We start from the raw sequence: 57,311 nt of genomic DNA on the forward strand, positions 1-57,311 counted from the left end.
GGTGGAACGGAATGTCGTGGTTGACCACCACCTTCTGGTATTCGAAGTGGTTGGACACCACGCCGACGATATCGATCGGCAGCGCGCCGATCTTCCAGCGATAGAGCAGGTCGTTGAGACAATGGCCAAAGCGCGACACCATCAACAGCACCTTCATGCGCTTGGTGGCATCGTGGATTTCGCAGTCCATCGCGAATTTGGCGGCGACCGGCTTGAAGCCCTCGACCAGCGCTTCTGCGCCTGCACCCTCCTCGGAGATGAAGCTGACGCGCATGCTTGCCGGTGTCGAGATCGTCGAACTGCGAGCTGTCGACGATGTTGCAACCCTGGTCGGCAAGATAGTTCGCAATGGCCGCGACAATCCCGCGCGTCGATTTGCAGGATACCGTTAGTACATGGAAAGTCATGACAATCCTCTATCGAGACAGGAGAGCGATCTATTTAAGACAGTGTGGAACAGGTGAAGGATCAGGCGGCGAGCAATTGCTTCAACTTGATCTCGGGTGCGGCAAGTGCCGCGGGATCAGGATGGCGTCTGGCCGCGATCAGCATTTCAGCAAGACGTATGTCGCGGGCTATCGTGTTTCCCGGACCGATGCCGCTCGCTGCAAGCAGACGGCCATCCCCGGCCAGATGGAACAGGATAAACGCATCCATGGAAAGGTCGCGTCGAACCGTGGTCACGGCGCCCTCGGCAAGTCCGGCAACCTGCAAAGTCATGTCGTACTGGTCCGACCAGAACCAGGGGACGGCGGTTACAACGTCCCGGGCGCCCATCAAATTGGCGGCGGCAAGAAGCGCCTGCTCTTGGGCGCTACGCCAGGACTCCAACCTGATGCGGCGGCCATCATAGTGAGCGGTGGGGAACGAGCAACAGTCACCGGCGGCGTAGATCTCCGGGTCGCTTGTTTGCAGATGCATGTCGACGGCAATGCCATTGTCGATGGTCAAACCTGCTTCGGCGGCCATCTCCGTATTCGGGATAGACCCTATCCCGACAACCAGAAGATCTGCCTCGATCGCAGAGCCGTCTTCCAGAAAAACACGCACGACGGCGTCGGTGTGCTCGACCTTGGCAATGCGGGCGTTACAGAGAATGTCCACGCCTTCGGCCTGATGGCGAGAAGCTACCGCTTCCGCGATCTCCGATGGGACACCGCGCGACAGGATGCGGGGCAATCCTTCGATCAACGTCACCGATGTGCCTAGCCTCCTTGCACTCGCCGCCAGCTCCAGTCCGATGAACCCGCCGCCGATGATCGCCACCCTCCGCCCTGCCCCGAGGCAGGCGCGCATCGCCATCGCGTCGGCATGGCTGCGAAGCGTCCGGATAGGACCATCTTGGGAGGTCAGGCCGGAAAGCGTGCGGGGCCGGGCGCCAGTTGTGAGAAGCAGCTTGTCATAGGCGACAAAACTTCCGTCCGAGAGCGAGACGCGACGGTCGCCGCGGTTCAACCCGATTGCCGTGACGCCGAGCCGCAAATCGATACCAAGCGATGCGAAACGCTCGGCTTCCGCAACAAATTTAGGTTCCGCGGCGAGAACGATCGCGTCTTTTGACAATGGTGGCCGTTCATAAGGAGCCAAGGTTTCGCTGCCAATAAGCGTTATCGAACCTTGAAACCCTCTTTCGCACAGAGAAAGCGCGGCGCGGCCGCCGCATTCCCCGGCGCCAACGATTGCGATTTGTTGTGTCACGAAACATTGCCTCCCAAGCATGCGCGGACCATACGCGATGTCTGCCAACGGGCCAACACGTCGATGATATAATGTATCAAAAGATATCAAATATTTCCCAAATGAGCAAAAACATATCAGCATCGCAGCACTGAGCCAGAATTCAAATGTTCTCGCGGGTGTAAATATCGAACGGAAGGACACTGGTGAAATTTCCGTCGCCCCCTTTTGCCTTCACCGATCGAACCATGCCCGACAAGGCTTCTTCAGCTAAACGGTTGAGAGGATGAGAGATGACAAATGTCATGGCTCCATCGAGAAGAGCCTGCCTGGTAATGTCCATCAGTTCGTAGCCCACCAGCATCACTTTCCCGGCATTGCCGGTCGCCTTCAATGCGGCCAGAGCACCCGAGATACCCCCACCCGCAACATAGAGGCCCCGCAGATCGGGATGCTCCTTCAGCAGGTTTTCCGTCATCTCCTCGGCAACGGCCTTGGACTCGAAGGTGGATCGTGGTTCGAGGATGGTGAAATCGGAAGCATACTCCCGAAAATAGGATCGAAATCCGCTCTCATTCATCTCCTGGCATCTATATCTGGGATTGCCCACGAGAACGCCGAGTTTGCCCGGTTGGTCGCAAACCTGCTCGAACATCCAGGCGGCCGTGCGACCCACTTTCCAACCATCAAGCCCGATGAAATGAACCTGGCCCGTTGTGTCGATCTGCGAAATCAACGCAAAAACGGGCTTTTTTTGAAGCTGTAGTGCTTCCACCGCTTGGGTGACGATTGGATGAACGGCCGCTACAACGCCGATGGCGTCGCAGGTCTCGGCAAGCTCGAGCATCTTCGTCGCCGTATTCTGCGGCGACAGATCGTCGAGAAACTCAATGCGAAGTTCGAGCGTGCAATCGGAGATCCGCTCGGATGCCGATCGCAACGCCTCGGCGAGATTGAGGTAAAATTGCCGCGATGGCTGGTGCAAAAGGAAGCCGACACGATATTTGGCCTTGGCGGCGGCGATCCGACTGTCGATCGCACCCATGCCGTAGAACCCGATTTGCTGGGCCGCTTCCTTCACCCGTTGCATGGTCGATTGTTTGACGTTGCCACTGCCGCCGATCACCCGGTTCGCAGTGGCAATGGAAACGCCTGCAGCACTAGCCAGATCACGTATCGTTGGTCGCGTCATCGTCGCTCCTCGTATCATTTCATATCAAAATTGCCGCCATATTGAGACGAATGAGACGTTTATATCGCTGCGTATCAAGAACACTTGCGTTGTGAAGCGTCAAGTCCTTTACTTCATCCGGACAAGACGGCCTAGGGATGCCCGGCCGTTGGGAGGAAGACAGTCAGCGGAATGGAATGTGATGAACGGGCCTAGTCGCTGGGCGCCGACCGTCACGCTGTTGCCAGCGACTGGCATCGCCTTCCCTGAACAACATCAAAGCTGCTGTCGAGCAACGCACATTGCGTACTTGAGGATTGAAAATGGACGATCTGAAGTTTGGCACACGAAACAAGCGAGGCGACTGGTCACCCAACGGACGCATCGAGGTCGCACCCTTCTGGGCTTGGCCGCCGAAAATCCTGAAGGTGCTACATTGGCTTCCGGAATACATTTGGCCGTGGAATGCGTTCCATATGGCGACGGCTCTCGCCTATTGGTACCTTGTCGTTCCCAATATCGAGACGATGAAGACATTGAGCTGGGGCTGGCCGCTCTATCTCTATGCGGTCAATGCGGCTGCGATCTTTGTGATGTATGGCTCTATCGAGCTTTTCTACTATGTGAAGCGCGTTCAGGGAAATCGCTTCAAATACAACGTCAAATTTCCATCTGAACAGCCGTCGGATGTCTTCTGGTTCAAGAGCCAGAACATCGACAACTTCATGCGCAGCTTCTTCTTCTCGATCCCACTTTGGACGGCGGTCGAAGTGCTGATGCTCTGGTGCTTCGCCAACGTCACAGCTTCCTGGGTCAATTGGAGCGACCATCCATACTACCTGGCTGCACTCGTCTTCATCGCGCCGGTCCTTCATGAGGTGCATTTCTTCCTCATCCACCGGCTGATCCACACGCCAATTCTCTACAGGTGGATTCACTCGGTGCACCATAATTCAGTCAATCCGTCGCCCTGGTCATCGCTGTCCATGCATCCGGTGGAGGGCCTTCTCTATCATGCCGTGGTCCTGTGGCACCTCGTCATCCCATCCAACCCGATCGTTGCGCTCTTCCAGCTGCATATTGCCGGATTCGGTGCGGTCAACGGCCATATCGGCTTTGAAAAGCTCGAGGTCACCGAGGAAACCGCCGTCGATAGCCACGCCTACGCTCACTACCTGCACCACAAGTATTTCGAAGTGAACTATGGCGGCGACGGGCTGATCCCGCTCGATAAGTGGTTCGGCACCTGGCACGACGGAACCAAGGAGGGCGAGGCCCAGATGCAGGCACGGTTCCAGGAAAAGAAAGCCCGGCTGAATGCAAAAAATGCGGCAACCGCCAGCCAGAGGTGAGTTTCGATAGAGGATGAGTTCGGAAGTCCGATTGAGGAGAATCGGATTTCCACGGGTTGGGTCGCAAGCACCGATCGTTCTCGTCGTCGACGATTTTAACGGCCGTCAGGGGACGGCCACTAGGAGGAGGAAGAAATGAACAATTTGAAGCGCCTTTTGACGGTCGCGGTTGCAGCAACCCTAATGGCGACAAGCGCCACGGTGGTTATGGCAGAGACCAAGGGAGCAAAAATCTTTGTCATCGGCGGTAAGGCGGATGACCCTTTCTGGTCCAAGGTCAAGAAGGGCGCCGATGATGCCGGCAAGCTCGTCTCTGAGCAGGGCGGCTCGGTCACCTGGCTCGGTCCCCAGAACTATGACAATCTCGGACCGGACGCTGCCGATCTCATCCGCACCGCTCTGAGCCAAAAGCCTGACGCGGTCGTGGGTCCGGATTGGGTGCCCGAGGCCATGGATGAAGCCTTCAAGGCGGTCGTCGATGCAAAGGTCCCACTCATCATTTACAACGCAGGCGGCATGGACGCAGCCAAGAAGCTCGGAGCCATGAACTATATCGGCAGCGACGAATATATCGCGGGTGTCGCCGGCGGCGAGTATTTTGCGAAAAGCAGCTCCAAGAACGTACTCTGTATCAACACCTTGCCGGGAGCTGCGAACACCGAGTCGCGTTGCAAGGGCGTTGCCGATGGTCTGACCAAGGGTGGCGGGAAATCGACGCAGCTGCCTTTGCCATCGACCAGCTTCGGCAATCCTACCGCCGTTGCTCAAGCCATCAAGGCCGCTTTGCTGAAGGACACGACCGTCGACGGACTTGTCACGATCAGCGCGGGCGACGCCAATAGCGCAGCCAATGCGATCACACAGGCCGGTGCCGCCGACAAGGTCAAGCTCGGGACCTTCGACATGGACGAATCCACCCTGCAGCGCATCAAGGACGGAACGCAGCTCTTTGCGATCGATCAGCAGCCCTATCTGCAAGGCTATCTCGCCGTGTCACTGCTGAACACCTACGTCAACTTCGGGCTCGACCTGCCGACGAAACCCGTCCTGACCGGTCCCGGCATCGTGGACGCCTCAAATGTTGAAGCCACGCTGAACGGTGTGGCAGCGGGCGCTCGCTAAACCCGCATGCTGAGTGTCCGGCCAGAGGAGTGCGCTCCAATGGCCGGGCATCTCCCGCGGTAGCATCGGCGGAAGGCAACCGGCGTCACGATAAACACAGAGTCCAAGCCCCAGGGGGGTCTATTCATGAAAACTCAAACTTTAGCTCAACCATTGGAAAGAGGGGTCGCGTCTACTTCCACAACTTCGAGACCCTCGATTGGCAGCCTCTTGCGGCGCCCTGAAATGGGCTCGCTCATCGGCCTCATCATCGTCTTTGCTTTTTTCTCGGTCTTCGGCGGCACAAGCTTCCTCACTTCAGGTGGCGCTGCCAGTTGGCTGAATGTCGCCTCCGAGCTCGGCATCATCGCTCTCCCGATCGGGCTGTTGATGATCGCCGGGCATCTGGATCTCTCCGTCGGGTCGGTCATTCCCGCCAGCTCCATGATGATTGCCATCGTGTCCGGCCATTATGGCGCACCGATCATCGTCGGCATTCTCGCCGCACTCTGTCTTGGTCTGGCGGTTGGCTTCATCAATGGACTGCTCGTGATCCGCACGAGAGTGCCCTCTTTTGTCGTCACACTTGCAACCCTGTTTGCAGTGGCCGGCCTCACGCTCGGTCTGTCGGTTATCCTCGCCGGCAGCACGAGTGTCGCACTCAAGAGCGGACCGGTCGCAAAGCTGCTGCTGGGCCAGTTCGTCGGCGGCAAGTTCCAGGTGACCCTCTTCTGGTGGATTGCCTTCATCGTGATCGTCGGGTTCATCTTGAACCTCTCCCGCTATGGAAACTGGATCCTTGCCATGGGCGGTGACCAGATCAGCGCCAGAAATGCCGGCATTCCGACGGAGCGCCTGACGATTGCTCTGTTTACCGGCAGCGGGCTGTGCGCTGCCTTCGTGGGCCTGTCGCAGGCGATCCTCTACAACAGCGCCCAGGTCGCCGCGGGGCAGTCGTTCATCTTCAATTCGATCATTGCGGTCGTCATCGGCGGCGTGCTGCTCACCGGGGGCTATGGTTCGGTGGTCGGCATCGTGCTTGGCACATTGACCTTCTCGGTCGTCAACCAGGGCATTTTCTACACTGGCTTCGACGCCAACTGGGCAAGCCTTATCATCGGCGTCCTGTTGCTCGCCGCCGTCCTTATGAACAACACCTTCCGCACCATGGCGTTGACCTATGCACCACGTGCGAAGAGGGGAACCCGATCATGACATCGCCCCTGCTCAAGCTCACGCAAATCAACAAGTCTTTCGGCCCTATCGACGTCCTCAACGACATCTCGCTCGAGGTCAAAGCAGGCGAAGTTCTGTGCCTGCTCGGCGACAACGGGGCCGGCAAGTCGACGCTGATCAAAATCCTCTCCGGTGTCCATAAACCGACATCCGGCAGCATGGAAATCAACGGCAATGCCATCGCGTTCGATAGCCCTCGCGACGCCAGCGACAACGGGATTGCGACCGTGCACCAGTTCGGCGGGACATTTCCGCTGATGAGCATTGGTCGGTCGTTCTTTGTCGGAGCCGAACCGACGAAGCGTTGGGGGCCCTTCACGATCTATGATCGCAGCCGCGCCAATGAGATCGCGGTCAGGGAAATGCGCGAACTGGGGATCACACGTATCGATGACGGCGATCGGCTCGTCGGCGGCCTTTCGGGAGGCGAACGCCAGGCTCTGGCGATTGCCCGAGCCGTTCATTTCGGCGCAAAACTTTTGATCCTTGATGAGCCGACGGCGGCGCTGGGGGTCAAGGAAGCGGCCCATGTCCTGCGCATCGTCCTTCAAGCGCGCCAGAAGGGCATCGCCGTCGTGTTCATCACCCACAATGTCATCCATGCGCTGACTGTTGGCGACCACTTTGCTGTCCTCATCCATGGCTCGAAAGCTGCGGACTTCAGAAAGGGCGAAAAGAGCCGGGAGGAGATCACCGATCTTATGGCCGGCGGCGAGCAGATGGCTGAACTGGAGGCCGAGATCGAAAGCTACATGGTGGCGAGCACAGGCCATTCCGAGCCGGCCAGGCAGGCGCTTTGATACGATATCCGACACCGCTGCGGGCGTCCCGGCCGCAAGCCGGTATCCATTGAGTTCTCCCAGTCCGCACACCTCCTCGTGCGGACGCCACACGGCCCGGACCCAGTGGTTCGGGCCGTTTTGACCCCAAAGCGACAACAGAAAAGAGAGTGTTCGTGACATGCCTCAATGGGTGGAAGCCTGTGGAACTGGCGACGTGGAACCAGAAGAAGTGATCCGGTTCGATCATCAGGGTCGAACGTTTTGCATTTTTCGAAGCCCGGAGGATGACTTCTATTGCACTGATGGGGTCTGTACGCATGAGAAGGTTCATCTGGCCGACGGCCTGGTGATGGATCATACAATCGAATGCCCGAAGCATAACGGCGTGTTTGACTACCGCACGGGTGAGGCAATGCGGATGCCTGTTTGCATCAATCTGAAAACATTTGCGGTCAAGGTCGAAGACGACCGCGTATTTATCGAGATATGAACATGACAACTGGATCATTTGCACTTGCCGCTTGCGCCGAAATGCTATGGCGCGATCGCCCCATAGAGTGGCGTGCCAGCCGGCTGAAAGACCTGGGATTTGGCGTTGGCCTTTGGAATTGGCCTGACCATGACCTGGCGAAACTGCAGGCGACGGGCGCCACCTTCACCATCATGAATGGTTACCTGCGCGGCCGCCTCACGGATGATGAGGGCGCCACCGAGCTCTTGAAAACCGCACGTGAAACCGCGCAGATCGGCAAGCGCCTTGGCGTCCAGCGGCTCAATCTGCACGGAACCGGCCTGGGGGAAGGCGGCCTGCCTGTCCAGCCGATTGAAATTGTGACAGGCGCAATGTGGCTGAAAGCGCGCGACACTCTTTGCCGAATCGTGGACCTGGCCGAAGAGGAAGACGTCACCTTCACGCTCGAGAATTTGAATCTTCCAGTCGATCATCCGGGCGTGCCATTCGGCCGGGCGGAGGACACCTTGGCTCTCGTTTCAAGTGTGAACCATCCCCGTCTGCGGCTCAATCTTGATCTCTACCACGCGCAGATCGGAGAAGGGAATCTGATCGAGCTTTGCCGTAAGTCCCTGCCGTGGGTCGGAGAAATTCAGGTCGCCGATGTCCCAGGCAGGTGCGAACCCGGAACCGGTGAGGTGAACTGGGCTGGCATCGCGAAAGCATTGAAGAACATGGGCTACGCCGGCCCGGTCGGCATGGAGGCTTTCGCTTCCGGCGATGCGGAGGCCGCACTTGAAGCCTTCCGCAACGCATTCACAATCTGAAAGGTTACACCAATGGGCCTCTATCACAGCCGTCCGACAGTCGCTGACATCCGAGCGATGAAAGCGCGTGGCCAGAAAATCTCCATGCTCTACGTCACGACGCTCGAGGAAGCCAAGGCGGCGGCGGCCGCCGGCATCGACATGCTTTCGATCGAGGGCCGTTTCTTCAGTCCGGAAATGCGCGAGGCTGCCGCAAATTGCTTTGTCCAAGTGGGGCTACCCTTCGGACCGTTCGGCAAGCTCGCCACCGCCGAAGACTATCTGCGCGAAGCATTCCGCTTCATGGCGGTCGGCGCAGATTGTGTCTATTGCGCCGCTTCGCTCGATATCCAAAAGGCGCTTTGCGACAACGCCGTTCCGGTGATCGCTCATGTCGGTTTGATCCCTTCGCAAGCCACCTGGACCGGCGGTTTCAAGGCGGTGGGCAAGACCGCCGACAGCGCCAAGGCGGTATGGGATCACGTCAAGCGGCTGGAGGCGATCGGTTGCTTCGGCGCGGAATTGGAGGTCGTGCCGGACCGCGTTGGAGAGGCAATCTCGAAGAACACGTCGATGATCATGCTCGGCATGGGCGCCGGGGCGGGCGCCGACGCACAATATCTTTTCGCCGAGGACGTGCTCGGCCACACGACAGGCCACAAGCCAAGGCACGCAATGACCTATCGCAACTTCGCAGCCGAATTCGAGCGACTGCAGCAAGAGCGGGTGGCCGCCTTCAGGGAGTTCATCTCCGACGTGGCGACCGGCGCCTATCCGGCTCCAAGGCATGCCGTGCCGATCGCGGACGTCGAGTTCGAGCGCTTCGAAGCCAGCATCGAGACTTAAGCGGCCACCGATATGATCGAAATCAACGATAGCAAGCGGCTTTTTGACCGCTCATGAAAGGAATTGAAATGCTCAATGTTGGCCTCCTTGGCGCTGGTCGCATCGGAAATGTCCACGCAAAGGCGATCTCCTCGCACCCCGGCAGCGAGCTCGTTGCCATCTCGGACGTCAACGTCGACGCTGCGAAAAAGCTTTCAGGCCAGTACGGCGCCGCGGCAAGGACAACGGCCGAAATCATAAATGACCCGTCGATCGACGCCGTGCTCGTCGCCACGTCCACGGATACCCATTCTCACCTGATCGAAGCTGCAACAGCTGCTGGCAAAGCCGTCCTCTGCGAAAAGCCCGTCGATCTAACCCTCGAACGTGCGCGGGCATGCCAGAGGGCTGCAGCAAGGAACGGCCGTCCGGTCATGATCGGCTTCAACCGCCGTTTCGATCCCAATTTTGCCGCGCTGAAAGCGGCAGTCGATCGCGGCGAGATCGGAAAGACCGAGTTGCTGTCCGTAACCTCATTCGATCCAGCGCCGCCGCCGGTTTCCTACGTCAAGGTGTCAGGCGGTCTGTTTCGTGACATGATGATCCATGACTTCGACATGGTATGCTGGCTCATGGGCGGTCTGCCAGAGGCTGTTGCCGCAGTTGGAAGCTCAATCGTCGACCCGGAAATTGGTGCTGCCGGCGACGTCGACACCGCCGTGGTGACGCTGCATTTTGCCGACGGCCGCCTTGCGGTCATCAAGAACAGCCGTCGCGCGGTTTACGGTTACGACCAGCGCGTTGAATTACTCGGCTCGGACGGACTGCTCTCGGCGGGCAATGTCCTTGAAAACACAGTCTCGAAAGCGACGAAGGATGGGGTCACGTCGGCGAAGCCGGAGTTCTTTTTCCTCGAGCGCTACATGCGTGCCTATTCCGCAGAATGGGCCGCGTTTGTCGATGCGGTCAACTCCGGGTCGACATTGCCCGTCACACTCGATGACGGCGTCAATGCACTCGCCATTGCCGAAGCTGCAACGCGCTCGGCCAAGTCTGGCCAGACTGTCACCCTGGCAAGCATTTGATGCTTTGAGATTGGCTGTTCAACGCCGTAAGCGCGGCAAGTCATTGCTCCATCGACGTCGAGATCGGAAGCCTGGCCATTGCGCCCGCTTTTTTTTGTCCATGGCATTTTGCAACTCGGACGTTACCAGCAGAGGAAAATAATCCCATATCGATCAATGGGATGGCCAATTCATCAAGCGAAAACAAATGAGATTGCGGAGCAGCATTTGACGGCGCCATCCCGATTCCCGGCGCTCAAGCGCTCCTATGCTCTGTAGTCTCGGCGTGCGACGGCGATGTCGACGCGGCCTGCGGCAGGCAATTCTCAACATACTCTTGACAATCCAGGGCGACGGGATTTTGATAGGAAATCCGGTATTAAAGACATGTGTCCAGTATATTGGATTAATCGGTAACAAACCCGAGCCATCAGGGGAACGTCATGACCATCAATCTATCCAAGGCGGCACTTGCCGCTTTCTTCGTGCTCTCTCTATTCGCCCTTCCGGCGGCCGCTCAAACGCCAAGCAAACTCGACGAAGTGCTTGCCCGCGGCCATCTGGTTCTCGGCACCGGCAGTACCAATGCGCCCTGGCACTTCAAAAGCGCCGACGACAAGCTCCAAGGCTTCGACATCGATATGGGCCACATCATCGCCAAGGCACTGTTCGGAGATCCCGACAAGATCGAATTCGTCAACCAGTCTTCCGATGCCCGCATTCCGAACATCACCACCAACAAGGTTGATATCACCTGCCAGTTCATGACGGTGACCGGCGAACGGGCGCAACAGATTGCCTTCACGATCCCCTATTACCGCGAGGGTGTGGGGCTGATGCTGAAGGCCGACGGCCAATATGCCGACTATGCGGCACTCAAGGCGGCCGGCTCCGCAGTGACGATATCGGTACTGCAGAACGTCTATGCCGAGAGCATGGTGCATGCCGCTCTGCCCGACGCAAAGGTGGACCAGTATGATTCCGTCGACCTCATCTACCAGGCATTGGAATCCGGTCGATCCGCCGCGGCCGCCACCGACCAGTCGTCTCTTGCCTGGTATATGACGCAGAATCCCGGTCGCTACAAAGACGCCGGTTACGGCTGGAATCCGCAGACCTATGCCTGCGGCGTAAAGCGTGGAGATCAGGATTGGCTGAATTTCGTCAACACGGCACTACATGAGGCAATGACCGGCGTCGAGTTCGACTTCTACGCGAAATCCTACAAGACCTGGTTCGGCAAGGATCTTGCCCCGCCGCAGATCGGCTTCCCGGTCGAATACAAGTAAGTCTCCGCTCGATGGTCCGGGCTTTGCCCGGGCCATTCCCTCCCCATTTGACGGACGGCTTACATGGGCTATTCATTGAACTTCGCGGCGGTCTGGCGCAGTTTCGACCTACTTCTCGAAGGTCTGGCGCTGAGCCTCGGACTCGCCTTTGCGGCAATTCTCGCCGGCTGCATTCTCGGGCTGTTCGTGGCCTTCGCCCTGGTTTCGAAGACTGCCTTCATTCGCAGCCCGGCACGGATCTATGTCACAATCATCCGGAACACGCCGATACTGGTGCTGGTGCTTTTCACATTCTTCGCAATGCCGCAGCTCGGCCTTCGGCTCGGCAAGATCGAAAGCTTTGTCGTGACGCTGGCTGTCTATTCCGGCGCCTATCTGGCCGAAGTCTTCCGCGGCGGCCTTCTGTCCGTAGCGCCGGGTTTGCGCGAGGCAGGCCTCGCCATCGGACTGACGGAGGGGCAGATACGCACGTCGATCACGATGCCGATCATGATCCGCAACGTTCTCCCCTCGTTGAGCTCGACCTTTATCTCACTGTTCAAGGACACCTCTCTTGCTGCGGCCATCGCCGTGCCGGAGCTCACCTTCGAAGCGCGCAAGATCAATGTCGAAACCTTCCGTGTCATCGAGACCTGGATGGTGACGAGCTGTCTCTATGTCTTCACCTGCTCCGTCCTGGCTGCGCTGTTGCGCCTTGCCGAGCGGCGTTTGTCGATACCGAGGTGAGCGCCATGGACATTTCTCATTTCCTCGATCAGGCATGGCTTGCGCGCATCCCGCTGCTGAAGGGTCTCGGCGCCACGATTTCCATCTCCTTTCTGTCGATCGTCGTCGGTTCATTTCTGGGGATATTCGTCGGATTGGCGCTAACCTATGGAGGATGGGCGTTGCGCCTGCTCGTGCGCGGCTACACCGATTTCATCCGTGGTACGCCGGTGCTGGTTCTTGTGCTTGCCAGCTATTATGTTCTGAGCACAATCGGCATCGACCTCGGCCCATTCCAAGCGGGAGTTCTTGCGCTCTCGATCTTCTGCAGCTCCCATGTCGGCGAACTTGTTCGTGGAGCCCTTCAGGCCATACCCACCGGACAGACGGAAGCGGCCAAGGCGATCGGGCTGACATTTCCGCAAACCTTCGCCTATGTGCTCGGTCCACAGGCGCTTCGCCACGCGCTGCCGGCCTGGGTCAACACCGCAGCGGAAATGGTAAAGGCGTCAACGCTTCTGTCGATCATCGGTGTCGCGGAATTGCTGCTCAGAACACAGGAAGTCATATCGCGCAGCTTCCTTAGCCTCGAATTCTATTTCTTCGCTGGCTTTCTCTATTTCGTCATCAACTATGGCATCGAACGCTTCGGCCGCTACGTCGAGCGCAAGACCGCCGTTTCATCATGAGGCTTGAAACGATGGCCAACGCACTTCTTGAAATACACGATCTTCACAAGAGCTTCGGCCCCGTCGAAGTCCTGAAAGGAGTGGATTGCAGCATGCGACAGGGCGAGGTGATCAGCATCATCGGCTCAAGCGGCTCGGGCAAGACGACGATGCTACGATGCATCAACATGCTCGAGGAATTCCAGGGCGGCTCGATCAGCATCGACGGCGAGCCGATCGGCTACGAGACCATCAGCGGGGTCCGTCGGCGCAAGAAGGAAAAGGATATCGCTCGCCAGCGGGCAATGACCGGCATGGCCTTCCAGCAATTCAATCTCTTTCCCCACATGACGGCGGCCAACAATGTCATGCTCGGCCTGATGAAGGTCAAGAAGATGGAGCGCGCCGAGGCACGGTCGGTCGCCGAAAAATGGCTTGACCGGGTTGGCCTCTCGGCCCGCATGGACCATTTCCCCGGTCAGCTCTCCGGCGGCCAGCAGCAGCGCGTCGCCATTGCCCGAGCGATCGCGATGAACCCGAAGTTGATGCTTTTCGACGAGGTCACGTCGGCGCTCGATCCGGAACTCGTCAACGAAGTGCTCCAGGTGATCAAGAGCCTCGCGCAGGATGGCATGAGCATGCTGCTGGTCACCCACGAGATGCGCTTCGCCTACGAAGTGTCGACCCGAGTGATCTTCATGAATCAGGGGCGTATCGGCGAACAGGGGGATCCAAAGACCATGTTCGTCAAACCGCAGACGGAGCGGCTCGCCGAATTTCTCAAAACCTCAACATTCAACTAGAAATCGGAGCGATACTTTGACAATCAAGCGCTATGGCACGGGAGAAACCGGCGCCGGCAAGCAAGCCTTGCCTTTTGCACGTGCGGTCGAGGCAAATGGTTGGCTTCATGTTTCCGGCCAGATTGCCATGGAGAAGGGCGACGTCATAGGCGGCGGCATCGTGGCGGAAAGCCGCAAGGCAATCGAGAACCTGATTGCGATCCTGCATGAGGCGGGATACGGCCTTGAGGATGTCGTGCGGGTGGGCGTCTGGCTTGACGACCCGCGTGACTTCTGGAGTTTCAACGGCGTTTATGCGGAGTACTTTGGCGAGAATCCGCCGGCTCGCGCTTGCGTGCAATCGCGGATGATGGTCGATTGCAAGGTGGAAGTGGACTGCATCGCCTACAAGGAAAAGTGACGCACCGAGCACTTTTGCGCGATGACTGAGGAATGGAAAACGCATGGATGAAGCCGTCGACACGATCAATCGCAGGGCGCGTGGGCTCGACCGCGCCTTCGAGATACTCGATTTTCTGCGGCATCAGCGTCAGCCCATGCGGCCGAACGAGATCGCCCAGCATATCGGGGCGCCGCGTTCCTCGGTCTATGAGCTGGTCAATCTGCTGATCCGGCAGGGCGTCCTCGAATATCGCGGCGACGACGGCCGGGTTTTTCTCGGCCGCAAGCTCTATTTTCTCGGCACGGCCTATGCCGAGCAGTTCGATCTCATGCGGGAATGCGACCGACTACTTGCCAGAATTGCCGAGGAGACGCGCGAGACCGCGCAGATGTGCCTGCTTGAGGGCAACAAATATCTCGTCGCCCTGATGAAGGAAGGTATGCGTCCGTTCCGCATCTCGACCAATGTCGGCGAACCGGTGGCGATCCCGTGGACTGCGTCCGGACGCCTGCTCGTGGCACATATGAGCGACCAGGAGATCATCGACCTCATACCTCCAGCGGATTTTACGCTGCCTGACGGTTCGAAACTGGCGACCTCCGAATTCATCCGGCAAGTGCGGGATGCAGAGAAGGACGGCTTCTTCACCTTCAACAGCATCGTCGACAGTTTCACCCATTGCCTTGCCGTGCCGGTCTTTGAACCGGGGCCCGTCTGCATCGCCACGCTCTGTCTCGTCACACCGAAGGAAGACGGCATCCGAAATCGCGACGGCTACCTCGGCCGGCTTCTGGCTGCGGCCTCGGAGCTTTCGGAAAAGCTCGGATACGCTGCTAGCTCGAATGCGCCCATGGCACGGGTTGGCGCCCAAGTGTGACAATTGACGCGGCCCGCCATCTGACCTCGGACAATCACGCCCCGCATCACCCCAATTTTGACCCGTTCGCGGTAAGATAGACGGCGTAGAGAGATGTGGTGGCGGTAATGAACAGGCGATTGAGCTTTTCACCACCGAAGGTGACGTTCGAGACAATCTCAGGAACGCGGATCTTACCGATCAAGGTACCATCCGGATCGTAGACGTGAACCCCATCGCTGGCGCTCGTCCAGATCCGGCCCTTGCGATCAATTCTGAAGCCGTCGAACAGACCTGAGGTGCACGCGGCAAAGACGCCTAGATCCGTAAGACCGCTATTGCTGGAGACAGCGAACTTACGAATATGACGCGGGCCATCTGCCTGGTGTGTGGCACCCGTATCGGCGATGTACAACAGGCTTTCGTCTGGGGAGAAGGCCAACCCGTTCGGCTTGACGAAATCGGAAAGCATGCGTGTCGTTTCTCCGGTTGCGGGATTGTGACGGTAGACATGGCAACCGCCGATTTCCTCTTCGCCGTAGTCACCTTCGTAGTCGTGCATGATGCCGTAGCTCGGATCCGTGAACCAAACTGTTCCATCCGATTTGACCACGAGGTCATTCGGGGAATTGAGCCGTTTGCCACCGATACTGTCAGCGATCACGCTGATGCTGCCATTGAAATTCGTTCGGGTCACCCGGCGCGTCAGATGCTCGCAGGTCACGAGACGCCCCTCGTTGTCGACGCTATTACCGTTGGAGTTGTTGGAGGGCACACGAAATACCGAGGTGCCCCCGTTGGTTTCGTCGAAACGCATCATGCGGTTGTTCGGAATATCCGAGAAGACCAGATAACGTCCGGCCGCAAACCACGCCGGCCCCTCGAGCCAGCGCCCGCCGGTCCACAACCTCTCGACGCGTGCATGGCCGACAAAACAGCTTTCAAAACGCGGGTCCAGAACCTCGAACCCGGTGCCCTCCAATTCGCCAAACATCATTGCCCTCCGGCTTTCCAGTATGTTATCGATATCACGCTTGTCGTTTTTTCCAAGTGCTACGTGGCTGGACGGAAAGAATTCGCGTATGGGCAATATCAGCAGCTTCCCCGACGCTCACCTTCCATGATTGAAAAACGGCCGCGGCACTGACAGAGCCCCATTTTTCGATTGTATGATGGTAGCGATAACTTTAATCTGGTTGAGTTTGTTTCAACACGGCTGGCGTTCTCATGAGGCCGAGCGTTTGAAAGCGGAGGCCGAGTGAAGAAGGCAGACAGTAGCAAAGGCAGCAATCCCCGCCCTGGAGAAGCCCAGAAACTGACGATGACGGAGGTTGCCAAATATGTCGGTGTCTCCGCGATGACGGTCTCGCGGGCCTTTCGACAGGATGCAAGTGTTTCGGAGGAAACCCGCAAGCGCATCATGGACGCCGTCGATGCGCTTGGCTATGTGCTCGATCAATCGGCGGGCAGCCTTTCCTCGCGCCGCACCGGCTTCATTGCTGCCCTCGTACCCTCGATCAACAATTCCAACTTCTCCGATACTGCACGTGGAATCACCGATGCACTCGACAATACAGGCCTGCAGCTCCTTCTCGGCTACACGGATTATTCTACGGAAAGAGAGGAGCAGCTGATCGAGTCGATGCTCCGTAGGCGCCCCGAAGGCATCATCCTGACCGGCGGATCGCATACGCAACGCGCGCGGCGCATGCTGGAAAATGCCGCTATTCCTGTCGTCGAAACCTGGGAGATCCCGGAAAGGCCGATCAACCATGTGGTCGGCTTTTCCAACAGCGAAGCAATGTCTCTTCTTGTCCGGGAACTCGCCGGCAAGGGCTATCGCAGGTTTGGCTATATCGGGGGGACAACTGCGCGCGACACGCGTGGCAGTCAACGCCGCAGTGGCTTCCTCAAAACCGTCGAGGAGCTGGGTCTCGGTGTTGGACGGCTGATTTCCTTCGGCGTTCCGCCGATTAGCATGGAACAAGGCGCCCAGGCGATCATCAGCATGTTGGAGCGCTGGCCCGACACGGAAGTCGTCCTGTGCGTTTCCGATCTTTCCGCCTTCGGCGCAATCATGGAATGTCGCCGTCGCGGCATGCGCGTTCCCGAAGACATTGCGATTGCCGGCTTCGGCGACTACGAGATCTCATCTATCTGCCATCCGCGGATTACGACGATCAACGTCGATTGCTACGGCATCGGAAAACAGGCTGCGGCCCGCCTCCTTGATGCCTTGCAAACCGGTGATGCTGTCCGCAACGAGATCACCCTGACCAGCTACAAGGTCGTGCTCCGCGAGAGCACCTGATCATTGCCGGTCGACAGGGCCGATCCTTTCAAAACGCGATCTGCACCTTCATGGATTTACTTCGGTCGTTTGCCGCTTCGAAGGCAGCAACCGTATCCTCCAGTGCGAAGACTCCGGTCAACAGGGGCTTGAGGTCAACTCGCCTTTGATTGATGAGATCAACGGCAAGCGCAAACTCCCCGTGAAAACGGAACGTGCCGCGCATTTCTATTTCCTTGGACACGATCATGTTCTGCGGAATGGCGATATCCCCACCGAGGCCCAATTGCACAAGAACGGCGCGTGGCGCCAATGCCTCCAGTCCGGTGCGGACCGCCCGCTCGTTGCCGGATGCCTCGAACATCACATCGAAGGTTCCCTTGTTGGCACCATATGCAGCCAGCTCTTCGGGATGCGCGGCAACGTTGATGGTGCGATCGGCACCCACTATGCGGGCGAGTTCCAGAACACGGTCCACGACATCTGTTGCGACGATTTCCCGCGCACCATGGGCGCGTGCTGCAATGATCGCCAACGCTCCGATCGGGCCGCAGCCGGTCACGAGGACCCGCTTGCCAAGCAATGAGCCCGCGCGATTGACTGCATGCAACGTTACCGCGAAGGGCTCGGCAAAGGCGGCTTCATGAATGCTGATGCCTTCGACTACTCGATGGCATTGCCAGCTCTCCGCCACGAGACGTTGCCGAAATGCGCCCTGAATGTGCGGCATCGGCATGGCACTGCCGTAGAAGCGCATGTTGAGGCAATGATTCTGTTGGCCCCTGAGGCAATACTGGCAGTGGTTGCAGGGCCGGCTCGGCGAGACCGCAACTCTATCACCAACAGCAAGGCCGCCCACGCCCACGCCCACCGCCTTGACGGTCCCTGCGACCTCGTGGCCGAGGATCATCGGTTCGCGAAGACGGATGGCGCCAAAGCCGCCGTGATTGTAGTAATGAAGGTCGGAGCCACAGATGCCGCCGACCTCTATGGCGACTTCGACCTGCCCCGACCCCGCGATTTCCGCGTCACGCTCTTCGATGCGCAGATCCTTGGCAGCATGGATGACAATGGCTTTCATCGCGATATCCTTAAACGACCGGTGTCGGAAGTGGGCGCCCTTCAAAATGCGCGGCGAGATTGTCGCGCGCAAGCTGGCCCATAGCTTTGCGGGTTTCAATCGTACCGGATCCATGATGCGGATGCAGCACGACATTCTCCATGGCGTAGAAACGGGGATCGATGTTCGGCTCATTCAGGAATACATCGAGGCCGGCGGCCTGTATCGAGCCATTCCGAAGAGCTGTGATCAGCGCCTCCTCATCCACCGTAGAGCCGCGCGAGACGTTGATGAAAATACCCTTGGGACCAAGCGCTGAGAGAACCTCGCCGTCGACCAACGCCTTCGTCGCCTCGCCGCCCGGCACGATGACGATGAGAAAATCGGCCCATCGTGCCAGAACGGCCAAATCCGGCTCGAACGCATATGGCAGTTCGCGGCGCCTATTGCGCGCAAAATAGGCGATTTCGCAGCCAAAGGCCGTCGCCCTCTTCGCCATCGCTTGGCCGATGCGGCCCATTCCGGCGATAGCCAGCTTCTTGCCGGACACTCTGGTGACAAGTGGCATTGCCACCTTCCCCCATTGCCCCTCCCGCACGAAGCGATCGGCCTGAGGGATGTGCCGGGCGGTGGCAAGCAGCAAGGCGATCCCGATATCGGCCACATCATCCGTCAGCACGTCAGGCGTGTTGGTGACACGGATGCTACGCCCTCGCGCATAGGAAAGGTCAATCGCGTCCGTGCCGACCCCATAGCATGAGACGATCTCAAGCCTTGGCAATTGGCGCATCAACTCGGCCGAAGCACCGAGTTCTCCGCGGGTCGCTATGGCGCGAACCGTGGCGCCGACATCGGCTAGCAAACGTTGCTTGTCAGGCGTCTCCCATAGGCGGTGGACGGTATAGTTTGCCTCCAGATCCACCATGTCCCATTCCGGATAGGCTCCGGTCATCAGGATTTCCACCTTGGACATTGTTCCTCCACCCGTATTTTGTCGATTGATTATGTTATCGATAACATATATTCCGGCTGTGGGATGTCAAGAGGCGCCGGGTGTGGCACAGTGGAGCCCCGCCGCAGGCCGGACCAGACTGGAGGACGTATTTTTAGATGACGAAACTGTTCGATTTGACGGGACGCCGGGCACTGATCACCGGATCGAGTCAGGGGATTGGCTATGCGCTGGCCGAGGGCCTGGCACAGCACGGCGCCGAAGTAATCATCAACGGCCGCACGGTGGAAGCGGTGGAGCGCGCCGTCGAAACCCTGAACATGAAGGGCTTTTCTGCACACCCGGCAATCTTCGACGTGACGAAAAAGGACGCTGCCGATCAGGGTGTCGCCGCCATCGAAAAAGGCATCGGCGCTATCGACATCCTTATCAACAATGCAGGAATGCAATTCCGCTCGCCCCTGGAGGAGTTTCCAGCCGACAAGTGGGAGCTCTTGCTGACCACCAATATATCGAGTGTCTTCTATGTCGGCCAGGCCGTGGCCAAAGGGATGATCTGTCGCAAGGAAGGCAAGATCATCAACATCGCTTCGGTCCAGAGCGAATTGGCTCGCCCGGGCATCGCGCCCTACACGGCAACCAAAGGTGCCGTGCGCAACCTGACACGCGGGATGTGCGCCGACTGGGCGAAATATGGCTTGCAGATCAACGCGATCGCCCCAGGCTACTTCAAGACGCCGCTCAATCAAGCGCTGGTCGACAATCCGGAATTCTCGTCGTGGCTGGAGAAGCGGACACCGGCAGGCCGCTGGGGGAATGTCGAGGAGCTGATCGGTGCTGCCGTTTTCCTATCCGGAAGGGCCTCATCTTTCATCAACGGGCACACGCTCTATGTCGATGGCGGCATCACCACCTGTCTTTGAGGCCGAGAGCGCAATGTCTCCTGAAAGTGCCAATTCGTCGTTTGCAATTGTTGTCATGGGGGTCAGCGGAAGCGGCAAGTCTACCGTTGGGGAATGCCTGGCGGAGCTGAGCGGCGCGCCCTTTGTGGAAGGCGACCACCTTCATCCGGCGGAGAATGTCGAGAAGATGGCTCGGGGCTTTCCCCTGACAGACGAAGACCGCATGCCGTGGCTGGACCGGATTGGCATCGTAATAAAAGAGGCGCTCGGTATCGGAAGAGGCGCGGTTATTTCCTGTTCCTCCCTCAAGCGGGCATACCGGGACAGGTTACGGCATGCGGCAGACGGACGGCTCGCCTTTGTTTTCCTCGATGGACCACGCGAGGTCCTGCTGTCACGGATGGGCGCGCGCCACGATCACTTCATGCCGGTCTCGCTATTGGACAGCCAACTGCAGACGCTGGAACTTCCGGTAGGCGAACCGGATGTCGTGAGCATCAGCATCGACAATTCACTGGAACGGATCGTCTATCTCGCCCGTGATGGCCTTGAAAATATAGTCTTATTGGGAGAAAAACATGCAGGATGACCAAAGGGCAAATGTCGCCGTCATTGGTGCTGGGATCATGGGTACGGCGATCGTCACGCGATTGATCGAAACCGGGCATCGCGTCCACGTCTTCGATCTGGATCCCGGGAAAATCGCGGCCCTGCAGGCCAAGGGCGCCAGCCCGGCAAGCTCTGCAGAAGAAGCCGTTTCAAAGTCCGAATTCTGCATCCTCAGCCTCAACCACGCGGATATCGTCCGCGCCGTGGTTTTCGGCGAGAAAAGCGTGGCGGCTTCGGCAAATGCTGACAAGGTGCTGATCGACATGTCTTCCATCGATCCTGCCGAGACGGCCGACATGGCGGCGCGCCTTGAACGTAAGACGGGTATGGTGTGGGTGGATTGCCCGTTGTCGGGCGGTGTTCCCGGCGCGCTTTGCGGGAAATTGACGATCATGGCTGGCGGTCGCGAGGTGGATTTCGAGCGGGCCCGCAAGGTGATGCAACATCTCTCCGCCAATTATACGCTGATGGGCGCGTCCGGCGCAGGGCAGACCACCAAGCTAATCAATCAGCTTTTTTGCGCGGTGCTGTTTCAGGCGGTTGCCGAGGCGGTCAAACTTGCCGAAGCCGGTGGCGTCGACCCGACGGCAATCCCTGCGGCCCTTGCCGGCGGTAGGGCCGATAGTCGGATTCTGCAGGAATTCATGCAAAAATTCGCAGCCCGCGATTTCTCGCCCACGGGGCGCATCGACAATATGCTGAAGGATTTGGATTCGCTGCAGGCCTTCGCCCTCAAGACGAAGACGCCGCTGCCAATGACGGGCTCGGTAGTGGAGATCCATCGCCTCCTCTGCGCAGCCGGGCTCGGCGCCAGGGACTCCGCCGAGATGATGAGGCTGCTCGACGGTTTTCCTGCCGATTGATGCGCCGATATTCGAATTTCGCCTCGGCATTCTTTTTACTTGCATCAAATAATGTTATCGATAACATACAGGGTCAGGAACGCGCGCTTTGGGAGGAGCAACGGTGTCAACACATGAACTGCTGGAGTTCCGGTCGATCACGAAAAGCTTTGGTGGTACGCAAGCTCTTTGCGATGTCTCCATGGATTTGCGCGAGGGAGAGATTCTGGCGCTACTGGGTGAAAATGGTGCTGGCAAGTCCACCCTCATCAAGACCCTTGCCGGCATCTACAAGCCGGATACCGGCGAAATCCTCTTTCGTGGCCAACCTTATCATCATCGCCCGTCCAAGCCGAATGAACGCCAACCCGTGGCCTTCATTCACCAGGATCTCGGCCTGATTGAATGGATGAGCGTCGGCGAAAACATGGGCCTCGCCCAGGGTTTCTCGAAGCGCCGTGGCCTTATAGACTGGAGCCGAACGGAGGCGCGCGCCAAGGAAGCCCTGAAGTTGGTCGGCTGTGACTTCGATCCAACGACCCGGATCTCCGCCCTCACCCGGACGGAGAAATCGCTTGTCGCCATCGCCCGTGCACTCGCTGTAGAAGCTGATGTCCTCGTGCTGGACGAGCCGACCGCAAGTCTGCCCGCCGACGAAGTCGGCCGCCTTTTCGATGCTGTCCGGCCGCTTAGGGATCGCGGCGTCGGCATGATCTATGTCTCCCACCGACTTGACGAAATCTTCCGCATCGCCGACCGGGTCGCGGTGTTGCGCGACGGAAGTCTCGTGGGTCAGAAGCCGGTGGCCGAGACCACGCCGGACGAACTGGTCACCATGATTATCGGCCGCAGCAGCAATGAGCTGTTTTCCAAGACGCACGCCGCCCCGGGCAAAGCCATCGTTAAGGTTCGCGACCTCGCCTGCACCGGCACGGGTCCGGTTTCGTTCGACATCAGGCGAGGCGAGCTTCTGGGGCTGGCCGGCCTTCGCGGCGCCGGCCAGGAATTGATTGGTCGCGCCCTGTTCGGTTGCGAACCCTTCACAGGCACGATTACGCTCAACGACGACATCCCGGATCTCTCCAGCCCGCGGGCAGCGATGGCGTCGGGCGTCGGCCTGATCGCGCGCGATCGCACGGAGGAATCCGTCGCCCTTTCGCTTTCCATCCGCGAGAATACGTATATCAATCCGGGCGCCATGGGTCGCCGGCTTCTGTCCTTCCTGTCGCCACGGCGCGAGGCTGGCCAAGCCTATGCCATCGGCCAGTCCGTCGGCTTGCGCCCAAACGATCCGGACTTGCCCGTGGAGGCCTTATCCGGCGGCAATCAACAAAAGGTGGTGGTCGGCCGCTGGCTGGCAACGGGTCGAAAGCTGCTCGTTGCAGAAGACCCAACCGCGGGGGTCGATGTCGGAGCCCGCGCCGATATCTACCGCCTTATAGCACGCGCGCTCGATGCGGGCCTCGCCGTCGTTGTCGTCTCCACCGATTTCGAAGAGATCGCCCACATCTGCCACCGTGCGCTTGTCTTCTCGCGCGGCAAAATCGTCAGCGAGCTGACCGGGAATGCATTGACGACGCAGACAGTCATCACCGCTGCGTCCGCATCCGAAGCCGCATGAAGCACCAGGAGAAAAACCATGCAATCCATTGAGTCTACGGCGCTTGAGCCAACCAAAAGCGAAATGGCCGGGCTTTCAACCGGGCAGAAGATTGGGCGGCTCATTCCAGCCTACGGGCTGGTTATCCTGACAGTCTGCCTGATCCTGCTGTTTTCCATCCTGCTGCCCAGCACCTTCCCGACAGTCCTGAATGTCCGTTCGATCGTATCCGACAAGGCGATCATCGCGCTTCTATCGTTAGCAGCCATGATCCCGATGGCATCCGGGCGTATTGATCTGACCGTAGGCTACGGCATCGTGCTCTGGCATATCCTGGCCATCAGCCTGCAGACATCCTACGGATTCCCTTGGCCAGTCGCGGTGCTTGTCGTGCTGACGCTCGGCGTCATTACAGGATTTCTCAACGGCCTTCTGGTCGAGGTTGCCAAGATCGACAGCTTCATCGCCACGCTTGGCACCGGCACGGTTCTATATTCGTTGGCGCTCTGGCATACGGGCGGGCGACAGGTCGTTGGCATATTGCCGCAAGGCTTTTATGCGCTGAACGGGACAATGTTGTTCGGCCTGCCGATTACCGGCTTTTATGTGCTGGCGATCGCCATCTGCATGTGGATCGTGCTCGAATACCTGCCGATCGGCCGGTATCTCTACGCCATCGGCGCCAATCCGAAGGCCGCCGCCCTCAACGGCATTCCCGTTCGCAAATTCGTCATTGGCGCCTTCGTTACCTCGGGGCTGCTTGCTGCGCTGACCGGCGTGCTTCTGGCCTCCAAACTTCGGATCGGCCAGGCAAGCGTCGGACTGGAATATCTGTTGCCGGCGCTGGTCGGTGCCTTTCTCGGCTCGACGACGATCAAGCCCGGCCGCGTAAACGTCTGGGGCACCTTGATCGGCGTCATCATATTGGCGGTCGGCATTTCCGGCATCCAACAGTTCGGTGGGTCATTCTTTGTCGAACCGCTGTTCAATGGCGTGACCCTGCTCGTTGCCATCGGCATCGCAGGCTACGCTCAACGCAAGCGCGGCGCGGTGAGGAGGACCACCGCGACGCCCAAGTAAACCACATCAATATCAAGCCGACGTCCAGCACGAAATCCAATGGAGGAGTAGAGCATGAAACGCAGAACGATGTTGCAGGCAGCCGTGGCGGCCATGGCGCTTATGATGAGCGTGCCGGCATTTGCCGATCCTATGGCGGACGCCAAGGCGGTCGTGGAGAAATACGCATCCAAGGCGAGCACCTGGGACGGCCCGACCACAGGCCCGAAGGCCGCCGAGGGAAAGAAGATCGTCATACTTGCCGCCGACATGAAGAACGGCGGCATTCTTGGCGTCGTCAATGGAATTCAGGAAGCGGCAAGCGCGACAGGCTGGACGGTGACTACGCTCGATGGCGCCGGTTCGATCGGCGGCCGCACGGCTGCATTCGGACAGGCGATGGCCTTGAAGCCCGACGGCATCATCATCAACGGCTTCGACGCGATCGAACAGAAACCGGCTATGGAACAGGCCAAGGCCGCCGGAATCCCAATGGTTTCCTGGCACGCGGCATCAAACGTTGGTCCCGTGCCGGAAGTGGGCGTCTTTGCGAACGTGACAACCGACGCCATGGAAGTGTCAAAATCGGCGGCCGACTGGGCCTTCGTCGATTCCGGCGGCAAGCCCGGCGTCATCATCTTCACCGACAGCACCTATGCGATTGCAATCGCCAAGGCCGACCGGATGAAGAAGGAGATTGAGAACCTCGGCGGCACCGTCCTCGAATATGTCGACACGCCCATTGCGGAAACATCGCAGCGCATGCCGCAGCTGACCACCTCGCTTCTCCAGAAATACGGAGACAAGTGGACGCATTCCCTGGCAATCAACGATCTGTATTTCGACTTCATGGGGCCATCACTTGCGTCAGCGGGAATTGCCGGCGACGGCAAGCCTGTCAATGTTGCGGCCGGCGATGGCTCGGAGAGCGCCTATCAGCGTATTCGTGCCAAGCAGTACCAGACGGTAACGGTCGCCGAACCGCTTAATCTCCAGGGTTGGCAGCTTGTCGATGAGCTAAACCGCGCTTTTGCCGGCGCTCCATGGTCTGGCTATGTCTCGCCCCTGCACGTGGTCACATCCGCCAATGTCGAATTCGACGGTGGACCGAAGAACAGTTTCGACCCTGATAACGGCTACCGCGACCAGTACAAGAAAATCTGGGGCAAATAAGGCCCCAAAAGGAGCGCAATTGGGTAATTGCGCTCCGGTTTCCATCGTCACTCCGATCGACGTCATTCCAGCTCGTGCGAGCTTTTGGGAGAGAGAGCCTGTGATCATCCGTTACGCATTATTTGAAGGCGAGATCCATCCCGGCAAGGAAGCTGAGTTCCGGGCGTTCGTGAAGGAGCGGCTGGTTCCTCTGTGGACGCAGTTTCCGCAGGCACAGGAAGTCCGCGTTCTCGATGGTCTTGAACGCGATGAAGGGGCGCCTGTTTACGCCATGGCGCTCGCCATCCGCTATCCGAATTTGGATGCGGTGAACGCCGCCCTTCTTTCTGATGTGCGTTTTCAGAGCCGCGAAGTGACAGGCGAGCTGTTGCAGATGTTCACCGGCAGAGTGCACCATCATCTCTTTGCAGCAAATGAATATGCGCCCGCGTGACGCCGCTATCCACCGGGTCTTCGCATCGGATCAATGCCGATCGTCGTCGCCTCTTCACATGCTGCCATCTGCGCAGTTCGCTGGCTCGACGAGCCATCCGTTGTAGCTGATGAGGTGACCGAAGATCGGAAGATCGATCTTCACGGAAAAATGGAAGCGCCCATCCTCGGTCCCCCGGTACTCGACGGTATCGCTGCGCGGCGTCAGAAAGCGCGGGAGCGACACTGGTCCTATACGGCATCTTGCAACCGGATAGTGGAGCCCGCCTCGGCGGGCATCGAGGTCGATGTCGAAGGACAGGAAGCCGAACCGTTCGGTAATCCGGCCAGGCCTGTTGGTTGGCACCGGTGCCATGTCGGACTTGAACGTCGCGCGCCCGAAGTGCCGAACCCACGTCTCCCTGTCTCCATCACGCTGGATGGCGACGGTAGTTGGAACGTTCTCTCCGCTTCCCGGAAAACCGAGAGCGGCTCCGATCAGCTTGGCAATAATCCCGCCGCCGCGCGATATAGTCGCCCTGCCCTCGAAATGCTTGGAGATGCGACTGTCATGCATCTTGCGGACGGCGCCCGGCAGTTCGGCGAATGTCTTGCCCAAGACCCTTTCAAACAGGGACTGCGAAATCTCCTGTACGCCACTGGCTTCGACGCCCAGCTTCGAGGTGAGGCTTTCGAGGTGGTTCATGGCTATCTCTTCGACGCAGTGCTATTCGACGACACGGGCTTTCAGCTCCTTGGAGGGCATAAGGCAGGTCTCGTACTTGCCGAAGATGCGGTACCTGTTCTTCGCAATCAGATCGTATATAGCATTAGCGAGTTGCCTCGGCACCGCGTTCACGACGGCAAGGATGCTCCATGGGAAACCGAGAGCCCGCATGACGGCAGCAAAGGCATCCATCTTGGTGTGGAGGATGCCGTCAACGATCACCAGATTGGTCGAGAAGTTCGTCGTGTCGAGGCCGTAGTGGCGATAGAGCGCCTGTCCAAGCCGCGACTGCGCAGCCGCAAACATGAAGCGACCGGACGCGTCATGGGCAAAGACGAAGCGGACGAACGAAGAACAGAAGATGCATTGATGATCGAAGACGACTAGGCCCTTGCCATGATCGAAGGTCGGAACCTCCGGGTCGTCATTGAAGCTGTAGGGTTCGAGTATCGTTCGCATATTGGGACGAACTGAACGCCGCGGCAAGCGCAACGTCAAGTGCAAGCCATAGCGACTGCCAGGCTCTTTCGCCCAATTAGGAGATTTCCTGCATGGCGCACCCGCCTGGGGACCGGCGGAAAGAAGCGTCGAACGAGACCCTACAATCCGCTGGTCAATACCCTCTGGCATGTGGGGGAGAGCCGCTGCAGGTTATCCCGCAAGCAGCCAATGCCCCGCCCGCCGCCGAGCGGCACTGAACGACAAAAAGCTCGGAAATCCGGTCCGCAGGACCGGCGCAAGATCATCAACTCTTCGCGCGGCGTGAAGGAAGGCATCGCACCGCGCGCGCCCGGGGCAGGTATCGCCGCCGAGCCACCCCCTGATGGCGCCGTTGCTCCGGTCGCAGGTGCAGATGCGCTCCCACCCAGGGCCGTCACAGCCTGTTGGCAGGATGGGGAGAGGGTCGCATCGTGCTGACGCAGACACGAAAGTGCCGCCGATCCGCCCGGCGCAACGCCTGAACACTGCGCCATGAAATCCGACCGGCAGGCCGACTTCACTGCATTACGCTGTGCCGCCGTCGGCTGACTTGCCTGCGTTCCACCAGCAGACGTCGAGCCAGACTGAGCCGGCACCATTCCAGGAGTTTCAGCCGGTGCCGCCGCACCGGACTTCCGCTTCGTCGTGTCCACCGCCGATATGGCACCACGGCAGGCCGGAGAGAGAGTTGCACTATGTTGCTGGAGGCAAGTCAGCGCCTCGATGCCACCTGGCGTCACGCCCGAACACTGCGCCATGAAATCCGAACGGCAGGCCGATCTGATGGCATTGCGTTGCGCATCGGTCGGCTGTTGCGCATGGACGGAGCCGACAGGAAGGCAGAGTGCCCATAGCAGCACGTAAAGCCCAAAGCCAGTCGGCAAGAAATAATGCCCTCCACGCGGGACGGCCGTCAGAACAGACGCAGATTTCCTCATTGCTTTCCCCCCAAACGAAGAACCATTCGCGCTTTTCGCAGGAACTTGGCAGCCGAGGTAGCGAGGTCGAGAAAAATCGATGGTGAAGATGCCACGTGCGGCCGATGTGCGAAGGTATCGCGACTACTGCCACATTAGCATATCAAAAATATTCGCGAAGAGTAGTCGTGTGGTGCGCACTTTTGGGCGATCGGCTAATCAATATAGGCGTCGAATATCTGACGATCCGTGACTGCCTCGGAGCTGGACAGCCAGGGTTGCTTGTCATCTTTCCCGCGTGATCTGCATTTCACGCGGGAGCTTGCTCCAGTAGCGTCCACTTTGCGAAGCTGTTGCTTAGAACTCTTCCCATTCTGCCGATACGGCTGCAGCAGCCTGGGTCTTGCCGCCCGAGAACGCCGACGACACTCTCCTGATCATTGCCGCTGCCGGAGAGGGTCGCGGTTGCGACGCAGAACCGACCGGCCGTACCGGCTTGGCGTCGGCGCCGTCGAAACTGAACTGCGCGAGCTGAGCCGAGAGTGCAGCAGCTTCATTTGCCAGTTTCTGCCCGGCGGCCGATGTCTCCTCGACCATGGCAGCGTTCTGCTGGGTCGATTGATCCATCGTACCGACGGCTTTGTTGATTTCTCTTAGAGCCGTCGATTGTTCATTTGCCGATTCAACGATCGAATTGACATGGCGGTTTATCTCCTGCACTTCCGAAACGATTTCGGTCAGTGCTTTCCCGGTTTCATCCACCAAGGTCACGCCGGAGCGAACCTGTTCGGCAGACGTATGGATCAGCTGCTTGATTTCCTTGGCAGCCTTTGCCGAGCGTTGAGCCAATTCCCTCACTTCCTGGGCGACAACGGCAAAACCCTTGCCCGCTTCGCCCGCACGTGCGGCCTCAACCCCAGCATTGAGGGCCAGCAAGTTCGTCTGAAAAGCGATTTCGTCGATGACACTGATAATATTGTTGATCTCGTTGGACGAGTTTTCAATCTGTCCCATGGCACCCACCGCCCGCTTGACGACTTCGCCCGACCGTTCGGCATTTTCCCGGGTTTTGGCAACGACTGTGCGGGCCTCCTCGGCGCGTTGAGTCGATCCGTTGACGGTTGCCATGATCTCATCGAGTGCGGCGGCCGTCTGTTCAAGCGAAGCTGCCTGCTGCTCCGTCCGACGAGCGAGGTCGTTGGATGCCGTGCTGATCTCCCTGGCGCCCGCATCGATCGAAAACGCGTTGCCGCCGATCGCTTTCAGTGTCGATTGCAGCTTGTTTGCGGAATTGTTGAAGTTGACGCGCAGCGTGTCGAGCGTCGAACCGAAGGGATGCGCAAGACGGAAGGCAAGATTGCCATCGGCCATTTCTTCAAGGGCCTTGCCAAGCTGGTCGACGGCATGGTTGGTCTCTTCGGCTACCGCTTCACGCTCTCTGGCGATCTTTTCGAGCTGCTCGCGCTCGACGGCAGCGCGTTTGGCGTCACTTTCAGCTTGGCGCTCGGCCTGTCCGCTGAGGGCACCGCGCACGGCACCTACGGCGCGGGCAAGGCTACCGATTTCGTCACGGCGTGCATCAAGGGTCAGATCACTTTCCGCCCTTTCTCCTTCTGCCATGTGCTCCAGTGCGGCCTGGAGTTTTGCTATGGGCCTGGTGATCGAGCGGCTTGCCAGAAACGCCGCGACAATTGCCAAAAGGACTGCGCCGCCCAAGGAGCTGAAGGCCAATGTCTGATACCCGCTGGCCGACGAGCGGACGTTGCCGCCGATCTTCTGGTTCAGAGCTTCTTCGTAGTCGATGAACTTGTTGATCGCACCCAACCACGCGACAAACAGCGGACGAGCCTGTTCAAGCAGGATTTTCTTTGCCTGCACCGCATCGCCCTTTCCCTGAAGATCGATAATCTGGGCGACGAGCGGATTGGTTTTGGATTGAACATTGGCTATCTCAGCGACAATTGTCTTTTCTTCGGCGGAAGCACCAACCGGCGAAGAAATCATGTCCGCCATCTTCTTCTCGTTGATGGCATAGGAATCAGCAAGTTTGGCAATCCGATCTACGGCCGCCTGTCGTTCCTCAGCGGTCTCAACCAGGGTGACATCCCGGATCGCGATGGCACGATCGTGAACGCTGCCGCGGAAATTGATCGCGAAGCGTTGCTTCACGCTGTTCACATCATTGATCTGCCCAAGGTCGAGATTGATGTCATTGACCCGGGTCACGGACAGTTGCGTCAGCACCAGCATAAGCACAACCAGGAAGCCGAAGCCTATTCCGAGGCGGGTTCCGATTCCGAAGCGTATTGAGGACTGCATGTGGGATATCTCCGAAGACGACATTTTGCGATGCGCCAGCTCTGGCGTTCCCGAAGACCGTCGTCATGTCGGATGTGGAACTGACCGCTCCCAATCGGATATTCATAAAATGAAGTGGGATGGTTTACGAAAGATAAATCTAATCAAGAAAAATGCGATTAACGTCGCGATATCGTCTCGATGGACCTTGCGAGTAAATAGGCAAAGGACGGCATCTGCATCAATTCGGCCGCGTAGCAAAGAGCTGTCACCCTTATTCTTATTCCGCGGTATCCCGACAACGAAGCCGAGCCTTTAGCTATCCCTGATTGATGCGATGATTTCTGCCGCCAGCTTCAGGTGAGGCGCATCCAGCATTTTACCGTCCAATTGGATCGCCCCCGCTTCCGGATTTGCCTGAAATGCCTCTAGCACCCGTTCTGCCCAAGCGATGGCAGCGGCATCGGGGGTGAAGGCCTGGTTTATGGGCGCGATCTGCGCGGGGTGGATTGCCATCATCCCTGTAAAACCGTCGCGCCGTCCCCTTTCAGCATATTTCTTCAGCCCGCCAAGATCGCGAAAGTTCGGATACACAGTCTCGATCGCTTGCACCGATGCGGCATGGGCGGCAAACAGGGTGAGCGATCGCGCCACCTCGTAGGGCGCGGTATAGCTGCCATCTTCTTCCCGCGACGTCGCGGCTCCCATCGCCGCAGGCAGGTCTTCGGCACCCCAGGTCAAGCCGCAGATCAATTTCTGCACCTGGATATAGCTACCAAGCTGGAAGATTGCCGCCGGCGTTTCGGTCGCGATAGGCAGGATCGGCGTCCTGGCGCCGCCACTCTCCTGCAGCCGCGCGAACAGGGTTTCGACCGACTTGGCGCCCTTGGCCTTGGGCAATACGATTGCGAAAGGTTTTACTTCTGCAATAGCCGCTAGATCGAGGTGAGATGCGCCGCTGTTGATAGGATTAATGCGGATCAGAATTGGCAGGTCCGACGATCGCCTAGACAGGAGTTCCAGCGCATTTGCCCTTGCCTTTTCCTTGTTGGCGATTGTGACGGAATCCTCCAGGTCGATAATGATCGCATCGGCTCCGGAGCCGATCGCCTTGTCAAACCTCTCCGGGCGGTCGCCAGGTACGAAAAGCAGAGACCTCAGCCTCACGCCGGTTTTCTCTTCAGCATTGCGGTTCTGAGGCATTGGCATACGATCTCCCCACGCTGGTTGAAAGTCACGTGTCTGAAGGCAACGATACCTGCCTCCGGTCTGGAGCCAGATGGTCTCAACTCTACGACCTCCGTTTCGACACGCAACGTATCCCCGATGAACACGGGCTTCGGCATGACAACCTTATCGTAGCCGAGATTGGCAACGAGAACGCCAAGCGTGGTATCGGCGACAGAAAGACCAACCGTCAGCGCAAAAGTGAAAACGCCATTCACGACGATCCGGCCGAATTCGGTGCCCGCCGCATACTCTGCATCCAGATGGAGCGGCTGAGGATTGTGGGAGAGCGTCGTGATCAGAAGGTTGTCCGTCTCTGTCACCGTTCGACGGATGTCATGAACAATACGATCCCCGACAGACCACTCATCGAAGTATTTTCCGGCCATCTAAGGTGTCTCCTTCACAACAGTGGCGACCAACTGGTTTTCTGAAACCTTGCTTCCGGGTGAAATGCGCAATTCTGAAATAATTCCATCAAAAGGGGCGCGCAGAGTGTGCTCCATTTTCATGGCTTCCATCGTCACCAGCCGGTCTCCCATTGCGACTTTTGCGCCAACGGCAACATCGACGGCGGTGACCAGGCCTGGCATGGGTGAGAAGACAGCACCGTCTCCGGTGCTTTTTTTCAGGTCGACCTGATCGGCGACAGGAAGGCCGATCGGCCACGCGGTCCCTCGGTCGAAAAGGATGGTCGCGTCACCGAAAGTTGCGACACTGGCTGACCCGCCGCTCGTGAGCTTGCCCCAATAAGTCAGCCCGGCAACGTTAACCCGGGCGCGAAGGTCCGGCTCGCCGGCAATCCGAAAGCCTGAAAGCGCCGTCCACGGGTCGCCTCCGTAGGCGTTCACCAAGCTGGCAACCGCCTGATCGATCAAAGCCGGTTGAGGATCATTCCCGAGGAGACGGGGACCATGTCGTTCGAGAAAGCCGGTATCGACCGCCCCGACGCAAAAATCGTCATCCGCAGCTATGCGGGCGAGAAGATTGGCGTTCGATTTCACGGGCCAGATCTCGATCTGCCCGCAGGCCTTGGCAAGCTTCGCCAGCGCGGCTTGCCGATCCGGGGCATGCGCAATGATCTTCGCGATCATTGGATCGTAGAAAGGTGTGATTTCGTTGCCCTGCTCGACACCGCTATCAACGCGAACGTCTGTCGGAAGTCTGAGATGCAGAAGGTGTCCTGTCGAGGGCAGGTACCCCGCATCCGGATTTTCCGCGTAAAGCCGCGCTTCAACCGCCCAGCCGTTGATCGTCAACTCGTCCTGCGATTTCGGCAGGGACTCGCCGGCCGCCACGAGCAATTGCCACTCCACGAGATCCTCTCCGGTGATCGCCTCCGTAACAGGATGTTCCACCTGAAGCCGCGTGTTCATTTCCATGAACCAGGTTCGATCGGGGCAAAGCCCCTCAGTCGCATCTGCGATGAATTCGATTGTACCGGCGCCAACGTAATCCACTGCCTTGGCGGCTCTGACAGCGGCATCGCAGATTGCCTCTCTGGTCTGGGCATTCATTCCCGGCGCCGGCGCCTCCTCTATCACCTTCTGGTGGCGTCTTTGCAGGGAGCAATCGCGCTCGAAGAGGTGCACATAATTGCCGTGGATATCCCCGAAAACCTGTACCTCGATGTGCCTCGGGTTCTGGATGTACCTCTCGACCAGGACGTGGTGATCCCCGAAAGAGGCCGAGGCCTCGCGACGGCAAGATGCGAGGGACTGGATGAATTCCGTGGCGGTATCGACGCGGCGCATGCCTTTTCCGCCACCCCCGGCAACGGCTTTGATCAGCACGGGATAGCCGACAGTTTCGGCTTCACGAAACAGGCGCTCGTCGCTCTGGTCTACCCCCATGTAGCCTGGAGTAACGGGCACGCCGGCCCTTTGCATCAGCTCCTTGGCGGCATCCTTAAGACCCATGGCTCTGATTGAGGCCGGCGGCGCGCCGACCCAGACGATGCCTGCGTTCTGGACGGCCTCTGCAAATGCCGCATTTTCCGACAGGAAACCATAGCCTGGATGAATCGCAGAGGCGCGCGTCTGTCGTGCCGCTTCCAGTATCCTCTCGGCCGAAAGATAGCTCTCGCGTGCCGGTGCGGGACCGATAGCGATGGCTTCGTCGGCTTCCTTCACAAATGGGAGGCCGGCATCCGCATCCGAATAGACCGCTATGGTTCTGATACCAAGGCGCCTCGTGGTGCGGATGATCCGTCGAGCTATTTCTCCTCTGTTGGCAATCAGGAGACTTTCAAACATAGACCATCTCGCTCTACATCCTGAACACGCCGAAGCGGGACCTCAGGGGAATGGGTGCGTTGAGGCTGACGGAAAAGGCGAGACCGAGTACGTCTCGCGTCTGTTGTGGGTCGATGATCCCGTCATCCCATAGCCGTGCGGTGGCATAGTATGGATTGCCCTCCGCTTCGTAGCTGGCACGAATGGGAGCCTTGAAGACCTCCTCCTGTTCGACCGGCCAGCCCTCGCCCTTCGCCTCCAGCGCATCACGGCGAATGGTCGCAAGGACCGATGCAGCCTGTTCTCCGCCCATGACGCCGATGCGGCTATTCGGCCACGAAAACAGGAACCGCGGTCGATAGGCGCGTCCGCACATGCCATAGTTTCCGGCCCCGAAGCTTCCTCCGATGATAATGGTCAATTTCGGCACGGTGGCCGTGGCAACCGCTGTGACGAGCTTCGCCCCGTCCTTGGCGATCCCGCCTGCTTCATACTTGCCTCCCACCATGAAGCCGGAAATGTTCTGAAGGAACAGCAAGGGTATTCGCCTCTGGCAGGCAAGCTCGATGAAATGCGCGCCCTTCAGCGCACTCTCCGAAAAAAGCACGCCGTTGTTGGCAATAACGGCGACAGGAGAACCCCATATACGCGCAAAACCGCAAACGAGCGTCGTCCCGTACAAGCGCTTGAATTCATGCAGTTCGGAGCCATCAACAATGCGCCCGATAACCTCCCGCACATCATAGGACGAGCGAACATCTGACGGAATGATGCCATAGAGATCGGCTGGATCCAGCAAAGGTGGCCGAGGTTCTGCGATATCGATGTCGACAGTCTTCACGCTGTTGAGCGTCTTGGCGATGTCACGAACAATCAAAAGTGCATGTTCGTCGTTCTCAGCAACGTGGTCCACCACGCCTGACCGGCGCGCATGGGTTTCAGCGCCTCCAAGCTCCTCGGCCGTAATGACCTCGCCTGTCGCCGCCTTTACCAAAGGCGGACCGGCAAGAAAGATCGTGCCCTGATTGCGAACAATGACCGTTTCGTCAGACATCGCAGGGACATAGGCACCCCCCGCCGTGCAGCTTCCCATGACGCAGGCGATCTGCGGGATGCCCTCTGACGACATTTGTGCCTGGTTGAAGAAAATCGCGCCGAAATGGTCACGGTCGGGAAAGACCTCAGCCTGGTGCGGCAGGTTGGCGCCGCCGCTGTCGACCAGATAAATGCAGGGCAGACGGTTCTGAAGTGCAATCTCCTGCGCGCGCAGATGCTTCTTTACCGTCATCGGAAAATATGCGCCTCCTTTGACGGTCGCATCGTTGGCGACGATCATAACTTCGCGCCCGCCGACCCGCCCGACGCCAGCGATAAGGCCGGCGCCGGGCGCCTCGTCATTATACATGCCATTTGCAGCCAGCGGCCCGATCTCAAGAAAGGGGCTGCCGGCGTCAAGGAGCGTCTGTATTCGCTCCCGAGGCAGGAGTTTGCCTTTGGATGCATGGCGCGCTCGTGCCGTTGCTGGCCCTCCTTCACGCGCCGCAGCAATCTTTTGCCGCAGCTCGTCCATGAGTTCGGTGTTACGAGCAAAATTCGCCTTGAAGACCTCGCTGTCGCGATCGATAGCCGTGGTTATGATCGTCATGGCACGATGATCTCCCGGCCGATGAGGTAGCGGCGGATTTCGTTGGTTCCAGCACCGATATCGTAAAGCTTGGCATCGCGGAGGAACCGTTCGACCGGCCATTCCTTTGTATAGCCCGCGCCGCCAAGCGCCTGGATCGCTTCCAGGGAAACCTTCACTGCGTTTTCACTAGCCAAAAGTATCGCGGCCGCCGCATCCACTCTCGTGGCACGACCTTCATCACAGGCTCGAGCAACTGCATAGACGTAGGCGCGGGATGAATTCAAAGCCACATACATATCTGCGACCTTGGCCTGCATTAGCTGAAAGTCACCGATGGGTTTGCCGAACTGCTTGCGCTCGCGAACGTAAGGCAGCACGACATCCAGGCACGCCTGCATGATACCGAGCGGCCCGCCTGCCAGAACGGCTCGCTCATAGTCGAGGCCAGACATCAGAACCTTGACCCCCTCGCCCTCTTTTCCCATCAGCGCAGTGGCAGGGATTTCGCAATCCTGAAAAACAAGCTCGGCAGTGTCGCTCCCGCGCATCCCCATTTTCTCCAGCTTGGTGGAGACGCTAAAGCCGGGAGTATCCTTCTCTATGATGAATGCCGAGATTCCTTTCGGGCCTAACGATTGGTCCGTCTTGGCGTAAACCACGAGAACATCGGCCTGGGGGGCATTCGTTATCCAGAATTTGGTGCCGTTCAGCACATATCGGTCGCCGCGTTTGTCGGCGCGCAGGCGCATCGAGACGACGTCGGAACCTGCGCTGGCCTCCGACATGGCAAGCGAACCGACATGATTTCCCGAAACCAGCTCCGGCAGATATCGATGTTTCTGTTCGGTCGATGCCCAGCGCCTGATCTGGTTGACGCATAAATTGGAATGAGCGCCATAGCTCAACCCAATGGATGCAGAAGCGCGCGAGACTTCTTCCATCGCGATGACATGTTCGAGATATCCGAGGCCCGCCCCGCCAAATTCTTCCTCGACCGTGATGCCGTGCAGGCCGAGCGCTCCCATCTGGGGCCATATCGACCGTGGAAAGCTGTTGGTGCTATCTATTTCTGCCGCCAAGGGAGCGATAACATCGGCGGCAAATTTCGCCGTTGTTTCGCGGATGGCATCGGCGGTCTCTCCGAGCGAAAAAACCAACATCAGGTTCCTCCCAACCTAAAACTCGCCGGCTTCAGCCAATGACCGAATTCGGCTTGTAGCCCGGAGCCTATCCCGGTTCGGTTGTGATTGCCTGCAAATTATTTTGCTATTTGCAGACTGCGCCTATGGTCGGCGACGTCGCATCAGCCTGTCGAATGAAAGCGAGCCCGCACCAACTACCGCCAGAACAAACATGCCGCCGGCAATGGCAAAGTCCTTTTCGAAATGAAGCAACTCGTTCTGACTTGCGAAATTGGTATGAAACAGGAGTGCCGTCGAAAGGCAAAACAGGCCCAGCAGCAACGCGCCTATGCGGGTGAGAATTCCGAAAGCAACGGATGCACCGGCGGCCAGCTGGAGCGCGATTGTTCCCAGCAGCAAGGGAACGCCGATACCGAGTTTTGCCATCGCTTCGACCGCCCCATCGAAATTCAGCGAGAGCGTGATGCCTTCGTGGAGGAAGATCAGCGATAGCAACAGCCGGCCAATGAGCAGGGCAACGTCGGTTGCATGTACATCTGCGAACGGCTTTCCGTTTTTCATGACTAGCTCCCCATTTTCGGTGAAAGGAAGCGGGCGGCACGCCGCCCGCTTCGCTTCCCTCCGTTTAGTTGACAGCGGCCTTTGCGGCGATCGCCCTTTGCAGGTCCTCAAGCTCTTCGCAACCGCTTGGGCAAAGCTGCGTCAGAGAGCTCAATTGCTCCTTGGCCTTGTCCATGTTGCCCGTCTCCACATAGAGCTCGCCGAGATATTCGCGCGCCGCCTTGTGGTCCGGCTGAAGTTCGAGCGCCTTCGTGTAATAGGTCAAGGACGTTTTAAAGTCGCCGGTCTTTCTAAGCGTGTAGCCCATCAGGTTATAAACGTCGGCCTGCTGGTTATCTTCAGCAAGGCCGCGAAGTTCTTCGAGGGCGCCCGCATAGTTCTTCGCTTCGATCTTGGCACGGACCGACGTCAGGTCTGGCGCATCGGTCGATTCCATATTGTCGACGGCCAATGCCGGCAGCGAGGTGACTGCAAACGTACCTGCCGTCACGGCGCAGAAGCCGACAAATCCGACAATCGCATATTTTATCATGATAATTCTCCTTTGGCTTTCTAAGCTTGGATGGTGGGGGTGAAGCCGTATGCCTTGCCGTCCTTGACGAAAGTGCCAGAGCCCGGGAATGGAAAATGGGAACCGCAGATTCTGATGTTGTCGGCAATGACGCGATCGATCAGTCTGCGGCGCGTTGCAACGGCCATGGGACCGTCTTGGTCGTAGCTGCCTTCCCATTCGGGATGAGGTGCCAGCAGGGCCGGCACGTACATGATGTCGGCCGAGACAAGCAGCTGTTCCTTGCCCGAGGTGACGAGGTATCCGGACTGGCCCGGCGTATGGCCGGGTGCCGAGATGAGCTCCATGCCCGGTGCAACCTCGGCCCCGTCGTCGACAAGCTTCCAGTTTTTCCATTTCGGAAAGACTTCGGCGATGCGCTTGCCTGCGGGCTTTCGGCCCTCGGCGAGCTTTTCAAGGCGCCCGGGATCCGTCCACCAGTTATATTCGTTGGCATTGACAATGAGCTCCGCATTGGGAAACACCGGTGCGTTCGTTCCCTTTTCCATCAGTCCCCACACATGGTCCGGGTGAAAATGCGAGATCATGATCGTGTCGATATTCCTGTAATCGATGCCCGCCGCCGCCATATTGGCGGGAAGATGGGTGGCATTGGTCTGCCACTGACCAACGCCCGATCCGGCATCCATCATGATCAGGCGCCCACCGATCTTGAGCACCACCACCGTCAACGGGATCGGCATGAATTCCGTCGTCAGCCCGGCCTTTGCTAGCGCCTCTTTCGTGTCGTCAATGGAGGCATTCTTGATGAAGGCGGGGTCATGCGGTTTCCGCCATATGCCGTCATAGACGGCGGTGATCTCGACATCGCCGACCTTGTATTTGTAAAAGCCGACAGACGGTTCCACCGGCGTTTCGGCAAGCGCGGGCAATACGAATTCCAACTTCGAGGAAAGCCCGAAGGCAGCCGCGGCAGCCGCGGTCCCGAGGACCCCTCGGCGCGTCATATTGAACATGATGATATCTCCTCTAGCATCTTGCTATTTGCAGTGCGGAGACGAGGATCCGTTCAATGCCTCCGCTGATGAACTAGATCAACGGTCCGGAAAGCTTATTCCCGGGCAGCCGAAAAATTGTTTTAAGCTATTGATTTCTCTGGCGTGAATTTTTCCCGCGGCCGGTCAGCGGCAAATTTTTGAAGAATTTTGCGTTGCGAGGGAATAAAACGGCTCCGAGAGCGATCTGGACAAAGGGAAGACGAAATCGTCCCGATCGCGATCAGGCTCGCGGTTCGGTTAGGCCTAGCGTCGGGGAAACCATGACAAGCGTAGAAACGGCATTCACATTCCAATTCAACGGCCGGCTTTTCCCGCTGTGCGACCAGCCATCGACGCGCTCGTCAGGCATTCGTTTTCAATTGCATACCTTCGTTGCGGCGGTCAGGGGGCTCGCCGCGACGGTGGTGGAGGTCAGAGCCGCGTCAGAACCAAGACAGGCCGCAGCTCTGACCTCCGCTCAAGGTGCTTCGACACATCGCTTTCAGCAGACGATCATGCCGCACCTGGATTCAGCTTATAATTTTGCGCGCTTCCTCAGCCGGGACGCCGACGCGGCGCAAGATATCGTTCAGGATGCGTTCCTGCGGGCCTTCAGGAGCTATGAGGGCTATCGCGGCGGCGATCCCCGCGCCTGGTTATTCACCATTGTCAGGAACTGTTATCATGCCTGGCTGCAGCAACGTCGTCGCAAGGCGCGCCTGGAAGTTCCCCTGAGCGACGGTGCCGACGATGGGGATGCTGGCACGCCCATAGGGCATGAGATTGCGTCTGACGAAGACTCCGCGGAGACGACAATGATCCGCGACACAGAGGCCCAACGGGTTCGGGCGGTCATCAACACGCTGCCGGAGGCGATGCGCGAAGTGTTGATCCTGCGCGAGCTCGAAGATCTCTCCTACCGGCAGATTGCCGAAGTCATAGACGCGCCGATCGGCACCGTCATGTCGAGGCTTGCCCGGGCGCGACGCGACTTTGGCCAAGCCTGGCTTGCCGCAGAGACGTGCGGGGCAACGGTATGAGCGATCCGGAAAAGGAAGGCTGCGCCGAGTGGACCGTGATGCTGCACGGCTTTGTCGACGGCGAACTCGATTCCGTGCACGCGGCAGAATTCGAGAGCCATCTGGCCACATGCCCTGACTGCACGGACGAGATGGAAAGGCTTTATGCGGTGAGGAGAAGGATCGGCCAAGACGGTGTGAAATGGCAAGCACCGGAGGACGTCCGTTCTCGGATAATGGAGACGCTCTCGCTTGCGGACAGACCCGCGTCGCCGATCCCGCGAGATGTGCCGGCAGAAACCGGCTGGCAGCGCCTTGTTCGTTTCGTCAGGCAATGGAGCTATGTTCCGTCGCTGGCGGCGTTGGCGGCAAGCCTTCTGCTGTTCGTGAACGTGAGCCGCCAGGACCTGCCTGTTCAGGACGAGATTGTCGCCAGCCATGTGCGGTCCATGCTCGCCAGCCACCTCGTCGACGTCGAGACATCCGACCAGCACACGGTCAAACCGTGGTTCAACGGGAAGATCGATTTCTCGCCTCCCGTCGTCGATCTTGCCGCACAGGGCTTTCCGCTGGTCGGCGGCCGGGTCGACTATATCGACGGCCGAGTTGTAGCCGCCCTCATCTATCGCCGCCACGGGCACGTTATCAATCTTTTCGTTTGGCCGGGGCCACCCGCGAGGCAGACAACTTCGACACACGAGGGCTACAATCTTGACGGATGGTCCGGCGGCGGGTTGTCGTTTTGGGCAATATCGGATGTGAGCGCTGCCGATCTCTCAGCTTTTCGGGATGATTTTTTCAAGCAGGCGGGGCTTTAGACCGTTATCTGCGAAGCCCGTCCGGCAATGCCGAAACGCGGCCTTCTGTCCGAACGCGCTGCTTCATGTTGCTGTCAGCTTTTGACGACATGGTGGGTGGCGGGCCCCGACGAGATCGTCGCTCGGTCGGCCGCGAGACAGGAACATGCAGCCCATGCCGCAATCCGCCACAACCGGCTATAGTCTTCTTCAACGTTTTCTTCATTGGGCCGTCGCCCTTCTCGTCTTCTTCAACCTGCTGTTTCCCGATGGGATGAACGCTTGGCGGCACATCGTCCGCCGAGGCGATACTCCTTCCGCAGCAGATATTTCTGCGGCGAATATTCACGCCTATCTCGGCATCGCAATTTTGATCCTCGCGGTGCTACGCCTCTTCCTGCGTTCCTTTCACGGTGTGCCGGCCCATTCCGCTGAAGAGCCCAAAGTTTTTCAGGTTGCAGCCAGGATTGCACATGGCGCGTTGTATTTGCTGATTTTTGCAATGCCGCTGTCGGGAATGGCAGCTTATTATTTTGGCGTAGACCTTGCTGGTTCGATCCATGCAGGCATCCTCAAGGCCATTCTCTGGACCCTGATCGGCGCCCACATTGCCGGTGCTCTCGTTCATCAGTTCTACTGGCAAACAAATGCCCTTCGTCGGATGACGATCGGATAAGGCGTACCGCATATCTGGGTACGACCCGCCCACAGCAGGTCACCCATGCAAAAACGCCCGTTTGGATGAACGGGCGTTTGACGTGAGTTGCTCGCCGAAGAAGCGCGGCAACAAAATTATCAGCGGGTAATGGCGTCGCGGGCAATCCGGCCGATCTCCGCGCGGTCTATTCCGAGATCAGACAGGCCACGCGCGGACATGCGGCCCAGTTCATTGACCGTCTGGCGATACTTCCGCCAGTTGTTGAAAGAGCGTGCTACGTTCATGATGCTCCCCTTTCTAGGTTCAGCAGCGGCAGCGAAAACCGCTGCCTTCCATTCGATGACCAGGATATAGGCGCTCCTTGGCCCGAATCACAGACAAGATCACTCACGGCACCCATGCGTTTATGCATATCCAATGATAAACTTGGTTATTTTGTAGTCACGTTCTCTGGGTCGTTCCCTGGCCGAATCTAACCACCGCCGCGGGAAAGCCAGCACCGAGCTTCTGCATCGGCAGCGTTGCCGGCATTGCGACCATATCCTACCATCTGGATTGCTCGACGCGTCAGCACAGCGCTTGAGAATGATACTTGCGAGGAATTATGAGCGGCAACATGGGCCACAACTCAGTGAGGCTGTCCGAGGATCCGGATTTCTTCAATCTGCTGACCGACAGCTACGCCCGCTCGGTTGGAAGGCTTCTTGTCGAAAGTGGTCGTGATGCCGGTTGGCTATATCATCACGCACCATTCGTCGTCGTGGCGCACAACACCGATACCGACCCCCGCTTCATCTATGCCAACAAGGCGGCCCAACGCTGCTTCGAATATGACTGGGACGAATTCACAACCCTGCCGTCGCGTCTCTCGGCAGAACTCCCCAACAGGACGGAACGACAGTTGCTTCTGGATAAAGTTACCCGTGACGGCTTCGCCTCGGGCTACCGAGGTGAGCGGATAGCCAAATCCGGCCGCCGCTTCTGGATGGAAGACGGCGTCGTGTGGGAGCTGATCGACCGAGACGGCAAGCGGCATGGCCAGGCCGCAACCTTTTCGCTATGGAGAGAAAGCTAGTCGACGGTTGCCGCAATCCCTGACGTGGCGCGGCTTTCTTGCGACGCGAAGGTTCGCGCCTCGCGGTCCCGAACCTGTCTTATGCCGGAGACCCGCCTACGCGAAATCGCACCCCCAGCATAATTTTGAGAAAAGGTTTTTTCTCTTGACATCCCGACTGAGAAAAGCTTTTTTCTTTTCACTGCTGGAGGCTAAGCTGGATACGTCTGGGAATAAACGCACTACAATTCATGACCTTGCTGCCGCCGCCGGAGTGAGCATCTCGACGGCGTCCAAAGCATTGAACAATACCGGCCGGATGGGAGACGAAACACGCAAGCGCGTAAAGCGTATCGCTACCGAAATGGGCTTCAGGCCGAATGCAATGGCACGTGGCCTGCTCAGTAAACGCAGCTTTACGATTGGGCTTTTAACCAACGATACCTACGGCCGCTTCACGCTGCCTGTCATGGCCGGCGTGTCCGATGCGCTGCTCGATCATGGCGTCTCGGTGTTCCTTTGCGCAATAGAGGACGATCCGGCGCTTGGACAAACACATGTGGAGGCAATGCTCGACAAGCAGGTGGACGGCATTATCGCCTCGGGAAAACGTGTCGATAAGCGGCTGCCTGTCGACTTGTCGAACCTTCAGGTCCCAGTGGTTTACGCTTTCACTGAGGGAACCCCGGATAGCGTGACGTTTCGGTCGGACGATGCCCAGGGGGCGCGGCTGGCGGTGGAATGGCTGAGGAAACTCGGGCGTCGTCATATCGTCCACGTCACCGGCCCGGAGGCCTTCTTCTCAGTGCGGGAGCGGGCTGCCGCTTACCGGGAAGTTGCCGGTGAGATAGAGCCAGTGATGTACGGCATCTGGGCGGAGAGCTGGGGCCATGAGGCCGTGCAGAGGATCTGGACACGTCCTGGGGGAAAGCCAGATGCAATCTTTTGCGGCAACGATCAGATCGCGCGGGGAGTGGTGGATGCTCTTCGCGAGCGGGGCGTCAAGGTTCCGCAGGATATTTCGGTGGTTGGCTTCGACAATTGGGAGATTGTCGCAGGACAAACGCGACCACCGCTGACCACGGTGGATATGTGCTTGAAGGAACTTGGCCGCCAAGCAGGGCTAACGGTGCTCGCGATGGCGGAAGGACGGCCGGTGGAGCCGGGAGTGAGGAAATTGCCATGCCGTTTGGTGGTGCGGCAGTCATGCGGGGCTGAAAACCTCGAAGAATAACGCAGGGCGCGGGGAGTTGCGCCAATTGGGAGGAGTGTCATGATCAAGCGTTTATTGGTGGCGACCAGCGTCGCAACCCTATGCCTGGTGTCGGGAGCATCGGCCGCCGAGAAGATCGATATGTGGGTCCGCTCGGGTATCGGCGAATCCTTCAAGAAGGTAGTGGAGGCCTATAATGCCAGCCACGAGAACCAGGTCGCAGCGACAGAGGTTCCCTTTTCGGAACTCGTCCAGAAATACGCGACGGCAATCGCTGGCGGGCAGGCTCCGGACGCGCTTTCGATGGACTTGATCTACACGCCGGCCTTTGCAGCGGCCGGCCAGCTTGAAGATCTGACGGATTGGGCAAAGAAGCTGCCCTATTTCAACTCACTCTCACCGTCCCACGTCAAGCTCGGCACCTATCAGGACCATATTTACGGACTTCCGCTTTCAGTCGAGACCTCTGTTTTTGCGTGGAATAAGGACCTCTACAAGAAGGCGGGCCTTGACCCTGAAAAGGCACCTGCAAGCTGGGAAGAGATCGAGGCCAACGCGGAAAAGATCCGCAAGCTGGGCGACGATACCTATGGCTTCTATTTCTCCGGCGGCGGCTGCGGCGGCTGCATGATCTTCACCTTTACCCCGCTGGTCTGGGGTGCTGGCGCAGACATCCTTTCAGCCGACGGCAAGAAGGCAACGCTCGATACCCCGCAGATGCGCAAGGCCGTCGGCTTCTATCGCGACATGGTCAAGAAGGATCTCGTACCGGCCGGTGCAGCCAGCGACAATGGCGCGAACTTCCTGAGCTTCACCAGCGGCAAGATCGGTCAGCAGAGCCTCGGCGCCTTCGCCATCGGAACGCTGGTAACCGAGCATCCCGACATCAACTTCGGCGTCACGCTGATCCCCAGCGTCAACGGCGGCACGTCTTCCTTTGCCGGCGGCGACAACTTCGTCATCACCAAGGGCACCAAGAAGATCGATGCGGTGAAGGAGTTCCTCGAATATATTTACTCGATGGACGGTCAGAAGATCATGGCGAAATATGGAAGCCTGCCGACACGCGGCGATATCGCCGAAAAGGTCCTTGAAGGTCTGGATCCCCGCATGCAGGTCGGTCTCAAGGCCATAGGCGTCGCCAAGACCCCCTATACGCTGCAGTTCAACGATTTGATCAACAGCGCGAACGGGCCTTGGGCAGGCTTCACCAACGCCGCCATTTTCGGTGACGATGTCGATGCCGCTTTCGCAAATGCCCAGTCGGAAATGCAGTCGATCATCGACAGCGCCCAATAGTCTCTCCCTCCGGCGGGCCTGGTCGGAAGGCGGTGGCAGCCTTCCGACCGATTTTTCAAGAAAGATGCGGAGCGTTTGAATGGCCGATACCGGTCGAATACAGCTATCACCCATGCGCAAGCGGCGAGGCAGATCGCAGTGGCGCGGGATGGTCTATATCGCCCCGGCCATGGCGCTCGTCATCGTTTTCTTCGTGATGCCCGTGCTCTTTACGGGATGGATGAGTCTGCACAACTGGCCGCTGATGGGAGCCTCGCGCTGGATCGGTTTCGGCAATTACACTCGCATGCTCAATGACGCCCGCTTCATGTCGGCTTTGAATTTCACTGCATACTATACAGTGATCGTCACGATCGCGATCTTCGCCGTTGCCTTCCCACTTGCGATCTTCGTCGAGAAGGAGCGGCAATTCGTCAGCACCTATCGGACCATAATCTTCCTCCCCGTCGTCGTCGGCCTTGCCTCGGCCTCGCTGCTCTGGGTCTGGCTTTCCAATGTCGACAGCGGCTTCATCGGCCCGGCCTTGAAGGCGCTGGGCCTGGTGGAAAAAAGCCCGAACCTGCTTGCAACCTTCGACAGCGCCTTTCTGACGATCATCGTCATGGTCGTCTGGAAAATCGCCGGTTTCACCATGATCATCCTTCTGACGGGACTTCAGGCCATTCCGGCGGAGCTCACGGAGGCAGCCCGCATCGACGGGGCAAGCCGCTGGCAGCGCTTCCGGCATCTGACCCTGCCGCTGATGCGCCGCACCATCGCGCTCGCGCTGATCGTATCCGTGACGGGCTCGATCCTCGCCTTTGACCAGTTCTACATCATGACGAGCGGCGGGCCGCAGAACCGGATGATCTCGGTCGTCTACTACATCTTCAACCAGTCCTTCGTGTCGTTCAATCTCGGCTATGGAGCGGCGCTCTCGATTGTTCTCCTCGCCATACTGATGGTGATCAGCGTTGCGCAGCTGTGGTTGTTGCGTGTGGGAGACGACCGCCCATGAACCTGCCAAAAGCGCGCCGCGCTCGCAAAGCCGCCCGGGCGAAGTCGGCCTACCACACGGCCGGAATTATCATCGCAGTGTTCTTTCTGGCGCCCTTCGCCGTTACCCTGCTCGCCTCCTTCCGCCATGGCACCGAAGCAAGCCTGCCGCCGCTCCCTCCGTGGCCAACGACCGGCATCAGCTTTGACTCTTACCGGTCGCTCGACACATTCGGTTCCGGCATCCTGCAGCACACGATCAATTCGCTGATCGTATCGCTTGCGACAGTTGTGTTGACCGTCAGCGTCAGCCTGCTGGCAGGCTACGGCTTCTCCCGCTATCGGTTCCCGTTGAAGAACGTGCTGTTCGTATTGATCATCGCGACACTGATGATCCCGTTCCAGTCTATCCTGACGCCGCTCTTCATCATTCTGGCAAGGCTCGGGCTGAACAATTCGTTGCTGGGGCTCACCCTCGTCTATGTGACGCTGCAGCTTCCTTTCTCCGTCTTCATGATGCGCAATGCCTTCGATGCCGTGCCGAAAGAGATAGAGGAAGCGGCTCGCATCGATGGTGCCCGCGACCTCGGGCTGCTGGTCCGCGTGCTTCTGCCGCTCGTATTGCCGGGGGCTGCCACGGTCGCGATCTTTGCCTTCCTCAATGCCTGGAATGAATTCCTGGCGGCTCTCGTGCTGTTGTCTAGCAACGACAAATACACGCTACCAGTCCTAATGATGGCGGTGCGCGCCGGGCGCCTCGGGGCGGTCAACTGGGGCGCGGTGCAGGCGGGCGTTGCCGTCATGACGCTGCCTTGCCTCGTCGTCTTCCTGCTTCTGCAACGCTACTACATGCGCGGTCTCATGGCCGGCGCGGTGAAATGACACTCAAGAGAAATGGATGAAGCCATGACCAAGCTGAAGAAAGACCGCCAGTTCCGTCCCCTCCCCGTACCGAGCGTCGAATTGTCCGGCCTGTTCGGCGACCGCCAGGATGCGATTTGCTCATCAACCGCCGAAACCCTTCTCGACAGGTGCGTCGAGGCCGGCATGGTGAGAGCGATAGACACCAGCCAGCCAAGCCCTGGCATTGTCATTCCGCTGCAACCATGGGCAGGCTCGACCCAAATGTTCTGGGACAGCGACCTCGGAAAGTCGATCGAAACCGTTGCGTATTCCCTCTATCGCAGAAAGAATCCTGAGCTCGAGGCGCGGGTCGATGCCATCATCGAACTCTACGAGAAGATGCAGGATGAAAACGGCTATCTGAACGCCTGGTTCCAGCGGGTGCAGCCGGGTCGCCGCTGGACCAACCTGCGCGATCACCACGAACTTTACTGCGCCGGCCACCTGATCGAGGGCGCCGTTGCCTATTACCAGGCGACGGGAAAGCGCAAGCTGCTCGATATCATGTGCCGCTACGCCGACTACATGATCAAGGTTTTCGGCCATGGCGAGGGACAACTGCGCGGATATTGCGGACACGAGGAAGTGGAGCTGGCGCTGGTCAAGCTCGCCCGTGTCACGTCAGAGAAGAAATACCTCGAACTCGCCAAATACTTCATCGATGAGCGCGGGACCGAGCCTAACTATTTCACTGAAGAGGCAGTCCGCGACGACCGCGACCCGAAGAAATTCATCCAGAAGACCTATGAATACAATCAGGCACACGAGCCGGTACGGGACCAGAAGAAGGTCGTCGGCCATGCGGTTCGGGCCATGTATCTCTATTCCGGTATGGCCGATATCGCGACCGAGTATAACGACGACAGCCTGACGGCGGCGCTCGAAACGCTCTGGGACGACCTGACGACAAAACAGATGTATATCACCGGCGGCATCGGCCCGGCAGCTTCCAACGAAGGTTTCACCGACTACTACGATCTCCCGAACGAAAGCGCCTATGCCGAAACCTGCGCGTCCGTCGGTCTCGTCTTCTGGGCGAACCGCATGCTTGGCCGCGGCCCGAACCGCCGCTATGCCGACATCATGGAACAGGCCCTCTACAACGGCGCCATGGCCGGCCTGTCGCTCGACGGCAAGACCTTCTTCTATGAGAATCCGCTTGAAAGCGCCGGCAAGCATCACCGCTGGACCTGGCATCACTGCCCCTGCTGCCCGCCGAACATCGCCCGCCTGCTCGCGTCAGTGGGCTCCTATATGTACGCTCTGGCCGACGATGAGATCGCCGTTCACCTTTACGGGGAAAGCAAGGCTCGCTTCGAGATCGGCAGCACTCAGGTCGAACTTTCGCAGAAGACACGCTATCCGTGGGATGGCGCCATCCACTTCGATATGACGACTGACAAACCGGCCAGGTTCGCCCTCTCCTTGCGCATTCCGGAATGGGCTGAGGGCGCAGCAATCAAGGTGAATGGCGAGATAGTCGACCTGTCATCATTGGTCGTTGACGGCTACGCGCGCATCGAGCGCGAGTGGAAGAGCGGTGACCAGGTCGATCTGGACATTCCGCTGGCAACGCGTGCGCTTTGGGCCAATCCAATGGTACGCCAGGATGCGGGGCGGGCCGCATTGATGCGTGGTCCTCTCGTCTATTGTGTCGAGACAACGGACAACGGCGACGGCCTGAATGGCATCGAGCTTGTGGGGGATGTGTCAAAGGCGACGACGTCCGAAATCGCCGAGCTTGAAGGCGCAATTGCCCTTGATCTGCCGGTGCTGCGCGACAAGGCGGATTGGGGCAGCGCGCTTTACCGGACTTCGCCCCCAAAGGCTCGCGAGGCGACGGCACGTTTCGTGCCCTATCCCTTCTGGGACAATCGATCTGCGGGCGAAATGCTCGTATGGGTCAGAGCGGGTGCATTGAACGGTGAATGAGATGGGCGAAACTGGCGTCGTGCTGACCGACATCCGCAAGAACTTCGGCAGCCTCGAGGTTATTCACGGCATCGACCTGAAGATTGCGGAGGGTTCCTTCGTGGTCTTCGTCGGCCCCTCGGGCTGTGGGAAATCAACCTTGCTGCGGATGATTGCGGGTCTCGAAGAGGTTACCGACGGCGAGATCGACATAAAGGGGCGCAATGTCACCGATCTCGATCCGTCGGATCGTGGCATCGCCATGGTGTTTCAGTCCTACGCGCTCTATCCGCACATGAGCGTACGCGAAAATCTTGGCTTCGGGCTGAAGATGACGCGGACGCCGGCGGCCGAGATAGACGCCCGCGTCGGTGCGGCGTCCTCTATTTTGAAGATTGATCATCTTCTTGAACGTCGTCCCGGGCAGCTCTCCGGCGGTCAGCGCCAACGCGTCGCAATCGGCCGGGCGATCGTCCGCAAGCCGGATGTCTTTCTCTTCGACGAGCCTTTGTCTAATCTGGACGCCGAACTGCGCGTTTCCATGCGTATCGAGATCGCGCGGCTGCACCGCGAACTCGGCAATACCATGATCTATGTCACCCACGACCAGACCGAAGCGATGACGCTTGCCGACAAGATCGTCGTGCTGCGTGACGGCCGCATCGAGCAGACCGGCACGCCCCGCGAGCTCTATGAAAATCCCGCCAACATCTTCGTCGCCGGATTCATCGGCTCCCCCCGCATGAACCTGCTGGAAGCGACATGGCTCGGCAACGGATCGATCCGCCTCGGAACAAAGGAGATATCCGCGCCTCTTTCAAACAAAGATCTGCGCTCCGGAGACAGGCTGACATTCGGCATTCGCCCTGAACATTTTACCGTCGGCGATAGCGGCACCGACGCTCTTGATGCAACGGTTGATTTCCCCGAGTATCTCGGTGGCACCCAGTATCTCTACTGCCAGCTGAGCGATGGCCAACCCGTCGTTGCGGAATACCGATCACCGGTTCCGATCAAGCCCGGGAGCAAAATCAAGCTGTCCTATGCCTTCGCCCAATGCCACGTCTTTGGAGGCGAAGGGTTGCGCGTGACCTGAGGATAGATAGCGGAAGCCTTACTCGACTTTCCTGGAAGCGTTCGGGCGTACAATTGCCGAACGTGCCCGGTGCGACAAACAACCTTTTATTTATGCGCGCAGACGGCCTAGAGTGAACGAGGTTCATGTTCACGTCGAGCGAGGTCGAAATGAAACCGAATGTCATCATGGTCACAGGCGCGGCTGGCAATCTCGGCAGCGCTGTTGTCGCCGAACTGGCGTCACGGGGCGCACGGCTCGTCTGCCTGGAGCGGAATGCGGTGTCGCTGGACGAACTCGTCTCACGCCTTCCAGCGGAAACCGAAATTCTCAAATTGCCGGGGGTCGACCTTACGGATTTTGAGGCTTGCAGAAATGCTGTTTTGAAGAGCGAAGAACGGTTCGGGGAAATCCATGGCCTCGTGAACACCGTCGGCGGCTTTCGGATGACGCCGGTTGGCGAAGCTGGTCTTGCCGAATGGGATACGCTTTTGACGTTGAACGCTCGTACCGCTTATGCAATCAGCGCCGCGATCTTGCCGGCGATGCAGAAGGCTAGATATGGTCGCATCGTTCATATTGCGGCGGCGCCGGGTCTGAAAGCGGGGGCACGGCAAGCTGCATACGCAGCCTCCAAGGCCGCGTTGATCCGCCTGACGGAAGCAATTGCTGCAGAAAATCGTACCTACAGAATCACAGCTAATTGCATTCTTCCGGGCACGATCGACACGCCGGAAAACCGTGCCGCCATGCCGGACGCAAATACTGACAGTTGGGTTCCCGCCGGCGCAATAGCGCATTTGATCGCCTACCTAGTCTCGCCCGAGGCCGGCGCCGTCACTGGCGCCTCCATTCCGGCGACAGGTTTTTAGCAACAGACGTAGAAGGTGGATTGCGATGCGTTGAGCTGGAGCAGAAAAGGGGTTGCGGCCGCTGCTTTTCGTGCCAATAGCCGGAGAGGTCAGCGGGGACCGGCAAACCGGCCGCCTCAACCTCCGCCGCTACGCCCTAAGGCCTATAGGAAACCGGTTGCGTAACTGCTTGATGATGCTATTTTTGTGGCATCACGGCGGTCGCCCACGGCGAATTAGACGACTGTGAGCCGGGAAACACGAACTTGGAGGAAGAGCGTGTTTGCGATTGCATCATCATCTGTGTCGAATATTGACGTTCTGCGATGACGGTGACTGTCGATGTCATCTCGCACGTGAACGACTTCCCCACTGTCGCAGGCCATCTGCCCAATTATTTGCGACTCCCGTTAGAGCGCACGATCGAGATCGGGTGCAAACTTCTTGATCCAATTCTTCGCGTTTCCGGGAGGCGGGGATGAGTTTGCCGTTCCTCACCATGAACGGCGTCGTCAAACGCTTCGGCGGTGTCCAGGCCCTGCGCGGCGTTGATTTTGAGCTACGTTCCGGCGAAATCCATGCGCTCCTCGGCGAAAATGGCGCAGGCAAATCGACGCTGATGAATATCCTGTCTGGGGTACACACGCCCGACCAGGGGACCGTCATGATCGATGGTGCTGCTGTGCGTTTTGCCAATCCCCGAGAGGCACAGGCCGCTGGCATCGCGACGATTTTCCAAGAGCTTGATCTCGTGCCGGGCCTAGACGTCGCTTCCAATCTGTTCCTCGGGCGTGAACTTGTCAGGCCCGGAGGGTTTCTCGACGTTGCCGGCATGCGCGAGCAGGCCCGCAAACGGCTGACGGCCATAGAACTCGACATTGACGTCGAAAGGCCGGTCGGCGAATTGTCGATTGGCCATCGCCAGGTTGTCGCGATCGTCAAAGCCCTTTCCTACGCGACGCGCGCCTTGATCATGGACGAGCCAACGGCCGCGCTGACGGTCAGTGAAGTGGATCGGTTGTTTACGATCATGCGCCGGCTCAGCGCCAGCGGGGTCGGCATCGTCTATATCTCGCACCGGCTGGAAGAGGTCCCGCAGGTTGCAGACCGGGTGACTGTGATGCGAGACGGGCGGGTTGCCGGAACGACGGCTCCGCAGGCTCCGCAAGCCGAACTTGTCCGCCTTCTCGTCGGCCGGCCCCTCGAAGAATTGTTTCCACTTCGAACGCACAAGGTGGGTCGCAGGCTGCTCCATCTTGAGGATGCCCGGTTCGTTCCCATTAGAGCGAGCGCTGGATGGCAAGCTCCGAAGAAAATCTCCCTCGATGTGCACGAAGGCGAGATTGTCGGGCTGGCAGGCGTCATGGGTGCCGGCCGCACCGAGCTGCTCAGCGCTCTCTACGGCACCGGACTGCCGGGCCGCTGGGCAGGGACGATCGAGATGGACAGTCGCGCGGTGCGGCTGGAGTCCATCCGTGCCTCCAGGCGGGCGGGTATTGCCTACGTGACGGACGATAGAAGAGGCGGTGGTCTGATGCTGCGGGCCGCCGTGGGTCGCAATCTGGTGATGTCGGTGCTTCGGCGCATCTCCCCGCGCGGCTTCATGTCGGCGGCGCGCGAAGCGGCGGCAGTGGCCCGCTCTTTCGGACAATTCGATATCAGGCCGCGCAATGCCGCCATTGCGGTGGGCGCGCTTTCGGGCGGCAACCAGCAGAAGGTCGTTCTTGCCAAGGAAATCCTCGGCAATCCCCGGCTCCTGTTGCTGGATGAGCCGACGCGGGGTGTCGATGTAGGCGCCAAGGCGGAAATCTACGCCAGGCTCCGCGAACTGTCGTCGCAAGGCCTCGGCATACTCGTTGCCTCGAGCGAAATGCCCGAGCTGATCGGCCTCTGCGATCGGATCGTGGTGCTTCGGGAAGGCCGCAACGTGGCGGAATTCGACAGCGGAGTTGACGAGCATACGGTGCTCGCCGCGGCAACCAGAAAGGCCTCATGATGTCTCAACCCGGCGCCTCGGAGGCCGAACAGCCCGTTGCCAAGGCTCCCGCGAAACGGCGGGACCCTTTGGCACTCATCGTTCGTTTCCAAAGCCTGATAGGCTTGGTGGTCGTGGTGCTGGGCGGCATCGTCTTCTCGCCGCGCCGGCACGGCCAGATCCTATTCATCGCCCCCGACAATATCGCCAATATAGTGCGTGCCGTATCAGAGACCGGCATTATCGCGATCGGCATGACCTTCGTCATCATTACCGCGGGTATAGATCTGTCCGTCGGCGCCCTGCTCGGTCTTTCCAGCGTCGTGACGGCAACGATGATGATCAGCGGTGGCGTCGGCCTCGTCCCGACATTGTTGGTAGTGCTCCTCGCCGGTGTGGTCTTCGGCGCCATTCAAGGCTCGATTTCGACACGCTTTCGGCTCGAGCCATTCATCGTAACGCTGGCGGGCTTGCAGGCTGCGCGCGGGCTAGCCCTGGTCGTCTCCGGCAATGAGTACATTAACATTTCGTATGGCGAGGGTCCCGGGCTCGCCCCGCCGGTGTTCGCCATTCTCGGCGACCGACTATTTGACAACGTGGTGCCCGTCGCGACCATCGTCTTCATCGCCTTCGCCGCGATCGCGACGGTCGTTCTCAACACCACCCGTTTCGGGCGCTACGTCTTTGCGGTCGGCGGCAACGAGCGGGCGGCCCGACTTTCCGGCATACCCGTCTCGGCGGTGAAGATCACGGTATATGCCATCACTGGTTTTGCCTCCGCCCTTGCAGGGATCGTCCATGCAGGCCAGTTCAATTTCGGCAGCGCCAACGACGGCGCAGGCTATGAGCTCACGGCCATCGCAGCCGTGGTGATCGGGGGAACGAGCCTGTTCGGCGGGTCGGGATCAATGGTCGGCACGGTCGCCGGCACGATCATGCTCGGCGCGCTCGCCAATGTCCTGCAGCTGAACAATATTACGCCCGCGCTGCAATTGCTTGCAACCGCCGCCATCATCATCCTGGCGGCAGTTCTTCAGTCCCTCGTCCGTCGCCGCGAAGGTCTGATCCGCTGAGAAGGCGATTTTCGAACACCTGCTGACGCCGGTGGCGCGAGCAGAGTGAGGCAACCGTCGGGCTGGAGGGCTCGACAAGGAGGAGACATCATGCATAGCAAGAGCGCCCATAGAGGGCATAACGTTTGGCGGGCAATGTTGCTCGCTGGCACATTTCTGACCGTTGCCGGTGTGGCTCAGGCCGCCGACCCGCTGGTCAAGGCCTGCTCCAAGACCGGCGAATTCGTGATCGGTTTCTCGCAGGCCAACAATGCCGAACCTTATCGTCAGCACGTCAACGATGAGCTCACGGCTGCGGCAAAGGCGGTACCCCAGTTCACCCTGCAGATCGCCGACGGAGCGGGCAGCGTGAATACGCAGACCTCGCAGGTCGACAACTTCATCACCCAAAAGGTCGACTTGCTGTTGATCTCGCCCTTCGAGGCCTCGCCGCTGACGCCAGCCGTCCAACGGGCGATGAAGGCGGGCATTCCGGTCATCGAGCTCGATCGAAAGACGGTAGGGGATCCCGGCAAGGATTACACGGCGTTCATCGGCGGCGACAATTACAAGATTGCACTCGAAGCCGGCAACTACACGGCCAAGACACTTCTTCCGGACGGTGGCGACGTGGCGGTCCTCGAGGGATTGCCGAGTTCGACCCCCGCCGTGGAGCGGCTCAACGGCTTCAAGGATGGTGTGAAACAGAACAGCAAGATCAAGGTCGTGGCAGAGCAGGCGGCCGATTGGCTGCCGGATAAAGCCCAGACGGCATTTGCCGCCATGCTGCAGGCCAATCCCGACATCAAGATGGTCTATGCGAGCAACGATATGATGGCAGCCGGTGCACGGCTTGCGGCCAAGGGCGCGGGTAAGGAGGGGCAGATCAAGATTATCGGCACTGATGGCCTGCCCGGCCCCGCGGGTGGAATCCGAGCTGTTGCCGAGGGTGAATGGGCCGCAACGTTCACCTATCCGACGGGTGCCAAAGAGGCTATCGACATGGCCAAATCGATCCTCCTTGATTGCGCTACCTCAGTCGAACCAACGGTGACCGTCGCCACGATGGCAATTACGCCTGATAACGCCAAGTCGCTGATGGGTAAATGAGGTTGTAACCTCTTGAAGTGAGCCGGGGATCGATCCCGAACCCCGGTTTCTTGCCTCAGGGCGATTTTCGCCCGCCGCATCAGGCCGGCGACGGGCGCCTGCGCCAGGAGAGGCTTTTGAGAAGGCTGCGGATTGGTTTTTCGATGACCTCATATGCGGCAATCCCCAGGAGAGCGCCCAAGATCGCAGAGAGAGTGACGGCGACAAGCGGCGGCAGAGCCATTGATTGGGCAGCCTTCGCCACCACGGAAATGGCCAGGGTATGCCAGAGGTAGATCGAATAGGATCCATTGCCAAGGTAGGCAAGCACCGGAATGTGGGGCATTGCGCCATGCCGTTCCAGCGACAGGATGCCGAGAATGAGGGCGACGGCCAGCGGCCCGCAGATGAACTCGTTGAAGTCGAGTTGCAGGATCTGAATGGCCGCGAAACCGCAAGCGGCCACCGTGACAAGGACCAATCCAACCACCGCTCTCGGAACCCGACCCTTCAGCCAAAGTTCGCCGAGAACGGTACCGGCGACGAATTCCAGGATGATCGGGCGCGTATAGGTCGCCAGGATCGCCGACTGCGGGTGGAAAAGCCAACCGAACAGTGCAAAGGCAGCGAAGACGCAGACCAGGAAAACCAGCTGGATACGGCGCGCGAAAAGCAGGCCTATCGCAAAGATGGCATAGAAGAACATTTCAAAATTCAGAGTCCAGCCCTGGACAAGCACAGGCCAGATTTCGCCATTGCTAGGTGAACGCACGGGGATCAGGAAAAATGATCCGAGCAGATGTTCAAACGTCAGCTTCATATTCGGGAAAAGGCCGGTCAAGGCGCCTGCGATCATCACACCGGTGACGATCCAATACACAGGAACGATGCGCTGAATGCGGTCGAATACAAAGCGCGTCGGGCTGAGTGGCCTGCTGTCGCTCATGACCCACATGATAAAGCCGCTGATAACAAAGAAGACGTCGACACCCGCAGCGCCGATTTTGAAGTTGCCGCCGCTTTTCTCAGCCGCATGAAAGAAAACGACAGCCAAGGCCGCAAGGGCGCGAAGGTACTGGATTCCGTAAAGGGTCTTCATTCGTTGATTAGCGCTCCAAACGCGAGACCGATCAAGTGTTCAATCAAGAACAAGCAGGAGCCGCGCCGCTTAGGACCGCGCGAACTCCATCTGGTCGTAGTAGATCGGCAACACGGCCTTCGGCACGCGCTGTGCGATGGTGAGTTTTCCCGCGATGAAATAAAGCAGGAACGAGCCCACTTGGTAGGGATTGAGAATGTCGATCTCGACGAAGGCACGGATCAGCAGCAACACCGCTACCCCGAAGAGAACATAGGATTCATTGTTGCGCAGATCGCCCAGTAGCCGCTTCAGGTGGCCAAAAAGGCTGACGAGCAGAACCATGCAAAGCAGGATCACGCCAACAAGACCGGTCTCGACGGTCGTCTCGATAAATGTGTTGTGGAAGTGGAACCCGCCGCGCGCCGTGATAAAGAATTCCTCCCAAAGCCGCTCGGGCTCCGAGAAACCCTGCACCCAGTACGCCTGGTAGCCGATGCCGAAGATGGGATGCAGTACCGCCGCGGCTATTCCCTGCTGCCAGAGATAGGTCCGGCCGGTCAGCGTCGAATCTTTTCCGAACGCGCCGAGCACCAGATCCGTGGCGCCGAGATAGACGCCTGCAACTGCGAAGACGGTGAAAAATACAGCCGCGGCGGTGAACAGCAGCTTGCGGTTCTTCGGCGACAGGAAAAGGATGACACGCATGCTGATGATGAGAGCGACCACCGCGGCGGTGGTGATGACCGAGGTCGCGGACTGCGCTGCGAACAGGCAATAGGCGGACAGCAATCCGACGATACCGGCGCCGACGACCCAAATACGCCTTTCGCCGAGGACGAAGACAGCGGCGAAGGAGAAATAGATGCCGAGTGAGGCGTATAGGCCCAGCTGATTCTTCGAGTCGAAGGCGCCGACAAAGCTGAACGTACCGTCGAGAATGTCGTATTCATAACGACCGAACGCCATCGAATAGAGCAGCACTAGCCCCACGCCCGCGACCGCCCCGAGCGTGATTGTTCGGATATCGAGTACCCGCATGGCGATCAGCGCGCAGACGATGTGCGTCATGTACTGGATCGCCGCTCGCGCGGTGACGCTTGGTACCGCCGACCAGAATGTCGAAAGGCAGGCGACGATGCCGAAGGCGAACAGCCAGAGGTATTTCCGGTAGCTGCCAAGGACCACGCGGTAGTCGACCAGGACAAGCGGCATCCAAAGCGCGTAGTAGACGATGATCGAGGCCTGCCCGAACCTCGCCGAATAGGCAAAGACCATGAAGGACAGAGCAGTCGCGACGACGCCATAGGCGAAGTTGCCTCCCGGGCGAATGACCGTCGATGCCGCTACCTTCATGGAACCTCCTTACCGCATGTAGAGGCCGGCGGTGACCTTGATCAGGTCGCCCGGCAGCACCACGGTATTCTCCTCAGCGGGAATTTCCTTGGGTTTGCCGTTCTCCTCACGGACGATCGAATAGGCGACACTGACGCCCTGCCCGTCGCCGCCAAGATGAGCGGCATCGGCAGACTGCA

General features: G+C 58.9%; 57 protein-coding genes and 1 pseudogene (1 of these 58 running past the window's edge). 36 read left to right on the top strand and 22 right to left on the bottom strand.

What is annotated here, in order from left to right; all coding sequences use genetic code 11:
- From CPY51_RS22535 to CPY51_RS22545, 3 genes and pseudogenes are all read right to left on the bottom strand, one after another.
- Positions 1-407: pseudogene (locus tag CPY51_RS22535) on the bottom strand (ACT domain-containing protein); the annotation flags it as partial.
- Positions 408-468: 61 nt separating this feature from the next.
- The gene (locus CPY51_RS22540) at positions 469-1,698 is read right to left on the bottom strand and encodes an NAD(P)/FAD-dependent oxidoreductase (protein ID WP_244598757.1); all 1,230 of its coding nucleotides are present in this window, start codon (positions 1,696-1,698) and stop codon (positions 469-471) included.
- Between the two features lie 142 nt (positions 1,699-1,840).
- Positions 1,841-2,869 (bottom strand): LacI family DNA-binding transcriptional regulator, encoded by a 1,029-nt coding sequence (locus tag CPY51_RS22545; protein ID WP_111162482.1) that lies wholly within the window; start codon positions 2,867-2,869, stop codon positions 1,841-1,843.
- 302 nt (positions 2,870-3,171) lie between these two features.
- On the opposite strand from CPY51_RS22545, the gene CPY51_RS22550 reads away from it, so the two are divergent.
- From CPY51_RS22550 to CPY51_RS22615, 14 genes are all read left to right on the top strand, one after another.
- A complete protein-coding gene (locus tag CPY51_RS22550) occupies positions 3,172-4,200 on the top strand; it encodes a sterol desaturase family protein (protein ID WP_111162483.1) in 1,029 nt (342 codons plus the stop codon).
- A 135-nt stretch (positions 4,201-4,335) separates the two neighbouring features.
- A complete protein-coding gene (locus CPY51_RS22555; RefSeq protein ID WP_111162484.1) occupies positions 4,336-5,322 on the top strand; it encodes a sugar ABC transporter substrate-binding protein in 987 nt (328 codons plus the stop codon).
- A 225-nt stretch (positions 5,323-5,547) separates the two neighbouring features.
- A complete protein-coding gene (locus CPY51_RS22560; protein WP_244598758.1) occupies positions 5,548-6,516 on the top strand; it encodes an ABC transporter permease in 969 nt (322 codons plus the stop codon).
- On the top strand, positions 6,513-7,337 hold the full coding sequence (locus tag CPY51_RS22565; RefSeq protein ID WP_111162486.1) for an ATP-binding cassette domain-containing protein: 825 nt from the start codon (positions 6,513-6,515) through the stop codon (positions 7,335-7,337). Before CPY51_RS22560 ends, CPY51_RS22565 begins: the two co-directional genes overlap by 4 nt.
- A gap of 160 nt (positions 7,338-7,497) precedes the next feature.
- Positions 7,498-7,809 (top strand): MocE family 2Fe-2S type ferredoxin, encoded by a 312-nt coding sequence (locus CPY51_RS22570; RefSeq protein ID WP_111162487.1) that lies wholly within the window; start codon positions 7,498-7,500, stop codon positions 7,807-7,809.
- On the top strand, positions 7,806-8,597 hold the full coding sequence (locus tag CPY51_RS22575; protein WP_111162488.1) for a TIM barrel protein: 792 nt from the start codon (positions 7,806-7,808) through the stop codon (positions 8,595-8,597). The genes CPY51_RS22570 and CPY51_RS22575 overlap by 4 nt, the downstream gene beginning before the upstream one ends.
- Before the next feature lie 12 nt (positions 8,598-8,609).
- Positions 8,610-9,422 carry a 3-methyl-2-oxobutanoate hydroxymethyltransferase gene (locus tag CPY51_RS22580; RefSeq protein WP_111162489.1) on the top strand — a complete coding sequence of 271 codons (813 nt, stop codon included), beginning with the start codon at positions 8,610-8,612 and terminating at the stop codon, positions 9,420-9,422.
- A 68-nt stretch (positions 9,423-9,490) separates the two neighbouring features.
- Positions 9,491-10,486 carry an inositol 2-dehydrogenase gene (iolG, locus tag CPY51_RS22585; protein WP_111162490.1) on the top strand — a complete coding sequence of 332 codons (996 nt, stop codon included), beginning with the start codon at positions 9,491-9,493 and terminating at the stop codon, positions 10,484-10,486.
- A gap of 422 nt (positions 10,487-10,908) precedes the next feature.
- Positions 10,909-11,754, top strand: coding sequence for a transporter substrate-binding domain-containing protein (locus tag CPY51_RS22590; RefSeq protein ID WP_111162491.1), 846 nt, complete (start codon positions 10,909-10,911; stop codon positions 11,752-11,754).
- A 63-nt stretch (positions 11,755-11,817) separates the two neighbouring features.
- A complete protein-coding gene (locus CPY51_RS22595; RefSeq protein ID WP_111162492.1) occupies positions 11,818-12,480 on the top strand; it encodes an amino acid ABC transporter permease in 663 nt (220 codons plus the stop codon).
- Between the two features lie 5 nt (positions 12,481-12,485).
- Positions 12,486-13,148 carry an amino acid ABC transporter permease gene (locus tag CPY51_RS22600; RefSeq protein ID WP_111162493.1) on the top strand — a complete coding sequence of 221 codons (663 nt, stop codon included), beginning with the start codon at positions 12,486-12,488 and terminating at the stop codon, positions 13,146-13,148.
- A gap of 11 nt (positions 13,149-13,159) precedes the next feature.
- Positions 13,160-13,930, top strand: a complete 771-nt coding sequence (locus CPY51_RS22605; protein ID WP_111162561.1) for an amino acid ABC transporter ATP-binding protein — start codon at positions 13,160-13,162, stop codon at positions 13,928-13,930.
- A gap of 16 nt (positions 13,931-13,946) precedes the next feature.
- Positions 13,947-14,330 carry a RidA family protein gene (locus CPY51_RS22610; protein WP_111162494.1) on the top strand — a complete coding sequence of 128 codons (384 nt, stop codon included), beginning with the start codon at positions 13,947-13,949 and terminating at the stop codon, positions 14,328-14,330.
- Between the two features lie 43 nt (positions 14,331-14,373).
- Entirely contained in the window at positions 14,374-15,189 is an 816-nt protein-coding gene (locus CPY51_RS22615; RefSeq protein WP_111162495.1) for an IclR family transcriptional regulator, read from the top strand.
- A gap of 46 nt (positions 15,190-15,235) precedes the next feature.
- On the opposite strand, the gene CPY51_RS22620 is transcribed toward CPY51_RS22615, so the two are convergent.
- Positions 15,236-16,162 carry an SMP-30/gluconolactonase/LRE family protein gene (locus tag CPY51_RS22620; RefSeq protein ID WP_111162562.1) on the bottom strand — a complete coding sequence of 309 codons (927 nt, stop codon included), beginning with the start codon at positions 16,160-16,162 and terminating at the stop codon, positions 15,236-15,238.
- Between the two features lie 327 nt (positions 16,163-16,489).
- On the opposite strand from CPY51_RS22620, the gene CPY51_RS22625 reads away from it, so the two are divergent.
- A complete protein-coding gene (locus CPY51_RS22625; protein WP_111162496.1) occupies positions 16,490-17,479 on the top strand; it encodes a LacI family DNA-binding transcriptional regulator in 990 nt (329 codons plus the stop codon).
- A 28-nt stretch (positions 17,480-17,507) separates the two neighbouring features.
- Here CPY51_RS22625 and CPY51_RS22630 read toward each other — a convergent pair whose 3' ends face one another.
- A complete protein-coding gene (locus CPY51_RS22630) occupies positions 17,508-18,539 on the bottom strand; it encodes an L-idonate 5-dehydrogenase (protein ID WP_111162497.1) in 1,032 nt (343 codons plus the stop codon).
- A gap of 10 nt (positions 18,540-18,549) precedes the next feature.
- The gene (locus CPY51_RS22635) at positions 18,550-19,491 is read right to left on the bottom strand and encodes a 2-hydroxyacid dehydrogenase (protein ID WP_111162498.1); all 942 of its coding nucleotides are present in this window, start codon (positions 19,489-19,491) and stop codon (positions 18,550-18,552) included.
- Positions 19,492-19,628: 137 nt separating this feature from the next.
- Between CPY51_RS22635 and CPY51_RS22640 the strand changes: the two genes are divergently transcribed.
- The 7 genes from CPY51_RS22640 (at position 19,629) to CPY51_RS22670 (ending at position 26,088) form a co-directional block, all read left to right on the top strand.
- A complete protein-coding gene (locus CPY51_RS22640) occupies positions 19,629-20,393 on the top strand; it encodes an SDR family oxidoreductase (RefSeq protein ID WP_111162499.1) in 765 nt (254 codons plus the stop codon).
- Between the two features lie 13 nt (positions 20,394-20,406).
- The gene (locus CPY51_RS22645) at positions 20,407-20,961 is read left to right on the top strand and encodes a gluconokinase (protein WP_244598761.1); all 555 of its coding nucleotides are present in this window, start codon (positions 20,407-20,409) and stop codon (positions 20,959-20,961) included.
- The gene (locus tag CPY51_RS22650; RefSeq protein WP_111162501.1) at positions 20,951-21,844 is read left to right on the top strand and encodes an NAD(P)-dependent oxidoreductase; all 894 of its coding nucleotides are present in this window, start codon (positions 20,951-20,953) and stop codon (positions 21,842-21,844) included. Before CPY51_RS22645 ends, CPY51_RS22650 begins: the two co-directional genes overlap by 11 nt.
- A 103-nt stretch (positions 21,845-21,947) precedes the next feature.
- Positions 21,948-23,444 (top strand): sugar ABC transporter ATP-binding protein, encoded by a 1,497-nt coding sequence (locus tag CPY51_RS22655; protein WP_111162502.1) that lies wholly within the window; start codon positions 21,948-21,950, stop codon positions 23,442-23,444.
- 18 nt (positions 23,445-23,462) lie between these two features.
- Positions 23,463-24,503: an ABC transporter permease gene (locus CPY51_RS22660; protein ID WP_111162503.1), complete on the top strand. Its 1,041-nt coding sequence runs from the start codon at positions 23,463-23,465 to the stop codon at positions 24,501-24,503.
- 54 nt (positions 24,504-24,557) lie between these two features.
- Entirely contained in the window at positions 24,558-25,655 is a 1,098-nt protein-coding gene (locus CPY51_RS22665; RefSeq protein ID WP_111162504.1) for an ABC transporter substrate-binding protein, read from the top strand.
- 100 nt (positions 25,656-25,755) lie between these two features.
- The gene (locus tag CPY51_RS22670; RefSeq protein ID WP_111162505.1) at positions 25,756-26,088 is read left to right on the top strand and encodes a hypothetical protein; all 333 of its coding nucleotides are present in this window, start codon (positions 25,756-25,758) and stop codon (positions 26,086-26,088) included.
- A gap of 54 nt (positions 26,089-26,142) precedes the next feature.
- Here the strand turns inward: CPY51_RS22670 and CPY51_RS22675 are convergent, their stop codons facing one another.
- The 12 genes from CPY51_RS22675 to CPY51_RS22730 form a co-directional block, all read right to left on the bottom strand.
- On the bottom strand, positions 26,143-26,772 hold the full coding sequence (locus tag CPY51_RS22675) for a DUF4166 domain-containing protein (protein ID WP_111162506.1): 630 nt from the start codon (positions 26,770-26,772) through the stop codon (positions 26,143-26,145).
- A gap of 21 nt (positions 26,773-26,793) precedes the next feature.
- Complete coding sequence (locus CPY51_RS22680; RefSeq protein ID WP_111162507.1) at positions 26,794-27,252, bottom strand: thiol-disulfide oxidoreductase DCC family protein; 459 nt, start codon at positions 27,250-27,252, stop codon at positions 26,794-26,796.
- A gap of 140 nt (positions 27,253-27,392) precedes the next feature.
- Positions 27,393-28,211 (bottom strand): cysteine rich repeat-containing protein, encoded by an 819-nt coding sequence (locus CPY51_RS22685; protein WP_111162508.1) that lies wholly within the window; start codon positions 28,209-28,211, stop codon positions 27,393-27,395.
- 336 nt (positions 28,212-28,547) lie between these two features.
- On the bottom strand, positions 28,548-30,509 hold the full coding sequence (locus tag CPY51_RS22690; RefSeq protein ID WP_111162509.1) for a HAMP domain-containing methyl-accepting chemotaxis protein: 1,962 nt from the start codon (positions 30,507-30,509) through the stop codon (positions 28,548-28,550).
- Positions 30,510-30,803: 294 nt separating this feature from the next.
- Entirely contained in the window at positions 30,804-31,655 is an 852-nt protein-coding gene (locus CPY51_RS22695) for an HpcH/HpaI aldolase/citrate lyase family protein (RefSeq protein WP_111162563.1), read from the bottom strand.
- A complete protein-coding gene (locus CPY51_RS22700; protein ID WP_111162510.1) occupies positions 31,652-32,104 on the bottom strand; it encodes a MaoC family dehydratase in 453 nt (150 codons plus the stop codon). The genes CPY51_RS22695 and CPY51_RS22700 overlap by 4 nt, the downstream gene beginning before the upstream one ends.
- Positions 32,105-33,970 carry an ATP-binding protein gene (locus CPY51_RS22705; protein WP_111162511.1) on the bottom strand — a complete coding sequence of 622 codons (1,866 nt, stop codon included), beginning with the start codon at positions 33,968-33,970 and terminating at the stop codon, positions 32,105-32,107. It lies immediately after the preceding gene.
- Positions 33,971-33,983: 13 nt separating this feature from the next.
- Positions 33,984-35,594, bottom strand: a complete 1,611-nt coding sequence (locus CPY51_RS22710; RefSeq protein WP_111162512.1) for a carboxyl transferase domain-containing protein — start codon at positions 35,592-35,594, stop codon at positions 33,984-33,986.
- Positions 35,591-36,736, bottom strand: a complete 1,146-nt coding sequence (locus CPY51_RS22715) for an isovaleryl-CoA dehydrogenase (RefSeq protein WP_111162513.1) — start codon at positions 36,734-36,736, stop codon at positions 35,591-35,593. The genes CPY51_RS22710 and CPY51_RS22715 overlap by 4 nt, the downstream gene beginning before the upstream one ends.
- A gap of 123 nt (positions 36,737-36,859) precedes the next feature.
- Positions 36,860-37,279, bottom strand: a complete 420-nt coding sequence (locus CPY51_RS22720; RefSeq protein ID WP_111162514.1) for a DoxX family protein — start codon at positions 37,277-37,279, stop codon at positions 36,860-36,862.
- A 64-nt stretch (positions 37,280-37,343) separates the two neighbouring features.
- Positions 37,344-37,811, bottom strand: a complete 468-nt coding sequence (locus CPY51_RS22725; protein ID WP_195909608.1) for a tetratricopeptide repeat protein — start codon at positions 37,809-37,811, stop codon at positions 37,344-37,346.
- 20 nt (positions 37,812-37,831) lie between these two features.
- A complete protein-coding gene (locus tag CPY51_RS22730; RefSeq protein ID WP_111162515.1) occupies positions 37,832-38,806 on the bottom strand; it encodes an MBL fold metallo-hydrolase in 975 nt (324 codons plus the stop codon).
- Positions 38,807-39,108: 302 nt separating this feature from the next.
- Here CPY51_RS22730 and CPY51_RS22735 point away from each other — a divergent pair, with 302 nt between their 5' ends.
- From CPY51_RS22735 to CPY51_RS22745, 3 genes are all read left to right on the top strand, one after another.
- Entirely contained in the window at positions 39,109-39,867 is a 759-nt protein-coding gene (locus CPY51_RS22735; protein ID WP_111162516.1) for a sigma-70 family RNA polymerase sigma factor, read from the top strand.
- Positions 39,864-40,664, top strand: a complete 801-nt coding sequence (locus CPY51_RS22740; RefSeq protein WP_111162517.1) for an anti-sigma factor family protein — start codon at positions 39,864-39,866, stop codon at positions 40,662-40,664. The genes CPY51_RS22735 and CPY51_RS22740 overlap by 4 nt, the downstream gene beginning before the upstream one ends.
- Positions 40,665-40,818: 154 nt before the next feature.
- A complete protein-coding gene (locus CPY51_RS22745) occupies positions 40,819-41,319 on the top strand; it encodes a cytochrome b (protein WP_111162518.1) in 501 nt (166 codons plus the stop codon).
- Positions 41,320-41,438: 119 nt separating this feature from the next.
- On the opposite strand, the gene CPY51_RS22750 is transcribed toward CPY51_RS22745, so the two are convergent.
- The gene (locus tag CPY51_RS22750; RefSeq protein WP_111162519.1) at positions 41,439-41,585 is read right to left on the bottom strand and encodes a DUF1127 domain-containing protein; all 147 of its coding nucleotides are present in this window, start codon (positions 41,583-41,585) and stop codon (positions 41,439-41,441) included.
- Between the two features lie 320 nt (positions 41,586-41,905).
- Here CPY51_RS22750 and CPY51_RS22755 point away from each other — a divergent pair, with 320 nt between their 5' ends.
- The 11 genes from CPY51_RS22755 (at position 41,906) to CPY51_RS22805 (ending at position 54,719) form a co-directional block, all read left to right on the top strand.
- Positions 41,906-42,376 carry an MEKHLA domain-containing protein gene (locus CPY51_RS22755; RefSeq protein ID WP_111162520.1) on the top strand — a complete coding sequence of 157 codons (471 nt, stop codon included), beginning with the start codon at positions 41,906-41,908 and terminating at the stop codon, positions 42,374-42,376.
- A 145-nt stretch (positions 42,377-42,521) separates the two neighbouring features.
- The gene (locus tag CPY51_RS22760) at positions 42,522-43,589 is read left to right on the top strand and encodes a LacI family DNA-binding transcriptional regulator (RefSeq protein WP_111162521.1); all 1,068 of its coding nucleotides are present in this window, start codon (positions 42,522-42,524) and stop codon (positions 43,587-43,589) included.
- A 39-nt stretch (positions 43,590-43,628) separates the two neighbouring features.
- The gene (locus CPY51_RS22765) at positions 43,629-44,867 is read left to right on the top strand and encodes an ABC transporter substrate-binding protein (RefSeq protein ID WP_111162522.1); all 1,239 of its coding nucleotides are present in this window, start codon (positions 43,629-43,631) and stop codon (positions 44,865-44,867) included.
- A 79-nt stretch (positions 44,868-44,946) separates the two neighbouring features.
- Positions 44,947-45,864 carry a carbohydrate ABC transporter permease gene (locus CPY51_RS22770; RefSeq protein WP_111162523.1) on the top strand — a complete coding sequence of 306 codons (918 nt, stop codon included), beginning with the start codon at positions 44,947-44,949 and terminating at the stop codon, positions 45,862-45,864.
- Positions 45,861-46,724, top strand: a complete 864-nt coding sequence (locus tag CPY51_RS22775) for a carbohydrate ABC transporter permease (protein WP_111162524.1) — start codon at positions 45,861-45,863, stop codon at positions 46,722-46,724. The genes CPY51_RS22770 and CPY51_RS22775 overlap by 4 nt, the downstream gene beginning before the upstream one ends.
- Positions 46,725-46,748: 24 nt before the next feature.
- On the top strand, positions 46,749-48,677 hold the full coding sequence (locus CPY51_RS22780; protein WP_111162565.1) for a glycoside hydrolase family 127 protein: 1,929 nt from the start codon (positions 46,749-46,751) through the stop codon (positions 48,675-48,677).
- Between the two features lies 1 nt (position 48,678).
- A complete protein-coding gene (locus CPY51_RS22785; RefSeq protein WP_111162525.1) occupies positions 48,679-49,752 on the top strand; it encodes an ABC transporter ATP-binding protein in 1,074 nt (357 codons plus the stop codon).
- Positions 49,753-49,901: 149 nt separating this feature from the next.
- Positions 49,902-50,603: an SDR family NAD(P)-dependent oxidoreductase gene (locus CPY51_RS22790; protein ID WP_111162566.1), complete on the top strand. Its 702-nt coding sequence runs from the start codon at positions 49,902-49,904 to the stop codon at positions 50,601-50,603.
- 457 nt (positions 50,604-51,060) lie between these two features.
- Entirely contained in the window at positions 51,061-52,578 is a 1,518-nt protein-coding gene (locus CPY51_RS22795) for a sugar ABC transporter ATP-binding protein (protein ID WP_111162526.1), read from the top strand.
- A complete protein-coding gene (locus tag CPY51_RS22800) occupies positions 52,578-53,630 on the top strand; it encodes an ABC transporter permease (protein ID WP_420820728.1) in 1,053 nt (350 codons plus the stop codon). Before CPY51_RS22795 ends, CPY51_RS22800 begins: the two co-directional genes overlap by 1 nt.
- 90 nt (positions 53,631-53,720) lie before the next feature.
- Positions 53,721-54,719, top strand: coding sequence for a substrate-binding domain-containing protein (locus tag CPY51_RS22805; RefSeq protein WP_111162528.1), 999 nt, complete (start codon positions 53,721-53,723; stop codon positions 54,717-54,719).
- 79 nt (positions 54,720-54,798) lie between these two features.
- Here CPY51_RS22805 and CPY51_RS22810 read toward each other — a convergent pair whose 3' ends face one another.
- The 3 genes from CPY51_RS22810 to CPY51_RS22820 form a co-directional block, all read right to left on the bottom strand.
- Positions 54,799-55,797, bottom strand: a complete 999-nt coding sequence (locus tag CPY51_RS22810) for an acyltransferase family protein (RefSeq protein ID WP_111162529.1) — start codon at positions 55,795-55,797, stop codon at positions 54,799-54,801.
- A 69-nt stretch (positions 55,798-55,866) separates the two neighbouring features.
- A complete protein-coding gene (locus CPY51_RS22815; RefSeq protein ID WP_111162530.1) occupies positions 55,867-57,132 on the bottom strand; it encodes an O-antigen ligase family protein in 1,266 nt (421 codons plus the stop codon).
- 9 nt (positions 57,133-57,141) lie between these two features.
- On the bottom strand, positions 57,142-57,311 hold the end of the coding sequence (locus tag CPY51_RS22820) for a polysaccharide biosynthesis/export family protein (protein WP_111162531.1). The gene runs 1,102 nt beyond the window's last position; only the last 170 of its 1,272 coding nucleotides appear in the window; its start codon lies beyond the right edge, outside the window — the gene reads right to left on this strand; the stop codon is at positions 57,142-57,144.

The organism is Arminella tubonensis, from assembly GCF_003240585.1.
Taxonomy (GTDB): domain Bacteria; phylum Pseudomonadota; class Alphaproteobacteria; order Rhizobiales; family Rhizobiaceae; genus Rhizobium; species Rhizobium tubonense.

Coding starts and splice junctions, on each gene's coding strand:
- CPY51_RS22545 (WP_111162482.1), bottom strand. CDS start 2,869: ATGACGCGACCAACGATACGTGATCTGGCTAGTGCTGCAGGCGTTTCC.
- CPY51_RS22550 (WP_111162483.1), top strand. CDS start 3,172: ATGGACGATCTGAAGTTTGGCACACGAAACAAGCGAGGCGACTGGTCA.
- CPY51_RS22555 (WP_111162484.1), top strand. CDS start 4,336: ATGAACAATTTGAAGCGCCTTTTGACGGTCGCGGTTGCAGCAACCCTA.
- CPY51_RS22560 (WP_244598758.1), top strand. CDS start 5,548: ATGGGCTCGCTCATCGGCCTCATCATCGTCTTTGCTTTTTTCTCGGTC.
- CPY51_RS22565 (WP_111162486.1), top strand. CDS start 6,513: ATGACATCGCCCCTGCTCAAGCTCACGCAAATCAACAAGTCTTTCGGC.
- CPY51_RS22570 (WP_111162487.1), top strand. CDS start 7,498: ATGCCTCAATGGGTGGAAGCCTGTGGAACTGGCGACGTGGAACCAGAA.
- CPY51_RS22575 (WP_111162488.1), top strand. CDS start 7,806: ATGAACATGACAACTGGATCATTTGCACTTGCCGCTTGCGCCGAAATG.
- CPY51_RS22580 (WP_111162489.1), top strand. CDS start 8,610: ATGGGCCTCTATCACAGCCGTCCGACAGTCGCTGACATCCGAGCGATG.
- iolG (WP_111162490.1), top strand. CDS start 9,491: ATGCTCAATGTTGGCCTCCTTGGCGCTGGTCGCATCGGAAATGTCCAC.
- CPY51_RS22590 (WP_111162491.1), top strand. CDS start 10,909: ATGACCATCAATCTATCCAAGGCGGCACTTGCCGCTTTCTTCGTGCTC.
- CPY51_RS22595 (WP_111162492.1), top strand. CDS start 11,818: ATGGGCTATTCATTGAACTTCGCGGCGGTCTGGCGCAGTTTCGACCTA.
- CPY51_RS22600 (WP_111162493.1), top strand. CDS start 12,486: ATGGACATTTCTCATTTCCTCGATCAGGCATGGCTTGCGCGCATCCCG.
- CPY51_RS22605 (WP_111162561.1), top strand. CDS start 13,160: ATGGCCAACGCACTTCTTGAAATACACGATCTTCACAAGAGCTTCGGC.
- CPY51_RS22615 (WP_111162495.1), top strand. CDS start 14,374: ATGGATGAAGCCGTCGACACGATCAATCGCAGGGCGCGTGGGCTCGAC.
- CPY51_RS22620 (WP_111162562.1), bottom strand. CDS start 16,162: ATGTTTGGCGAATTGGAGGGCACCGGGTTCGAGGTTCTGGACCCGCGT.
- CPY51_RS22625 (WP_111162496.1), top strand. CDS start 16,490: ATGACGGAGGTTGCCAAATATGTCGGTGTCTCCGCGATGACGGTCTCG.
- CPY51_RS22630 (WP_111162497.1), bottom strand. CDS start 18,539: ATGAAAGCCATTGTCATCCATGCTGCCAAGGATCTGCGCATCGAAGAG.
- CPY51_RS22635 (WP_111162498.1), bottom strand. CDS start 19,491: ATGTCCAAGGTGGAAATCCTGATGACCGGAGCCTATCCGGAATGGGAC.
- CPY51_RS22640 (WP_111162499.1), top strand. CDS start 19,629: ATGACGAAACTGTTCGATTTGACGGGACGCCGGGCACTGATCACCGGA.
- CPY51_RS22645 (WP_244598761.1), top strand. CDS start 20,407: ATGTCTCCTGAAAGTGCCAATTCGTCGTTTGCAATTGTTGTCATGGGG.
- CPY51_RS22650 (WP_111162501.1), top strand. CDS start 20,951: ATGCAGGATGACCAAAGGGCAAATGTCGCCGTCATTGGTGCTGGGATC.
- CPY51_RS22660 (WP_111162503.1), top strand. CDS start 23,463: ATGCAATCCATTGAGTCTACGGCGCTTGAGCCAACCAAAAGCGAAATG.
- CPY51_RS22665 (WP_111162504.1), top strand. CDS start 24,558: ATGAAACGCAGAACGATGTTGCAGGCAGCCGTGGCGGCCATGGCGCTT.
- CPY51_RS22675 (WP_111162506.1), bottom strand. CDS start 26,772: ATGAACCACCTCGAAAGCCTCACCTCGAAGCTGGGCGTCGAAGCCAGT.
- CPY51_RS22680 (WP_111162507.1), bottom strand. CDS start 27,252: ATGCGAACGATACTCGAACCCTACAGCTTCAATGACGACCCGGAGGTT.
- CPY51_RS22685 (WP_111162508.1), bottom strand. CDS start 28,211: ATGAGGAAATCTGCGTCTGTTCTGACGGCCGTCCCGCGTGGAGGGCAT.
- CPY51_RS22690 (WP_111162509.1), bottom strand. CDS start 30,509: ATGCAGTCCTCAATACGCTTCGGAATCGGAACCCGCCTCGGAATAGGC.
- CPY51_RS22700 (WP_111162510.1), bottom strand. CDS start 32,104: ATGGCCGGAAAATACTTCGATGAGTGGTCTGTCGGGGATCGTATTGTT.
- CPY51_RS22705 (WP_111162511.1), bottom strand. CDS start 33,970: ATGTTTGAAAGTCTCCTGATTGCCAACAGAGGAGAAATAGCTCGACGG.
- CPY51_RS22710 (WP_111162512.1), bottom strand. CDS start 35,594: ATGACGATCATAACCACGGCTATCGATCGCGACAGCGAGGTCTTCAAG.
- CPY51_RS22715 (WP_111162513.1), bottom strand. CDS start 36,736: ATGTTGGTTTTTTCGCTCGGAGAGACCGCCGATGCCATCCGCGAAACA.
- CPY51_RS22720 (WP_111162514.1), bottom strand. CDS start 37,279: ATGAAAAACGGAAAGCCGTTCGCAGATGTACATGCAACCGACGTTGCC.
- CPY51_RS22725 (WP_195909608.1), bottom strand. CDS start 37,811: ATGATAAAATATGCGATTGTCGGATTTGTCGGCTTCTGCGCCGTGACG.
- CPY51_RS22730 (WP_111162515.1), bottom strand. CDS start 38,806: ATGTTCAATATGACGCGCCGAGGGGTCCTCGGGACCGCGGCTGCCGCG.
- CPY51_RS22735 (WP_111162516.1), top strand. CDS start 39,109: ATGACAAGCGTAGAAACGGCATTCACATTCCAATTCAACGGCCGGCTT.
- CPY51_RS22740 (WP_111162517.1), top strand. CDS start 39,864: ATGAGCGATCCGGAAAAGGAAGGCTGCGCCGAGTGGACCGTGATGCTG.
- CPY51_RS22745 (WP_111162518.1), top strand. CDS start 40,819: ATGCCGCAATCCGCCACAACCGGCTATAGTCTTCTTCAACGTTTTCTT.
- CPY51_RS22750 (WP_111162519.1), bottom strand. CDS start 41,585: ATGAACGTAGCACGCTCTTTCAACAACTGGCGGAAGTATCGCCAGACG.
- CPY51_RS22755 (WP_111162520.1), top strand. CDS start 41,906: ATGAGCGGCAACATGGGCCACAACTCAGTGAGGCTGTCCGAGGATCCG.
- CPY51_RS22765 (WP_111162522.1), top strand. CDS start 43,629: ATGATCAAGCGTTTATTGGTGGCGACCAGCGTCGCAACCCTATGCCTG.
- CPY51_RS22770 (WP_111162523.1), top strand. CDS start 44,947: ATGGCCGATACCGGTCGAATACAGCTATCACCCATGCGCAAGCGGCGA.
- CPY51_RS22775 (WP_111162524.1), top strand. CDS start 45,861: ATGAACCTGCCAAAAGCGCGCCGCGCTCGCAAAGCCGCCCGGGCGAAG.
- CPY51_RS22780 (WP_111162565.1), top strand. CDS start 46,749: ATGACCAAGCTGAAGAAAGACCGCCAGTTCCGTCCCCTCCCCGTACCG.
- CPY51_RS22785 (WP_111162525.1), top strand. CDS start 48,679: ATGGGCGAAACTGGCGTCGTGCTGACCGACATCCGCAAGAACTTCGGC.
- CPY51_RS22790 (WP_111162566.1), top strand. CDS start 49,902: ATGAAACCGAATGTCATCATGGTCACAGGCGCGGCTGGCAATCTCGGC.
- CPY51_RS22795 (WP_111162526.1), top strand. CDS start 51,061: ATGAGTTTGCCGTTCCTCACCATGAACGGCGTCGTCAAACGCTTCGGC.
- CPY51_RS22800 (WP_420820728.1), top strand. CDS start 52,578: ATGTCTCAACCCGGCGCCTCGGAGGCCGAACAGCCCGTTGCCAAGGCT.
- CPY51_RS22805 (WP_111162528.1), top strand. CDS start 53,721: ATGCATAGCAAGAGCGCCCATAGAGGGCATAACGTTTGGCGGGCAATG.
- CPY51_RS22810 (WP_111162529.1), bottom strand. CDS start 55,797: ATGAAGACCCTTTACGGAATCCAGTACCTTCGCGCCCTTGCGGCCTTG.
- CPY51_RS22815 (WP_111162530.1), bottom strand. CDS start 57,132: ATGAAGGTAGCGGCATCGACGGTCATTCGCCCGGGAGGCAACTTCGCC.